At 38.3% G+C, this 57671-nt stretch carries 48 protein-coding genes and 1 tRNA gene (1 of these 49 running past the window's edge); 20 read left to right on the forward strand and 29 right to left on the reverse strand.

All coding sequences use genetic code 11. From position 1 onward, the window contains the following. Positions 1–177: 177 nt before the first annotated feature. From F3D68_RS00730 to F3D68_RS00740, 3 genes are all read right to left on the reverse strand, one after another. On the reverse strand, positions 178–4062 hold the full coding sequence (locus tag F3D68_RS00730) for an RHS repeat protein (RefSeq protein ID WP_151192627.1): 3885 nt from the start codon (positions 4060–4062) through the stop codon (positions 178–180). Positions 4063–4076: 14 nt separating this feature from the next. Continuing rightward, entirely contained in the window at positions 4077–5159 is a 1083-nt protein-coding gene (locus F3D68_RS00735) for a hypothetical protein (protein WP_151192628.1), read from the reverse strand. Between the two features lie 144 nt (positions 5160–5303). After that, positions 5304–5498 carry a hypothetical protein gene (locus F3D68_RS00740; RefSeq protein WP_151192629.1) on the reverse strand — a complete coding sequence of 65 codons (195 nt, stop codon included), beginning with the start codon at positions 5496–5498 and terminating at the stop codon, positions 5304–5306. A 193-nt stretch (positions 5499–5691) separates the two neighbouring features. Here F3D68_RS00740 and F3D68_RS00745 point away from each other — a divergent pair, with 193 nt between their 5' ends. Together F3D68_RS00745 and F3D68_RS11175 are read left to right on the forward strand one after the other, a co-directional pair. Next, the gene (locus tag F3D68_RS00745; protein ID WP_151192630.1) at positions 5692–6390 is read left to right on the forward strand and encodes an alpha/beta hydrolase; all 699 of its coding nucleotides are present in this window, start codon (positions 5692–5694) and stop codon (positions 6388–6390) included. Positions 6391–6526: 136 nt separating this feature from the next. Beyond that, complete coding sequence (locus tag F3D68_RS11175) at positions 6527–7789, forward strand: hypothetical protein (protein ID WP_191092639.1); 1263 nt, start codon at positions 6527–6529, stop codon at positions 7787–7789. A 90-nt stretch (positions 7790–7879) separates the two neighbouring features. On the opposite strand, the gene F3D68_RS00755 is transcribed toward F3D68_RS11175, so the two are convergent. Both F3D68_RS00755 and F3D68_RS00760 read right to left on the reverse strand, forming a co-directional pair. Beyond that, complete coding sequence (locus tag F3D68_RS00755) at positions 7880–8479, reverse strand: LysR family transcriptional regulator substrate-binding protein (RefSeq protein WP_191092640.1); 600 nt, start codon at positions 8477–8479, stop codon at positions 7880–7882. Between the two features lie 5 nt (positions 8480–8484). Further along, the gene (locus F3D68_RS00760; protein ID WP_151192632.1) at positions 8485–8763 is read right to left on the reverse strand and encodes a LysR family transcriptional regulator; all 279 of its coding nucleotides are present in this window, start codon (positions 8761–8763) and stop codon (positions 8485–8487) included. 297 nt (positions 8764–9060) lie between these two features. On the opposite strand from F3D68_RS00760, the gene F3D68_RS00765 reads away from it, so the two are divergent. From F3D68_RS00765 to F3D68_RS00790, 6 genes are all read left to right on the forward strand, one after another. Continuing rightward, positions 9061–9771, forward strand: a complete 711-nt coding sequence (locus tag F3D68_RS00765; protein ID WP_151192633.1) for a PAS domain-containing protein — start codon at positions 9061–9063, stop codon at positions 9769–9771. A 114-nt stretch (positions 9772–9885) separates the two neighbouring features. Then, on the forward strand, positions 9886–10476 hold the full coding sequence (locus tag F3D68_RS00770) for a CBS domain-containing protein (protein ID WP_191092641.1): 591 nt from the start codon (positions 9886–9888) through the stop codon (positions 10474–10476). Positions 10477–10496: 20 nt separating this feature from the next. Then, complete coding sequence (locus tag F3D68_RS00775; protein WP_151192635.1) at positions 10497–12416, forward strand: ATP-binding cassette domain-containing protein; 1920 nt, start codon at positions 10497–10499, stop codon at positions 12414–12416. Further along, complete coding sequence (locus F3D68_RS00780) at positions 12403–12729, forward strand: DUF2288 domain-containing protein (protein WP_151192636.1); 327 nt, start codon at positions 12403–12405, stop codon at positions 12727–12729. The genes F3D68_RS00775 and F3D68_RS00780 overlap by 14 nt, the downstream gene beginning before the upstream one ends. Beyond that, entirely contained in the window at positions 12716–13909 is a 1194-nt protein-coding gene (locus tag F3D68_RS00785) for an MFS transporter (RefSeq protein WP_191092642.1), read from the forward strand. The genes F3D68_RS00780 and F3D68_RS00785 overlap by 14 nt, the downstream gene beginning before the upstream one ends. Before the next feature lie 67 nt (positions 13910–13976). After that, entirely contained in the window at positions 13977–14213 is a 237-nt protein-coding gene (locus F3D68_RS00790; protein WP_117001540.1) for a hypothetical protein, read from the forward strand. Positions 14214–14221: 8 nt separating this feature from the next. Here the strand turns inward: F3D68_RS00790 and ppa are convergent, their stop codons facing one another. Next, on the reverse strand, positions 14222–14746 hold the full coding sequence (gene ppa / locus F3D68_RS00795; protein WP_151192638.1) for an inorganic diphosphatase: 525 nt from the start codon (positions 14744–14746) through the stop codon (positions 14222–14224). A 106-nt stretch (positions 14747–14852) separates the two neighbouring features. Here ppa and F3D68_RS00800 point away from each other — a divergent pair, with 106 nt between their 5' ends. After that, complete coding sequence (locus tag F3D68_RS00800) at positions 14853–15653, forward strand: sulfite exporter TauE/SafE family protein (RefSeq protein WP_151192639.1); 801 nt, start codon at positions 14853–14855, stop codon at positions 15651–15653. A 332-nt stretch (positions 15654–15985) separates the two neighbouring features. On the opposite strand, the gene rnhB is transcribed toward F3D68_RS00800, so the two are convergent. Together rnhB and F3D68_RS00810 are read right to left on the reverse strand one after the other, a co-directional pair. Then, positions 15986–16558 (reverse strand): ribonuclease HII, encoded by a 573-nt coding sequence (gene rnhB, locus F3D68_RS00805; RefSeq protein WP_151192640.1) that lies wholly within the window; start codon positions 16556–16558, stop codon positions 15986–15988. 4 nt (positions 16559–16562) lie between these two features. Next, on the reverse strand, positions 16563–17315 hold the full coding sequence (locus F3D68_RS00810) for an RNA methyltransferase (protein ID WP_191092655.1): 753 nt from the start codon (positions 17313–17315) through the stop codon (positions 16563–16565). Positions 17316–17393: 78 nt separating this feature from the next. Between F3D68_RS00810 and F3D68_RS00815 the strand changes: the two genes are divergently transcribed. The 3 genes from F3D68_RS00815 to F3D68_RS00825 are packed head-to-tail and all read left to right on the forward strand — an operon-like array spanning position 17394 to position 20190. Then, a complete protein-coding gene (locus F3D68_RS00815) occupies positions 17394–18200 on the forward strand; it encodes an inositol monophosphatase family protein (protein ID WP_151192642.1) in 807 nt (268 codons plus the stop codon). A gap of 14 nt (positions 18201–18214) precedes the next feature. Continuing rightward, positions 18215–19501 (forward strand): 16S rRNA (cytosine(967)-C(5))-methyltransferase RsmB, encoded by a 1287-nt coding sequence (gene rsmB, locus F3D68_RS00820; RefSeq protein ID WP_151192643.1) that lies wholly within the window; start codon positions 18215–18217, stop codon positions 19499–19501. Next, a complete protein-coding gene (locus F3D68_RS00825) occupies positions 19501–20190 on the forward strand; it encodes a queuosine precursor transporter (protein ID WP_151192644.1) in 690 nt (229 codons plus the stop codon). Before rsmB ends, F3D68_RS00825 begins: the two co-directional genes overlap by 1 nt. On the opposite strand, the gene F3D68_RS00830 is transcribed toward F3D68_RS00825, so the two are convergent. The 3 genes from F3D68_RS00830 to tyrS are packed head-to-tail and all read right to left on the reverse strand — an operon-like array spanning position 20183 to position 22250. Beyond that, positions 20183–20812 carry a cache domain-containing protein gene (locus tag F3D68_RS00830; RefSeq protein ID WP_151192645.1) on the reverse strand — a complete coding sequence of 210 codons (630 nt, stop codon included), beginning with the start codon at positions 20810–20812 and terminating at the stop codon, positions 20183–20185. The genes F3D68_RS00825 and F3D68_RS00830 overlap by 8 nt on opposite strands. Positions 20813–20826: 14 nt before the next feature. After that, positions 20827–21024, reverse strand: coding sequence for a hypothetical protein (locus tag F3D68_RS00835; protein WP_151192646.1), 198 nt, complete (start codon positions 21022–21024; stop codon positions 20827–20829). Positions 21025–21050: 26 nt separating this feature from the next. Beyond that, positions 21051–22250 (reverse strand): tyrosine--tRNA ligase, encoded by a 1200-nt coding sequence (gene tyrS, locus F3D68_RS00840; protein WP_151192647.1) that lies wholly within the window; start codon positions 22248–22250, stop codon positions 21051–21053. A gap of 202 nt (positions 22251–22452) precedes the next feature. Between tyrS and F3D68_RS00845 the strand changes: the two genes are divergently transcribed. Next, positions 22453–24264: a peptidoglycan D,D-transpeptidase FtsI family protein gene (locus F3D68_RS00845; RefSeq protein ID WP_191092644.1), complete on the forward strand. Its 1812-nt coding sequence runs from the start codon at positions 22453–22455 to the stop codon at positions 24262–24264. Here F3D68_RS00845 and F3D68_RS00850 read toward each other — a convergent pair. The 7 genes from F3D68_RS00850 to F3D68_RS00880 all read right to left on the reverse strand — a co-directional run bounded on the left by F3D68_RS00850 (position 24261) and on the right by F3D68_RS00880 (position 37407). Then, positions 24261–30521, reverse strand: a complete 6261-nt coding sequence (locus F3D68_RS00850; RefSeq protein WP_151192649.1) for a calcium-binding protein — start codon at positions 30519–30521, stop codon at positions 24261–24263. The genes F3D68_RS00845 and F3D68_RS00850 overlap by 4 nt on opposite strands. Positions 30522–30535: 14 nt before the next feature. Further along, entirely contained in the window at positions 30536–31444 is a 909-nt protein-coding gene (locus F3D68_RS00855) for a hypothetical protein (protein ID WP_151192650.1), read from the reverse strand. 20 nt (positions 31445–31464) lie between these two features. Continuing rightward, the gene (locus tag F3D68_RS00860) at positions 31465–31878 is read right to left on the reverse strand and encodes a hypothetical protein (protein ID WP_151192651.1); all 414 of its coding nucleotides are present in this window, start codon (positions 31876–31878) and stop codon (positions 31465–31467) included. Further along, positions 31878–32282 carry a hypothetical protein gene (locus F3D68_RS00865; RefSeq protein ID WP_151192652.1) on the reverse strand — a complete coding sequence of 135 codons (405 nt, stop codon included), beginning with the start codon at positions 32280–32282 and terminating at the stop codon, positions 31878–31880. Before F3D68_RS00865 ends, F3D68_RS00860 begins: the two co-directional genes overlap by 1 nt. 538 nt (positions 32283–32820) lie before the next feature. Continuing rightward, positions 32821–33573: a hypothetical protein gene (locus tag F3D68_RS00870; protein ID WP_151192653.1), complete on the reverse strand. Its 753-nt coding sequence runs from the start codon at positions 33571–33573 to the stop codon at positions 32821–32823. A gap of 292 nt (positions 33574–33865) precedes the next feature. Continuing rightward, complete coding sequence (locus tag F3D68_RS00875; RefSeq protein WP_191092645.1) at positions 33866–35281, reverse strand: HlyD family type I secretion periplasmic adaptor subunit; 1416 nt, start codon at positions 35279–35281, stop codon at positions 33866–33868. Between the two features lie 2 nt (positions 35282–35283). Then, positions 35284–37407 (reverse strand): type I secretion system permease/ATPase, encoded by a 2124-nt coding sequence (locus tag F3D68_RS00880; RefSeq protein ID WP_151192655.1) that lies wholly within the window; start codon positions 37405–37407, stop codon positions 35284–35286. Positions 37408–37634: 227 nt separating this feature from the next. Between F3D68_RS00880 and plsY the strand changes: the two genes are divergently transcribed. From plsY to holA, 3 genes are read left to right on the forward strand one after another with little or no spacing between them, the layout of a single operon-like run. Beyond that, a complete protein-coding gene (gene plsY, locus F3D68_RS00885; protein ID WP_151192656.1) occupies positions 37635–38228 on the forward strand; it encodes a glycerol-3-phosphate 1-O-acyltransferase PlsY in 594 nt (197 codons plus the stop codon). After that, positions 38221–39039 (forward strand): bifunctional DNA-formamidopyrimidine glycosylase/DNA-(apurinic or apyrimidinic site) lyase, encoded by an 819-nt coding sequence (gene mutM / locus F3D68_RS00890; protein ID WP_151192657.1) that lies wholly within the window; start codon positions 38221–38223, stop codon positions 39037–39039. Before plsY ends, mutM begins: the two co-directional genes overlap by 8 nt. Before the next feature lie 10 nt (positions 39040–39049). Continuing rightward, positions 39050–40042, forward strand: coding sequence for a DNA polymerase III subunit delta (holA, locus tag F3D68_RS00895; RefSeq protein WP_151192658.1), 993 nt, complete (start codon positions 39050–39052; stop codon positions 40040–40042). On the opposite strand, the gene F3D68_RS00900 is transcribed toward holA, so the two are convergent. Further along, positions 40039–40602: a GspH/FimT family protein gene (locus tag F3D68_RS00900; RefSeq protein ID WP_151192659.1), complete on the reverse strand. Its 564-nt coding sequence runs from the start codon at positions 40600–40602 to the stop codon at positions 40039–40041. The two genes, holA and F3D68_RS00900, sit on opposite strands and share 4 nt — an antisense overlap. Positions 40603–40644: 42 nt before the next feature. On the opposite strand from F3D68_RS00900, the gene F3D68_RS00905 reads away from it, so the two are divergent. Next, a tRNA-Lys gene (locus F3D68_RS00905) sits at positions 40645–40720 on the forward strand. A 274-nt stretch (positions 40721–40994) separates the two neighbouring features. On the opposite strand, the gene pheT is transcribed toward F3D68_RS00905, so the two are convergent. Together pheT and pheS are read right to left on the reverse strand one after the other, a co-directional pair. Further along, positions 40995–43376, reverse strand: a complete 2382-nt coding sequence (pheT, locus tag F3D68_RS00910) for a phenylalanine--tRNA ligase subunit beta (RefSeq protein WP_151192660.1) — start codon at positions 43374–43376, stop codon at positions 40995–40997. A 72-nt stretch (positions 43377–43448) separates the two neighbouring features. Beyond that, positions 43449–44462, reverse strand: coding sequence for a phenylalanine--tRNA ligase subunit alpha (gene pheS, locus F3D68_RS00915; protein WP_151192661.1), 1014 nt, complete (start codon positions 44460–44462; stop codon positions 43449–43451). Positions 44463–44788: 326 nt separating this feature from the next. Here pheS and gloA point away from each other — a divergent pair, with 326 nt between their 5' ends. Beyond that, positions 44789–45181, forward strand: a complete 393-nt coding sequence (gloA, locus tag F3D68_RS00920) for a lactoylglutathione lyase (protein WP_151192662.1) — start codon at positions 44789–44791, stop codon at positions 45179–45181. A 101-nt stretch (positions 45182–45282) separates the two neighbouring features. Beyond that, complete coding sequence (typA, locus tag F3D68_RS00925; RefSeq protein ID WP_151192663.1) at positions 45283–47100, forward strand: translational GTPase TypA; 1818 nt, start codon at positions 45283–45285, stop codon at positions 47098–47100. A 256-nt stretch (positions 47101–47356) separates the two neighbouring features. On the opposite strand, the gene F3D68_RS00930 is transcribed toward typA, so the two are convergent. The 5 genes from F3D68_RS00930 to F3D68_RS00950 all read right to left on the reverse strand — a co-directional run bounded on the left by F3D68_RS00930 (position 47357) and on the right by F3D68_RS00950 (position 52802). Further along, the gene (locus F3D68_RS00930) at positions 47357–48580 is read right to left on the reverse strand and encodes an aminotransferase class V-fold PLP-dependent enzyme (RefSeq protein WP_151192664.1); all 1224 of its coding nucleotides are present in this window, start codon (positions 48578–48580) and stop codon (positions 47357–47359) included. 62 nt (positions 48581–48642) lie between these two features. Then, the gene (locus F3D68_RS00935; protein WP_151192665.1) at positions 48643–49245 is read right to left on the reverse strand and encodes an outer membrane protein; all 603 of its coding nucleotides are present in this window, start codon (positions 49243–49245) and stop codon (positions 48643–48645) included. Between the two features lie 184 nt (positions 49246–49429). Continuing rightward, positions 49430–50812: a replicative DNA helicase gene (gene dnaB, locus F3D68_RS00940; protein ID WP_224728200.1), complete on the reverse strand. Its 1383-nt coding sequence runs from the start codon at positions 50810–50812 to the stop codon at positions 49430–49432. Between the two features lie 29 nt (positions 50813–50841). Continuing rightward, positions 50842–51912, reverse strand: coding sequence for a recombination-associated protein RdgC (locus F3D68_RS00945; RefSeq protein WP_151192667.1), 1071 nt, complete (start codon positions 51910–51912; stop codon positions 50842–50844). 89 nt (positions 51913–52001) lie between these two features. After that, positions 52002–52802 (reverse strand): outer membrane protein assembly factor BamD, encoded by an 801-nt coding sequence (locus F3D68_RS00950; RefSeq protein WP_151192668.1) that lies wholly within the window; start codon positions 52800–52802, stop codon positions 52002–52004. Positions 52803–52889: 87 nt separating this feature from the next. On the opposite strand from F3D68_RS00950, the gene rluD reads away from it, so the two are divergent. Then, the gene (gene rluD / locus F3D68_RS00955) at positions 52890–53963 is read left to right on the forward strand and encodes a 23S rRNA pseudouridine(1911/1915/1917) synthase RluD (protein WP_151192669.1); all 1074 of its coding nucleotides are present in this window, start codon (positions 52890–52892) and stop codon (positions 53961–53963) included. On the opposite strand, the gene thrC is transcribed toward rluD, so the two are convergent. The 3 genes from thrC to thrA form a co-directional block, all read right to left on the reverse strand. Next, the gene (thrC, locus tag F3D68_RS00960) at positions 53945–55246 is read right to left on the reverse strand and encodes a threonine synthase (protein WP_151192670.1); all 1302 of its coding nucleotides are present in this window, start codon (positions 55244–55246) and stop codon (positions 53945–53947) included. The two genes, rluD and thrC, sit on opposite strands and share 19 nt — an antisense overlap. After that, positions 55243–56235 carry a homoserine kinase gene (locus F3D68_RS00965; RefSeq protein WP_224728195.1) on the reverse strand — a complete coding sequence of 331 codons (993 nt, stop codon included), beginning with the start codon at positions 56233–56235 and terminating at the stop codon, positions 55243–55245. The genes thrC and F3D68_RS00965 overlap by 4 nt, the downstream gene beginning before the upstream one ends. Positions 56236–56350: 115 nt before the next feature. Next, positions 56351–57671 carry the 3' portion of a bifunctional aspartate kinase/homoserine dehydrogenase I gene (gene thrA / locus F3D68_RS00970; RefSeq protein ID WP_224728196.1) on the reverse strand. 1145 nt of this gene lie beyond the right edge of the window, so 1321 of the gene's 2466 nt are visible here — the last part of the coding sequence; the start codon falls outside the window, past its right edge — the gene reads right to left on this strand; the stop codon is at positions 56351–56353.

Genomic DNA, 57671 nt, shown 5'->3' on the forward strand with positions numbered 1-57671 from the left:
TTAAGTGTTGAATATTAATCATTGCCATATCTAATCACATAAAAACGTCATAAAACTACAGGATTTATCACTATTGCACAACATTTTATTTAACTCCCTGAAACACAAATAGAGCCTTATTTTTTATCCTTGGTTTAGACCAATGCCACAATAATTTATGATGAATAAACATCAAACTTAGCTTACACTATAAGCATGAATGCGACTCTTACCATCCAAAAAGAAGCTAATATTATCAGGGTGTGTTAAGTCATTAACCGCACTAATTGTATCTCCCGTATAGTAATAACGATAATGATCTTGAGAAATGCCGTTGGTATCTAATCCTGTGCGATCTGATCTTAAACCATTGGCATAATAACTATATTCAAGATGCGCTGCTTGATTTAGCACACCAATGAGCTGACTTATGCCATTAAATTGATAGCTTGTGCCTTTGCCATCATCAACCTCGTCACCATTGGCATTATACTTGGGCGTGTATGTACTACCGTCCTCAGTATAAGAAACTAGCTGATCAAGATTGTTATATTGATACGTCGTTATTTTGCCATCTTTGGTTTTGCGAAGAATGTTACCATTACCATCATAAACGAAGTTTGTGCTTGTTATTGGTTGCTTTTGCAAACTATCCGTTTCTTCTTTAATTAACTGATTAAAATCATCATAAGTATAGTGTTTGACATAGTTAACATTGGGATCATTTGGCGCCTTATCCGAAGTCGCGGTGACGTCAGTTAACATGCCCTTTGCATCAAACGTATTAACGATATCAAGAAGTGTCGTGCCTAAGCTATCAATTTGTTTTAACTCATGCTCTTGACCAAATGCATCTGCTGTAAATTGCTGTGTATAAATCCCCTGATAGTCCTTAGCAATAAGTGCGCCATATTGATTATTCTCGTTTGGCTTATCTTGTGTACTATATAAATAAGTCACTTTGTCTTGATTGTTACTCACCGTATTGAGTTTGCCATCTTTAAGATAGGTCATTGCTGTTTGTTGAGCATTGACATCAGTGCTTGATAGCAATTGCCCATATTTATTATATGTTGCCGTTGCCACTTTGCCATCGGGATAGCTAATCGCCGTTTGTAATCCTGAAAGTGTATAGCTTATCTTAATGCCTTGACCATCTAGACTTTCAAAGACCTTATTGCCATCAGCATCATAGCTGTAATTATAGCTATGTTTACCACTGTTATCGGTATATGTTTTAGTGATCAGGTTATCATTTTTATCATAAGTAAAGTGCACGACCGTGCCATCAAGGCGTGTCTCAGTGATTTTATTACCATCCTGATCATAGCCGTAGGTAATCGATTGACCTGCTTGATTGGTTTCAGCTAATTGCTCTCCTGCCGCATCATAACTAAAATGATCGCGATGCGTAACATCATGATGCCCCCCCGTACTATCACTAAAATCAAGTGTTTTTGCTTTATCAAGTACATTGTCTAATAGATCATACTCTGCTGTTATTGTTTCTTTGGATTGCCCACTTTGCAAGATCTGACTTTGGGTTTTGCCATCAGGCGTATAGCTACTGGTTAGTGTATTAAGAACGGTCACCGCTCCGGTATCATCTACTTTATTATGTGTTGTTTGCAGCACTTGATTATTACCATCTAAAGTCGATATTTCTTCCAGATGATAATGTGGTTGCAGTGGATTATGACTATTTGGATAGCTCATTGTCTTTAGTGGTTTTTTATCTGGGTTATAAATAACCGTGTTAGTTTTGATGCCATTGACAAAGCTTGTTTGACTTAAGTGCGCAAGATCATATTGCATCGTCGTTACATTGCCATCGCTATCGGTTTGAGCCGTTGGTAAGGAGAGTGCATTATAGCTATAGCTTGTTACATTACCCAAGGCATCTTTTTTCTGCACTAGTTCACCGTAGGCGTTATAGCGATCACTTTCTTGCAGTACCATGTCATTGACATTATTGGGATCGGTGTTGCTATACGTTGCTATTTTGTGGTTTGATGCATCATATTGTGTTGTAGTTTTAGCACCCAAGGGTGAAATTTCTGTTACGGCATTTTGCTTATCTTTTTGGTAATCCTCATATTGATACGTAATGCTTTGACCTGCTGGCAACATCTTTTTCAAGACTCGTCCATCTAAATCATAGCTTGACGTTATGGTATTACCCAGTGCTGAGCGCTTACTCAATAAATCACCTGTTATGCTATCAATCGTTTGCGTGGTGACACTACCTAAGGCATCAGTGTGTGTTAGTGTTTCCAAACGTTTACTTAGATCATAGCTAAAGTTATCTTTAACCGTACTTGATGGCACCCCTGCGTGGCCTGATTGGCTCCACTTCACCGTGCTTTGTATTACAACGCCATGGCTGTCATAGCTATAATTGGTACTTTTCCAGGCGTTAGTAGCATTAATACCCCCATCATACAGTGTACTTTGAAGCACATTTTTATGATCGTTTGATAATGTGTTTTGCACAGATTTTGTATCGAATGTATTGGTTAACGGATTCCATGCCATATTAATGTTGGTCAAAAGTTGATTAAAGCTTTGATCATAGGTATTTATTGACTTAGTTGATTCAACCAGCTTTTGTGTCAGGGGATTATATTTGTACGTATCGGTTGTTAATGTATTGCCATAAGCATCGTACGTGTAGTCACTCTTGCCTAGCGTTGTATATGCTTTAGTGGCTTCATCATAAATAGCACTATTCTCTGCTATCGGTTTATTATAATTAACCGTTTGCGCATGCTTATCCGGAATAAGCTGATAGGTACTTGTTGTTTTATACGTTGGCGTATTTTCACTATCTCCAGGTAAATAAACATCTTGCTCAACTGGCTCACTCATCGCATTATAAATCGTCTGTGTTTTACGAATATCCATGGCATTGCTCGCTGTTGCGCTATGCTCGGTAACCGTTACCGTATAACGATAATCTGGGTTATTACTTTCCATTAAACTGTCTTTATCATCTGATAGCGGATAATTTGGATAGCCTGTGAAATTGTTCTGACTAAAACCATAGTCTGCCTCTGCCAAGACCTGATCAGCATTAGCATGATCAATATGATTAATTGTTGCCACCGCATTTAAAGCACCTATCTTATTATCAGGTGTTTTAAAGTGTAGATCTTGATAAGTGATGTCTGTTTCTAATCCATTAGGATAAAGAATCTGATTAACGACTGGGACGCCATTACGTGTCTGATAATTTAACTGAGTTATAAAGCCTAACGAATCGATATATGATAATATGCCATTTTGATTGTAGGCTAAGCTCTGCGTATGCGATCTATTTTGACTATCGATATAACTAATACTTAGTTCATTAGCACTATAGCCAAAGTTAAATACTTGCCCCAAGCTATCGGTAATTGATTTTAGATAGTTATGCTGAACACCCATCTCTGGATCGTTATAATCATATCGAATATGATTACCAAAACGATCCCCCTTGGCAATCAGCTTGCCCGTTGCATCAAAGTAATCCGCTGAACCATCTGGCATACTCAAACAATAACGATAAGCTCTTGAATCAGCGAAACTTGTAGGTAATGGCGTATCGGTCAACATATCTTTAAACAACACACCATGTTGATTTAAATATTTAAGCCCTGATTGATAACCTGTGCTATCACTCCAATTAAAATCAATCACATAAGTTCTACCATTAAATGTCACGGATTTACCTGGCACCACATAATCAATGTTAAATTGCCAACCATTAGGAAGTCCTAACATTCCAGAGCTGCCTGCACTGAAGCTTACACTAACGTCTAAAGGAATAAAGCCCTTAACCGATAATAACGGCAGTGAAATACTCAATGCCCCAGTTGCTGGATTGACACTCTCACTTAAGCTTTTAATCGTTTTATTGTCTGCCTGCGAACCTTTATAGTTTGATTTCTCATCATCTTGAGATAATGCATTTCTTGGGCTTTTGAGTGATGCTTTATTATGATGAACAGCAACTGATGCTGATCCGCTTTCGGCACTCACCCCATAACTAACAGCTGACAAAAAAAGGCAGCTCATCAGACTTAACTTAAATTTATAAATCATCTAAAACCTCAATATCAATTATTTGGATTAAATGTAATGGTGGTATTTGAACATACGCCTTTTGCACAGGATGATGCCTTAGGGTAAAGTTTGATATTTGCATCATTTGGTACAATGCTAAACTCTCCATCCTGCGTTGCTAGCCCTAACGCATAAACACCATTCACTGTCTGACCTTGAGCATCTGCTATATTCACATATGGTCTAAGAGTAAAGCTATATCGCTTACCAACGGCATCGTTAACATCTATTACCAATTGAGCAGCATTGATCCCTGTATTACTCGAATTACTTAACAAATCATGGCATGCTGTTGAGCTTGTTTTGAGATAAAGAGGTTCTGTTACACACTTCACTCCCTCGTCACCTTGATGAAATAGCACTGATCCCAGGTTAGTGCCTGATGAATTTGGCAATGTAATTGTTGTGCGATCTGCAATTTGTGGATGTAGCCACTTACTTAAGTCATCACGATCAACAAAGCCATTAGCGCTATCAATCTTAAATGTATACGCCGTATCAGCACTAGCTGGCGTTACAAGCTGCACACACAGATTAACCTTTGCTTCTAAAGTGCTTGGAAATAAATAAGAATATCCAAAATTATCCGCATCATCACTATATGCTTTTCCATTTGGGTCTGGTATAGCACACGCAATTTGAGGTGTTGCAAGAGGCTGACCTTGCGCACTATTATCAGAACCAGTTTCCATAAACGCATTTGACTTATTTGGATCGTTAACTACTTCATTACTACTGACAAAGTATGATTCTTCATGACCCGCATCATGCCCCGTAATCTCAATTGCCCCACAGTCATGTCCATCTTGATTACACCCCTGTTTATCCATCACCAAATAATTATCTCCACCATCTCGACCGAGCACTTGTTGTGTGATGAGCTCGCCACTACTAGGGACATCTATCGTCTCATATCTATCATGATTATCACTATCTGGACCATGTTCCCAGCTCATACTATCAAGAACATAACCTGTATTGTTAATTAATACAAAATTTGCCTGAGAACCATAGCCACCAATACATGCCAATACACTGAATGATGTTATAAGTGTAATGTGTTTTTTTAAGCGCATGCCTATTCTCCTATTTATATTCGCTTAATACATAATGATCAATATTCACTTATCCAATGACGCAAAACCCCCTAGCGCATATCCTTTAATTCATACCAAAGTGGCTTAAACAATAGAGATAACCATAAATCAACCAACATTTACTCAAAAGCAGCCAAATGGCAGGATATGATCAAACCTATTTACACCTACAGATTTAGCACTTGCCGTTGTCACTATTTCTTTTTGAGTAACTAACTGACAATATGCATTTAGATACGCTGTACTACCTATCAGCAATGCTAAAACTGATGCTGATAATAATTTTTTCCTCATCTTAATATATTCCTTATTTTTCATTGTTATATCCACATAATCAACAGATGTTAATACAAAAAAGCATTAGTCACGCTGAAATTTAAATGTATAAATTTTCAATTAATTTGTAAATTAATTAATATTTAAGGCTTTTTAACTATAAATTAATTTACAAAGCATCTATCTCTGAGGATACTGCCAAAAGTCATCAACAGCTTATGTTTAAATTTATTTCATGCGTAAAAAAAGTATTATTATTGAGCCAATAACTCAAGCTAGATCATGCGTTATATGGTTGCATGGTCTTGGTGCAAGACGTGATTTTTCAAAGTTAGTCCCTGAGTTTGACTTACCTATTAATCATAGTATTCGCTTTATTTTCCCATTTGCAGAAATAAACTCGCTAACGATTAATAAATCTGAGTCCATACACTCTTGGTATGATATTAAATCTGTTTGCAACACTACCATGATCAGAGAAATTGATATTACATCAGCCTTGTATTCATGTGCTTACATTCATAGCATTATTGATCAACAAATAAAACTTGGCATTTTACCTCATAACATCATACTCATAGGCTTCTCTCAAGGCGCACTTATTGCAGGACTGTCGTCATTAACCACAAAACATGCACTTGCTGCAAGTATGATAATATCGGGTTATTTACCTGAGTGGTCACTCTTTGCGAGAAATATTCAAATACCTCACAAGCATACTAACTACATCTGTATGCATGGCATGCAAGATACAATTATTCCGATAAAGCTTGGCACCATAGCTAAAGATATGCTGATCCAGCATGGTTATAATGTCACATGGCACACCTATGAAACTGGTCATGAGTTATGCTTTGACGCAATTCAAAAGATTCGTTCTATTTTGGCAGAAAAATTAATAGATATAAGCACACTACAGATCAATAGCCACTGAATGCCCCTTTATTTTTAAGCGTTTTCATAAAACCAACTATCCATGATCAGATGTTATTACAAACTAAAAAATAATAAATGTCCGCAAATGAAAGGTTAAATTTAACACAACCAACCCCAACCATAGGAATATAATAATGAAAAAAATGAAGAATACGTTAATCATCGCAATGATTGTCTCGAGCCTATCTAGTTCTGTAGCTATTGCTGCAGACCCATGGGATGATTGTCAACACTGGACTGGATTCACTAAATACTGTGAAGATGGTGATTATGTCGCTGGAAGCTTTACGTGTGATCTTCATGGGGCAGGTACTAGCACAGCGTGGCATGACAATATCCCTGTTGTCTGTAGGATGGATGTGACCGATTATAACTGTAATAATGGCAAAGGGATGTGGATTGATCAAGGAGACAATAAATATGTCTGCGATTATCCTAAATATAAGTTTTATATTTACAATGATACTGCCTATACAGTTTCTATGTATGGTTTTTCTGGTGATTATAGCGGACCTTACAAGCCTGGATATGACTTTGTTCATGTAAATACTGCAAGCGGGGAAAAATTCCAGACAGATCCAGGCATGCCAGGGGATTCGCAGACTGCGAAAGAGAAAGATGGAGTAGTAGGTAAATTCAGATTATATAGTAGTATTTATTCCATTGACCCCGACTATCCTATCAGTGGTTCTGATATGATTGCAGATAACCCTGATAATCTTCAGCACGTCACATTACGATCTACAAAGAATGACTATCATGATAAACAGTTTAAAAATTTGGCATGCATTATCGAAACAAACAAAAATAGCTGGAGCGATCAAAAATATCAAATAGGCTCATTATATTTATATCCAAATATACTAGAAGCAAAAGTAAATTTTTGTGTAAGCTTGGCAACTCGCGCATCTGAAGCTGTACAATATCAATTTAAATTAAATGATTTTAATAGTATTGAGACTGCAGATACTAAGCTATATCCTAGCATTGATGATCAAACCGAAATTACGCCTATCTCTCCCAGCACGAGCCTTGGGATAGTAAACTTCTCTAAAGATCAAGGTGGCACACAGTGTATCAGCACCCCACTATACTTTAAAACACAACATAATGATTGCCAAAATCTGATTACTAACTCTCAGTCTTCTGCAATTAATAGTGCATCTATGAATATTAGCGTTACTGATCCATCAGGTCATACTCACTATATGACACTAAGACCTGCAGCTAAAATTCAAACAAATGATAGTGATGTAGTGGGACTTTACACCTTAACACTGACAAGTGATGAGAACAATATTAGCTTAACGCCATCAGATGCTGGGGATAAAAATAGCTCACGCTGTGATAACGGAGTATGTAAGACCGAAGTAGTGACTTATAATCCACAAAGTTAATATATAATTACCCCACCTATACCCATCACAAACTAATCAATACATCAAAAACTTCTTCAACATTAAACACCGCGAAATTATTTACGAGCATTATATTGTCGTTACTTCTGGCAACAGGTCATAATTAAGCAACTCCTTTATCGCATTATTATTTCTTGTTCCCTGCAAAGTGTATGCATATATAGACTGCGGTTCATTATATTTCTGTAGTATTTGCAAAGTATCGTTGCATGAAGAAACACAAAAAGAAGGTATGACACCATATCCCATACCATGATCAATAAATTTTTTAATTGTGGTTACTTTATCTAAATACTCAATATCGGGCGCTGAAATAAACGCCTCTAGATATTTGATAAAGTAGCTTGTCGTTGCATAAAAATACTGAGGCATAAATACTCTCGTTGAGGTTAGTGATGACAAATCTTGAATAGCATTTACCCTTGGAAAATGGACTTTACTGCTACATAGCAACATCTTGTAACTACCTAATGTCGTTACACTATAATCATCCTGCGATATAAATGGATAAAGTGTGAAAATGACATCGTACTGCTTTTCTTTAATGGCTTTTTGCATTTCATCAAGGCTACCTATCAATGTCATGCTCACCTCCATCTCTAAATCTTTTGATTTAAAAGCACTGATCATACCCAAAAAAATCTCTGCAAGATTTTCAGGAATCGCCACTTTGATTACTTCTTTTTTTTTTGCTGAAGTTCATAAATATAACCTGCCACATTTTGCCTTTGCTCTAATAAGCTAATGATCTGAGCGTGCAAACTTTCGCCTTCAGCAGTCAAGCACATATATTTCCCCTCTTTTTGATAGAGGGCTGTGTTACACAGCTTTTGCAGATTATCCAAATGCTTCCACGCGCCTGGCACGCTGATATAGCACTTATTCGCGGCTTCGGTAATGCTCAAGGTTTTTGCGAATGTATCAAAAACTTCCATTTGTTTTAATGTGAACATTGATTTAATTACTCCTATCAAATGTCATCTACCCATTTCACATAAGTATCAATAACTTCTACGATATTAAAAATCGCAAAATGATTCATAAGCGATATACGCCTATCTATTTGTTAAAAAACAAAGGCATGGAACTGTAACTTAAGATAAATATGACAAGTAGCAGCCAAATGGCAGGGGGTGATCAAAATTTACATCTTTTCTTATTTTTTTATTTCTTTTAAGTCTCGCTTAAGTTAAAACGTATAAATTACGGCAAGTTTTTTAGTTAATTCATTTCATGGAGCAAGATCACAAATGCAGGATTCAGCATTCTTAGAGAACTACTTTATCCCTTTTTTAAATAACTATAACGATCTGGGGGTCAACTTTATTGTGCATGACCTTGAAGGGAAAATAAGATTTTTAAATGAGCAAACTGCCAAAATCATCGCAAATACTGAAGCCAAGCAGCTGATTGGCACCACACTTTTTGATCTTAAGATTATCAGTGAATCCGAATATGAAACACTAAAGAAAATACGCAATGAAGTCATCACCAAGCGTCAGATCATTCGTTGTATAAACTTTTCAACCAATTGTTTAATTGAGCAAGGCTTATCACATCATATTTATCAATGTAGCGTATTGCCGATTATTGATTTAAACAATGAAGTTATCGGCACACTGACTACCGGTCGCCTGCTGGATAATTTAAACCCTTACTACCATTATATTAAGGGCTTAAATATCGATCTCAGCACTGAAACCTCCAAAACTTTAAATTTACTTTCTCCCAGAGAGCTTGAGATTGTCTATTTATTGGCTCACGGCATGAGCCAACGTGATGTGGCTAGCTTCTTAGGAATCTCCAGAGGTAATGTTTCACGAGTGCTTACTGAAAACATTTCAAAAAAATGGGATGTTGAGCCAACAACTGATGCCATTATTGAAAAAGCATTACATTGTGGCATCAGTACTCATGTCCCCAAAAGCTTAGCTAAACATCAAATCATCATCCTACCTTAACTGCTCTGATTACCCTGATTACTCAGCTTTCTACGACTTCTAAGCTTATTGCGTTTGCAAAGCAGCGAAATGATGATTAGACTTACGAGAAATAATCATCACAAGGATCGACTTATGGCATACAAAGAATATAAATTATTAGATACAGCAACGCACACTAAAGATCAAAGCATCCCTTATTATCATCCAGAAACCTTGGATGTCATCTCTCTTGAAACACCTGCTTTACACGTTTTCACTGACTTTCATACCGTCAAACCTTATGTTATTCATGTAAAGACTTTGGCAGATGATGCATTACAAATGATGCAAAAAGTAGAAGTACATGCATTATTGGTAATCAATAACGATGATGAGGTCGTCGGTTTAATAAACACCCGCAGATTGCAAGGGGTATACCGTACACAAGTTGCACAAAGCGAAGATATTCACCATAAAGAAGTGACTGTTGGCATGTTGATGGCAAAAATTGGCAGTTTACCAATGCTTGACTATGCGGTATTAAAAGACACCTTAGTTGGTCATATTGCCCGTTTAATGCATGATCAACACATTGATCATTTACTTATTCAAGAGCAAGATAAATCTGGTAAAGACGTTATTCGTGGCATTATTTCAGCCAGTTTTATTGCCAAGCGTCTTGGTGCACAAATCGGGCATGACCTTGCATCACGCAACCTTGCTGAACTTAACAAAATTATTTAACTTGACGATCACCACACACTATGCCAATTATTTCTCTTCGCAATGCCGAGCTTGCCTTTGGACACCATAAACTGCTAGATAATGTTTCCTTAGATATTGATGCTAATAAACGTATCTGTTTAATCGGTCGCAATGGCGCGGGCAAATCCTCTCTTTTTAAAGTCCTACAAGGGCAAATACTCCCAGATCACGGTGAACGCATCGTCCATGACAATGCCAAAATCGCATGGCTTGAGCAGGAGGTGCCACAAAATACCAAAGGCTCGGTATTTAATATTGTGCTTTCTGGTTTTGGTGAGACTGGTCAATTAATTATTGACTATCAAAATTTATTAACAGCTGATTTAACACAAGCCGACAACCTAGATCATTTAAATAACTTACAGCAGCAAATCGATAATGCCCATGCATGGGATTTGCAAATGGAGGCAGAGAAGGTGCTTTCTGCCCTATCGCTTGATGGCAATGCATTATTTGATGATCTATCTGGTGGCTTAAAACGTCGTGTATTACTTGCCAAAGCATTGGTCACCTCACCTGATCTTCTTCTACTAGATGAGCCGACAAACCATTTAGATATCGAGTCAATCGAATTTTTAGAGCGCTTCTTGCCACAGTTTAAAGGTAGTATTTTATTTATCACGCATGATCGCCAATTTTTGCAAAATATTGCGACTGATATTATCGAGCTTGATCGTGGTAATGTCTTAAGCTTTCCTGGTAATTACGATAAATTCCTGACACAAAAGGAAGCTTATCTACATGCCGAGGAAGTACAAAATGCTAACTTTGATAAAAAGCTGCAACAAGAAGAAGCGTGGATTCGCCAAGGTGTTAAAGCACGTCGCACTCGTAATGAAGGGCGTGTACGTGCATTAAAAGCATTGCGTGAAGAGCGTAAAGCCCGACGTGACAAACAAGGCAATGTTAGCTTAAGTGCATCTCAAGCAAATAAATCCGGTAAAATGGTGATTAAAGCTTCAGATATTAGCTTTAATTATGATAATACGCCGATCTTTAATACCTTCTCATGTGAGATACAACGTGGTGATAAGATTGCGATCTTAGGCAAAAATGGTTGTGGCAAGAGTACGCTACTGCAAGTATTACTGCAGAAATTAACACCGCAATCAGGCATGGTGACTCATGGAGAGAACTTACAAATTGCCTACTTTGATCAGCTACGTGATCAAATTGATCCTAAACTTTCACTTGTTGATAACGTCACCGAAGGTTCCGATTACTTGGATATTAATGGTCAAAAAGTGCATGTTATTGGTTATCTTCAGAACTTTCTATTTAATCCAAAACGCATGCAAAGCCCAGCTTCTTCACTCTCAGGTGGCGAGCGTAATCGCTTATTATTAGCCAAGCTTTTTGCCAAACCAAGTAATGTGTTAATCCTTGATGAACCAACTAATGATCTTGATGTTGAAACACTTGAAGTCCTTGAGGAGCTTATTTTAAACTATCAAGGCACTGTGCTGATTGTGAGTCATGATCGCAGCTTTATCGATAATGTTGCCACAAGCACGATTGTCTTTGAGGGTAGTGGTCAATTACAAGAGTATGTTGGTGGTTATGACGATTGGCTGCGCCAAAAAAGCTCGAGCGCCAAACCTGCAGACCAAGCACCTCAATCATTACAAAAATCATCTTCTACCAAAGTAAATACAGCAAATAATAATGTCGCTAAAAAACAAAAATTAAGCTTTGCACAGAAAAAACAGCTTGCTGATTTACCTAACGAGATTGAACAATTAGAAGCCGAAATTGAAAACTTGCAACAAGAAATGGCAACACCTGAGTTTTATCAGCAAAGCAAAGAGGCGGTTCAAGAAACCTTACAAGCACTTGAACAAAAGCAAGCATTGTTAAATGATAAATATCAGCTATGGGAAAATCTCTCCGAGCTTGAGGCGCAATATGAGCAATCCTAATGAGTCTAATGAAGCTAATGAATTACTCAAAGCCAAAATCTTAAGCGAAACAGCACGTATTGCGTGGATTGAGCTTCAGCGTTTTTTTGCACAAGGCAAAGTCATCAAAGTCAGTGACGCACTTGATTTAATCGATGTCGCCTATGCATTAGCACAAAACGATCAAGCACAAATCACGGATTACATGAGCCAAAATCATATTGAATATGTTAATGATGCCGATGCTAAACATTGGTTTAAGAACAATACAACGCTTTGGGCTTCAGTCGTCAAACCTTGGGTTTTGGTGCAAGAGAAAGATGATAATCAATAATAGCAACACTCAACATATCAATCTTAGATCCTATATTTTATGCCTTGTCGGCTATATGACCTTAACACTTTCACTATCTTTGGTGCCTCATATCGCGATAGCACTTAAGCTTAGTACTACCGAAGTTTTACAAGCATTAAGCTTCCTATTTTTATCTTATAGCCTTTCTGCCATCTTACTGGCAAGCGCTTCAGATGTATTAGGCTCTTCAAAAGTATTAACCATTGCTCAATGTATTTCTATGCTTGGGTTGTTACTCATAACCATTGCTCAAAATGAGCTAATGCTTTATCTGGGCTTTTTACTTACAGGTATCGGCACAGGCCCTTATGCTTCCATTGCTCGTGCCTTTATCTCACGCTATGCCAGCAACAATATCGAACTAAAAAAAGCCTATGCATTATTATCGATATCACTGGTTATCGCCCCTTTATTAAGTGCCTTTGTTGCCCAAATCGCGCTTATTGAAAGTTGGCGCTTAGCCTATCTTATGATGTTTATGATTGAGCTTAGTGTATTTTGGTTAATGCGCTCAATGTTACAACGCGATAAAACCACGCAACAACTGATTAGTTGGCAAAAAATACTGCATAATTTTGTTTATATTTTCCGCGTTAAAACCTACTTACTCAACTTACCAGTTTTATCCTTATGCTTTGCTTTTTATATTCAAGTGATCATGACCAATATCAAGCCGCTCTTAACCACAGATCTTGGCATTAGCATTATTAGCTATAACATTATTTTAGTATTGATTACTAGCTGCTATATCGTAGGCATTTTGTGTTTTCGCCGTTTAGCACATCTTAGTCATCGTGCTCAGTATCGCATTAGTGCTTTATGCTTTTTCGCAGTGATGACAGTGCTATTTGGTCTTTTACCTTTTACATTATTAAATACCCTCATATGCATTACGCTACTATGCTTTTGTGCTGGATTTTTCGTCCCACTATCAACGGGCTCTGCCATGCAGCATATTCAAAAAGCACATGGTTCAGCTGCGGCAACGATTTCATTTGCCGTCACCTTTACCATTTCCATCTGGACTTATGTGCAAGCACATAGCCATTTTTCCACTTACCACTTTATGTTATTTGCTTTATGGGTAACTCTTATTGCTTCAAGCTTATTATCAATAATTATTCTCAATGTGAAAAACAGTACAATGCCGACAGCCTAATCGACAATGCTCAAAGGCTTGTGCTAAGATACACGCAACTTTTTTAAAGAAAATTTCTAATCAAGATATGACAGATAAAGAAAAAGAGATTGAACGTCAAAGCAATATGACGCATAAAGAATTGTTCAAACTAAATGGTGCTAAAGCTGCGATACGCTCAGTGATCTTTATTTTGATTTTTGCCGTATTTTTGTACGCAGTCACCGGTGATATGTTATCCCCCGAGCTTGCTGTGATTTTCTTTTTAATCGATGCCAGTTTAAACACATTTCGTTACAAATGGTTTAAATCACTGAGAAAATAAGAAAACAATTACGCCTTATAGCGCTCGATACTTGCTTGAATGTCTGCTTTAGCTGCTTTAGCCCCTGCAAAGCCATCGACTTTAACCCACTTATTTGGCTCAAGATCTTTATAGTGTTCAAAGAAGTGCTTGATTTGATCTAACAATAATTTTGGTAAATCATCGATTTCTTTCACATCATCATACATCTTGGTGAGTTTGCTTGTAGGTACTGCAATGATCTTCGCATCAATGCCTGATTCATCTGTCATCTTAAGTACACCGACTGGACGACAATTGATAATAACACCTGGGCGCAATGCCACAGGTGCCACAACCAATACATCCACTGGATCACCATCTTCTGATAATGTGTTTGGCACAAAACCATAGTTACATGGATACTGCATTGTTGTTGACATAAATCGATCAACGATCAGCATATTGGCATCCTTGTCAAACTCATATTTGACAGGCTCATTGTGCGCTGGAATTTCGATCACGACATTGACATCATTTGGCGCATCTTTGCCGACTTTAATATTAGAAAGCATATTTACCCTTAATCATTTGTTTTTCTGGTTAAATGAACTGGGTTATTCTCTTTCATTTGTTATAATTATTCAACCCATTTAACCGACAAATCAAAGCAAACTGAATATGACATATCTTATTTTATTATTGATATTCTCTGGCTGTTTAACAGGTATTCTTGCAGGTCTTTTAGGTATTGGCGGTGGGCTTATTATCGTTCCTGTGCTCGCCTTTGTATTCCATCAACTGCCTGAAACCACAAGTGCTTACATGCAGTTTGCTGCTGGTACTTCACTCGGGATTATGATTTTTACCGCCCTTTCTTCAGTGCCCCATAAACTGCGTGCACGTGAGGTCAGCTTTGATATTGTCATCAAAATGTTGCCATGGATTGTCAGCATGAATATTGTTGGCGCGGTTATTGCCCACTTTCTTAGCTCACGACTTTTGGGACTGTTATTTGCCTTATTAATGCTTTTTATGTTTTTACGCATGCTCTTTCAATCAAGTCATGCCATTGATAAACCAAAGCGCAGTGGTAAAAGAAAAAGCGCCCTTTGGGGAAGTGTTGTTGGTATTAAATCTGGATTTTTTGGTATTGGTGGTGGCATTATCACCATTCCCTATATCAATTCATTAGGTTACTCGATTCGTATTGCTATTGGCACATCGAGTCTTTTTACACTTATCATTGCAATAACAGGCAGCATTACCTTTATCGTAACAGGCTTAATGGATCATATTGAACTTAGTTGGAGTCTAGGTTACTTATATCTACCGGCAATCCTTTGCGTTGTACCCAGTAGTATGATCTTCTCAAAAATAGGTGCTAAACTCTCAAGCAAAACGCCACCTAAAATGCTTAAAGTAATTTTCCTTGTTTTACTTTTGGTTGTTTCAATCAAGATGTTGTTTTTGGCGATTTAGCGCTGCATGTATCAATTTTGTTACACAGCGTTACCCCGCTGAAACTGTCTATTTATAAATCTTTGTCTATACTGCATTTGTCCCCACGATAAACTCTCAACAAGGAGAACACTATGCAAAATTTAGATAACAATACTAAAAAAGCAAAGACCCCAGCTTGGAAAAGAGCATTAACAGCTTATGTTTCATTTTGTGACTTACAAGCACGTGTACGTGATCAGTACTAATTAATGACAAAAAAGTACACTTTTTTTACCTCGCCCCTTGCGGGATTGCTTGTACTGCACGAGCAAGGGTAATTGAAACTATTCTTCGTTTACTTCTTATCTTAATCAAGAATATTGAAGCTTAAGACATCTCGCCACTGGTGCGAAACTCTTGCGATACACATCCAATACGCCATACTTTTCTAGTAACTCCAAATGCAATTTGGTTGGATAGCCTTTATGTTTAGCAAATTGATAGACTGGATACTCATGATCTAATTCAATCATTTGACTATCTCGATAGACTTTAGCAAGAATCGATGCCGCACTGATCTCTTGTACTTTACTATCACCTTTGATAATCGCTTCTGCCTCAAAATCCCACAACGGCAAACGATTACCATCAACAAGCACTTTATCAAAGGCAATTTCAAGCTTAGCGACTGCGCGATGCATCGCTAATAGACTTGCTTGTAAAATATTATACTGATCAATCTCTTTAGCACTACACTCAGCAATGGCATAAGCCTTTGCTTTATCGGTGATCTCAGTGAAAAGTGCTTCACGCTTTTTCTCGGTTAATTTTTTTGAATCCATCAATCCCGCTATTGGCTTATCTGGATCTAAAATAACAGCCGCAGCAACCACCGAACCAACCAACGGTCCACGCCCTGCTTCATCAACACCTACGATTATCATTTACCTATCCTTTATCCTCATCGTTAATTTGTCTTATTTGACTTAAAAACCCACGCAGAATATTTATTTCTTGTGATTCAAGTTGCGCCCGTTGAAATAATCGCTTTAATTTATCAACAACATGCCCTGGCTTATCCGGATTTAAAAAGCCAACAACTTGCATTTTGTGTGCCAACTCATCATAAAAACTTTGCACTTCTTTGGCAGAAGCTTTTTCACGGACATGGTTTTGTGTTGGTAAGGCTTCCACCTCATTATGCGATAAATATTGTTTAAATACTTCATAGGCAACGATTTGCACAGCTTGCGCCAAGTTTAATGAAGTATATACTTCATTGCTTGGAATAAATGCATGATAATGACACATCAGAAGTTCCTCATTAAAAAGTCCCGTGCGCTCACGCCCAAAAATAATCGCCACATTAAGACCTTTGCTTACATGTGCCATTGCCTGTTGTGCTGCATCTTCAACACTTAACATCGGTAAATCCATGCGTCGTGTTCTGGCACTGGTACCAATCACCAGATCCACCCCTTCAAGTGCTTCCAGAAGCGTTGGTACAATCTTGGCATTGTTAACAACATCAGTGGCATGCGCCGCTGTTGCCATGGTTTGCTCATCTGGCAACTGCTTTGGATTTACCAAATAAAGCTCTGTCAACTGCATGTTAAGCATGGCACGAGCACTTGAGCCAATATTACCAGGATGCGAGGTCTCAACGAGAATAATCCGAATTTTATTTAACATCTTTGAAATAGAAACTATCACCTTAATACTAAATCGGGTATTATACACAACTAATTTTTTATTCGGGTAAAAGCTAAGGTATTTTTCATGCATCCAATGATGAATGTTGCAGTTAAAGCTGCACGTAAAGCAGGTCGTATGATCTTAAATGCAAGTGAAAACATGCAAAACGTTAAGGTTGAAACAAAGTCTCCTAATAACTATGTCACCAATGTCGATGTTGATGTTGAAAAATCAATTATTGATATTTTGCAACGTGCGTTTCCAGATCAGTATTATATTACCGAGGAATCAGGTGAGTTTGGCAATGAAGATAGTGATCACACATGGATCATTGATCCGATTGATGGCACGAACAACTTTATTCACGGCATCCCACATCACTGTGTCTCGATTGCAATGCAATTTCGTGGCAAAACAGAGCTTGCGGTGATTTATAACCCTTATTTAGATCAATTATTTACGGCAACCAAAGGTTCAGGTGCACAGCTTAATGGTCAGCGAATCCGTGTTGCCAATCGCAAAGATTTCTCAGGCTGCTTGTTTTCAGGCGCTTTGAAATTCAGCAAAAAAGTCTTTGCGCACACTTATCCTGAAGCCGTACTTGATCTACATAAAGAGATTTCCGGTCTTCGCTATTCTGGCTCATTAGCACTTGATATGTGCTATGTTGCTGCCGGCTACTTAGATGCTGTTTGGACATCAAGAGATGCCAAAATCTGGGATACTGCCGGAGCTGCCCTTATGATTAAAGAAGCCGGTGGTATGTTATGTGGATTAGATGGCGGTGTTACCTTCCTTGAAGATGGACGTCTCATCGGTGGCAATCCGCGCATCGTAGCTAAACTGACCAAGTTTTTAACACCTCATTTGGTACCTGCTGAAAAAGCTTAATCTAAATCTAAGCGATGAAAACATTAACCAATCCACGCGCTATCGCGTGTTCTATTATTCATCAAATCACTCAACATAAAGACAGCTTAGCGTCTTTAGATACCACACTTCAACATTATCCACTGACGGAGCAAAATCGCCGTTTAGTCTATCTGTTATGCTATGGCGTGTTTCGCCATTTTTTTTACCTTGAACATATTTTCAACCGGCAAGCCGAAGGCAAAACCAAACCAAAAGTGCGACTATTGGCAATGATTGGTTTATATCAGATTATCTTTATGCATAAACCAGTGCATGCCTGTATTAATGAAACCGTCAATGCCTGTGATGAATTAAATATTAATAACTCTAAGTCGTTTATTAATGCCTTATTACGTCAGATTGATAAAGCAATGTTGCCCACCAGTGATCACTTTAAAGAACTGCCTGATTGGTTATATGGCAAACTTAAGAAACACTACCCAAGCACGCTTGATAGCATCATTACAAACAGTAATATTCAGCCGCCCATTTTTTTGCGCATTAATCACCAGCAAAGTCCTGAGCAATTTCTAAAGGCACTTAAAGACAATAACATTGGTTACAAAGCAACAACCATTGATAACTGTATTCAACTAAATGAAGCACAGAGCATCCAGGAATTACCTTTGTTTTCTCAAGGGTTCTTCAGCGTTCAGGATCAATCGGCTCAATTAGCCGCACATATCTTAGCGCCACAAACACGAGAGAAAATTCTTGATGCCTGTGCCGCACCTGGTGGTAAAAGTGCGCATCTATTAGAGCTTTGTCCTGATATCGAATTAACCATTATGGATAATAATGCCAAGCGTTTTGAACGCATTAAAGAGAATCTTGCGCGTTTACAATTAAATGAGCTTAATATTCACCTTGCAATTCATGACGCCACAGCGCCACTTAAAGAGGATATTTTATTTGACAAAATATTAATTGATGCACCGTGCAGTGCCACGGGTGTGATTCGGCGCAATCCAGATATCAAAGTGCTACGCACGCCTGATGAGATCAAAGAGATTGTACACATACAACAGCGTATCTTGCATAATCTTGTGAGTTATCTCAAACCTAATGGTTTACTTCTTTATGCTACTTGCTCTATTTTGCCTGAAGAAAATGACAAGCAAATGACAAATTTCCTGCAAACACATTCTGAGTTTACTGTTATTGATATTCCAATGCTGGATAACAGACTCAAACAAGTCCATGGTTACCAGATTTTGCCTACTGAAGATGGAGGCGATGGATTCTACTATTGTCTATTACAAAAAATGAGGGAGACATAATGATGACAACAGCAACAAAACAACATTTCTTACAAGGTGATAAGCGTGTCAATAAACATGTTATTATTTTGTTAATCCTATCAATGATCGTTATTTGCGCGATGACTTCTTCAGCAATCACTGCTACGAAACCTGTTCATTTAGGACTAAGCTTTCCTTTTTCAAATATTATTTTTGCCCTTTTCACTTTCCCCATCATTGACGCAGTTTGTGAGTTATATGGTAAAAAGAAAGCCTATTTCATCTCAATCCTTGGGGTAATCAGTCAGGTAATTTTCGTACTGATTATTGAGCTTTCAGTCGTTATGCCACATACTACAGGCTGGCATGATCAAAGCGTTTATGCCCATGTTTTAGCCAAAAGCAACCTTGTGATTTTGGGCACGGTGATTGGTTTTATTATTTCACAGTTTCTTGATGTTTTTATCTTTCAGACAATCAAAGATCTATCTAAAGGACGTTTTTTATGGTTACGTTCAGGGTTTTCAAGCATTTTAGGTCAATTGATTGATTCCGTGATTTTCATTTCTATCGTTTTTTGGTCTTTTCCTGATAAAACCACATTAATCCTAGGCTCATTTGGCTCTAAAGCCATTTTCTGTATCCTTGCTATTCCTATTACTTATGCCATTGTTTATGCAGCGAAATGCTATATAAATTCAACTTACCACAATGAATCCATTAGTTAAATTCACTGAGTTTTATATCCTCAATTGCTACTAAAGCTTTGGCAATACCGACTAATTTTTTATGTTCATAAATAGGCATATAGATTGGTGCTACAACTTCTGAAGCACTATCATCATATTCAATCTCGCCATAACACACCTTGCCTAATCCATTGTGATAAGCCACTTGCCACCACTTTTCATCTGCTTGATAAAAATCAGTCGTCATATTGGTTTGGCAAACATTCATACCCGATAAATCAGTAACAAAAATCTCAATAAAGGCAGGATGCTCTGCCTGAAACTGCTTTAATCTAACCGCGCACGCATTATAAAGTAAAAGCTGAACATTATAGGTATCGCGCATTTTTTGCATATTCTGATCAATCGCCTGATAACGCGCTTCAGGTAATGGTGTTTCCTCAGCTAAGCGCTTATTGGCATTCATTAATGTTTGCGTAATACGACTATCAGCAAAAAGCTCATTCAATTGCGCTTGGCGCACATCTAAATGTGATTTAAGCTCATCTGCGTACTCACCTGTCTCAAGATCAGACTTGCTTAATGTGTCTTTACTTTGATTACCACAAGCAGTCAGTATTACCAACATCGCACTTAGGATTAACACCTTTAATTGCTTCACATGACACCGATTAATTATAAATCTTCGTGTTCAACTGTATTGCTTTTCTTTGATGAAAACAAAGATACAATAAATTTAATCACGCGATATACAATCGCCACACCAATCGCAACCAATAAAATCCAAAATAAAAAGATAAAGACATGATAAAGCACAACCAATGCCGTTAATATCACAAAAATAACTAAGACTTCCTGAATAAACTTTTCCATTTTATTTCCTTTTGTTTTTTTACTGTCTATACCAATGTAATTTTAGCAAATTTTCTTTTGCCCACTTGATAAACATCTGAGGTTTTCTGTTTTAATGCAAGCTGTGTATCCTCAACCTTATCACCATTAATTTTAACCGCACCTTGCTTAATCATACGGATCGCTTCAGAAGTGCTTGAAACCAAACCTGCTAACTTTAAAACATTTGCAATCGGCATATTGTCTTCTGCTAATGTAATCGTCTCTTCAGGCATATCTTCAGGCATCTGATTCTTTTGGAAGCGATCGATGAAGTTTTGATGCGCTTTTTGTGCTGCCGCCTCGTCATGAAAGCGCGCAATAATCTCTTTAGCTAAATCAATCTTAACATCACGTGGGTTTTGACCATTGTTAACCGCTTCTTTTAAACTTTCAATCTCAGTCATCGGCTTAAAGCTTAACAACTCATAATAGCGCCACATCAGCTCATCCGAAATCGACATGATTTTACCAAACATCTCATCTGCAGGCTCTTCAATACCAATATAGTTATTGGCTGATTTAGACATTTTCTTGACACCATCTAACCCTTCTAACAACGGCATAGTGATAATCACTTGTGGCTCTTGTCCTGCTTGTTTTTGCAGCTCACGCCCCATTAATAAATTAAATTTCTGATCTGTACCACCTAACTCAATATCAGCAACCATCGCCACCGAGTCATAGCCTTGCACTAAAGGATATAAAAACTCATGAATAGCAATGCCTTGCCCAGACTTGTAGCGCTTAGAGAAATCATCACGCTCAAGCATCCTGGCAACAGTTTGTTTTGACGCAAGCTTAATCATGTCACTTGCGCTCATCTGATCAAACCAATCACCGTTGCGCTTAACGACTGTTTTTTCTTGATCTAAAATTTTGAAAATTTGCTTTTGATAGGTTTTAGCATTCTCTTCGACATCTGCCGCTGACAATGGTGGACGCGTAGCATTTTTCCCCGTTGGATCACCAATTTGTGCGGTAAAGTTACCAATTAAAAAATGAATTTCATGTCCTAAATCTTGTAATTGACGCAATTTATTGATCACCACGGTATGTCCTAAATGAATATCAGGTGCCGTTGGATCACAGCCAAACTTGACAATAAGTGGCTTTTTCTTTTTTAACTTCGCAATCAAATCTTCTTCTAACAGCACCTCTTCGGCACCACGCTTAATCACACTTAATGTTTGTTCAATGCTATGCATAGCGATCTATTTACCTTCTTTTACCTTTTTATATTTTCTGTCATTTTTGATAACCCTCAAGCTGCCTCTATGTATACCAACATTAGCCACAAAACGCAATTACCACTGACAATTATTGGCAATTCTCGCGCGAGCGGTTGTCTTAATGCTGCATTTTCCGGTACACTCTCGAACTGTTACGGTGACCACGATATTTTTATGCATGAGACAATATAACAATAAGAAAGATAAAGAACTAAAAAAACCCAAAAAAACTAACACCTATAATGACAAGCCAAAGCGTACACCCAAGCATAAATGGCGCTTTTTCTTTACATTCTTTCTGATTATTGCGGTCTTTCTTGTGCTGGTTTATCGCTTATTTTATCTAGAAACCAAGGATCACCGCTTTCTATCTGATCACGGTCAAAACGAAAGTCATCGCACCATTGATTTAGATGCAACACGTGGCATTATCTATGATCGCAACGGCATTCCATTGGCAGTCAGTACCAATTTGTATAAAGTTATTTTGGATATCAAAGTCTTAAAAAACTACCCTGAAAAATATCAAAAGATCAATGCGGCAAATATTGATGGTCTTTCATTAAGTGACCTTGAAACACTCATCAGCAAATATCCTAACAAACAATATTATATCGCCGCACAGTTTGTTGAACCCTCAAAAATCGATGATTTAAAAGCATTAAATATCCCAGGCGTTGAGATAGAGGATCAAAATAGAACCTACTATCCTAAAGCCGATGAAATAGCCCCGCTTATTGGTTTTACAAACATTGCTAATAAAGGACAAGATGGCTTGATGCTAACCTATCAAGATAAGCTCCACGCAGAGGAAGGTGCACTATCTAGTACTTTAGATGGTAAAGGCCGCGCTATAAGTTTCAATGATAAACCGCAACATTACCATCTAGGCAAAAGTATTTACTTAACCGTTGATAGTAATATCCAAAGCTTTACTTATCAAGCGCTTAAGAAAGGTGTCATTGACACCAATGCCGATTCAGGCGCTGCCGTTGTTGTTGATCCGCAAAATGGCGAGATTTTAGCACTTGCCAGTTACCCAAGCTTTAACCCTAATAACTTCAATGAACATACTGGCAAAGCCATTGCCTTACAACCCGTTATTGAGACCTTTGAACCAGGCTCAACCATTAAGCCATTTTTCATCTCTCAAGCACTTCTGTCGGGCAAATACACACCAGATAGTATGATTGATACGAATCCTGGTTATTATTTCCTGCATAGTCATCGCATTCGTGATGATGCCAACTTTGGTGATATCACCTTGACACAAATTCTTGAGAAATCCAGTAACGTTGGTGTTAGTAAAGTCACCTTAACACTCGATAAAGAAAAGGTTTATAACTTCCTATCAAGTTTAGGCTTTGGACAGCCATCAACCATTGATTTCCCACGTGCCACCAATGGTTATTTGCCCCCTTTAAGCTCATTAAGTGAGTTTGAATTTGCTACCCTTTCCTTTGGTTATGCATTAAGTAGCTCAGCCTTACAGTTAGCACATGCTTATACGATTTTTGGCAATGATGGCAAGCTTTGTCCAGTAAGCTTAATCAAGCCAAAGCATCCAGATGAAATCAATTGTCGTCAAGTATTACCTCAAGATATTGCCAAAGAAGTATTGGCCATGCTACAAACGGTGGTCAGCATTCATGGTACAGGTGTGCTTGCTAATATTCCAGGGTTTGACGTTGCCGGCAAAACAGGTACTTCACATCGCGTTGCCAATGGTAAATTTGTTAATGAATATAACGCCATTTTTGCCGGTGTAGCACCCGTTAAAAATCCAAGACTTTCAATTGTCGTTTGGATCAACAACCCTAAAGGTAGCCATTTTTATCAATTCGGTGGCGTATCAGCAGCACCTGTCTTTGCCAGTATTGCTCAGCACACCTTGCAATATATGGGCGTGCCTTATCAGCAGCCATTAAGTGAATATGAGTTATTAAATCGAAATAAGAAATGGTTGATGCAGATTATTGCCGATAACTAGGCTGATTTTGGCATCCAAGCATTTACAAGTGTATTTTTAATCTCATCTTGCTGATCTTTGTTTAACAGATCTTCGCCAACACCTGTTTCAACATTAAAGCTTGCCAATGTTTGAATAATCACATCAATTTGTTTGTTGCTTAGTACAAATTTACCAACTTCTATCTCATCGATTTGATGGTCTCCAGATTCAAACCAATCCGTTACAATGATCTCTTTGGGTTTGTTTTTGTCTGCCAAATTCTTAATCATTAAGTTGCTTACTTCACGATAAAATCTTAAATCCGTTGTTTTAATGCCGTTGAGCTTCATAAAGTCAGAACTGCCATCACCATCATAATTATTAATTATTGTATTATTGGTATTTTTGAAGTTGATTTGATAATGATCACTGCCATTGCCACCGCTTAAGATATTGTTATCACCATGCGCGATAAGGGTATCATCTCCGTCCTGACCTTGAAGCAAATCATCACCATTTTTAGCACGAAGTGTATCATCACCTTGACCACCAAAAAGCTGATCCGCGCCATCATTGCCTGCATATAAGGTATCGTTTCCAGCCTCACCATATAAGCTATTATCACCCCATTGCGCGTAAAGCTGATCATTGCCGCCTCCTGCATAAATGACATCATCACCTTTACCTGCATAGATCAAATCACTCCCATTGCCACTATAAACGGTATCATCTCCAGCACCTGAGCGAATAGTATTTTGACCGGATTGAACCTCGATAACATCATCACCATTGCCTGTGGTAATGATATTATTACCGTTGCCTGCATAGATCTCATTGTCACCATGCCCCGCTTTAATGACATTATCACCATCATAAACATAAATCACATCATAGCCATTGCCACTATAAATTTGATTATCGCCATCGCCCACATCGATCTCATTATCACCATGTCCAGCGCGAATGATATTATTACCATCGCCTAATTCAATGTAATCATCACCGCCCCCTGTCATAATGATATTATCACCATCATAAGCGTAGACTTGATTATCTCCACTACCTAATTTTACTGTATTGTTACCATCTCCTAGATTAACTGAATCGTCACCTGAGCCTGCATAAACCACATTATCACCATCCCCAGCATCAAGCTCATTATCACCGTTCCCTAGTTTGATTAGATTATTACCGTCCTCAACATAAACATAATCATAATCCGCACCGCCATAGATCTGATTATTACCACTGCCTGCTTGAATGCTATTTTCGCCATGCCCTGCTTTAATGACATTATCACCCTGACCAACTTCAATCATATCAGCGCCACTGCCTGTGATAATCGTATTCTCACCATCACCAGCTTCAACCACATTATCACCACTTCCTGCCTTAATGAGGTTATTACCATTATCTACATGAATCCTATCATCACCACTTCCGGTTGTAATGGTATTATTTCCGGCACCGGCTTCAATCCAGTTATCGCCTGATTTGGCATGAATGACATCATCTCCAGCATAGCTTTCGATATAGTCATTACCTTTGCTGCCTATGCGATGTATATCATCCGTTATTGCACTATATTTATTTTCATCCTTTAATAGCTCTGCGATTGAATGCGTATTACCTTCGCTATCAATAATGGTTTCAACACTTAATCCCTTAAAGTAGCCACTTAGCTTCATGCTGCTACGATAAAAACCACCATTATTTTGATAACTGCCCGCCTGCTCAAAATCACTGTTGAATGCAATGATTGAAAGATCATCGTTGTCCCTTAGAAAATAAAGCTCATCCATACTCACATCTTTAAGTAAAATAGCATCCTCTGTATTTAATTCATCAGCGATGATAACATCATCATTGAAAGAAAGATTTGATAATACATAATGATCAGCACCTAAGCCTCCGGCTAAATAATCATGATAGCCACCACCATCTAAAATATCGTTACCTTCAGTGCCTTGTAAATACTCGCTTCTGCCTATCCCTTTGATATGTATCATTTGTGCTACTTCATCAAAGCACGTTAAAGTCACACTGTTATGAAAGGTCTTGTCTTCGCCATTGATCTCCATGCTAATCGCTTTATGCGGCATTAGTTGCCAACGCTCGGTGCCGTTGTTAAATTCAATATATGTCGGTGAAGAATAGTCCCGTTTATCCTCATCGTAATCTTTGGTCATGCCATAATCTACTAGGGTAATATTAAGCCCTTTCTCCTTGGAAATAAATATTAAGTCTTTGATATGCCACTTAAGATAACGCTCCCCTAGCTTTGATTGAATTTGCGAAAATGATGTTAAATTGATCTGGTCAAAATCACTTAATTGGATACCTTCATTAAATACTAACGTTGAACTGTTTTCGGTGATTTGTCGTGGTAAATCCATTTTTTTAACTTTATCTTCTCCATCCATTGCCGAAAAAACATAACGGTTATGTCCCACATCACCATAAAGATAGTCATTACCTTTGCCACCGATTAAAGTATCATCACCCGCTCCTGCAGCTAAGCGGTCATCACCCAAGCCGCCATCAAGTGTATCGTCACCAGCATTTCCCTCTAAATTATCATTCCCATCTTGCCCATACATCAAATCATTTTCATTACTACCTATTAGCTTATCATCATAAGGCGTCCCTCTTACCGTAGCTGGATCAAGTAACATATGGGATCTATCGACCATTTCGTCATCGGCGAAAACAAATTGATTCACGCCTGAGCGGTAATTTGATGTCGTGGTGTAAAAGTTTTTTAATACAATCTGATCCTGATTATTTGCGTGCTTAACAATGAGATCATCTAGATTTTTAACAAAGAAAACATCACCAAGCATAATTCCATCTGTAAACACTACGGTATCATTCGCGAACTGCTCACTATTATACAAGTGAGTTGCTTGAATTTCATCTCTACCAAAGTTTACGCCAAATATATAGTTGTTCTTACCATACCCTCCAACTAAAAGATCATTGCCCTGCCCGCCATTCAATATATCATCTCCATCATTGCCATATAATTGGTCATCGCCCTCACCACCAAAAACCTCATCATCGCCTTTACCTCCATATAAATAATCATTTCCAATCATCCCTTCTAAAACATCATCAGCAATCGTCCCATGAAAGCTATCTGCCTGATCCGTCCCCACATAATGAACATTCTCAGGTGTAATATTAAAAACCTCGTCACCTCGTTGCCAAACGGTACCATTTGCAAACTCAATTCGTGACACTTTGCCTAAATCGACATAGTCATCAAGCGCTTTATAAAAATTAGTAAGCCTAACACTATCATACTCATTGATTGTTAATTGCAGATCATACTCAATTCTTTTGAGAGAAATACTCTCAGGACTTATACCGGCAGAGAAACGCAATACATCATTAAAAGTGTCATTGATTGTCCCCTCATCTTTAGCACTAAAGAGGTAATCCATCATATAAGTGCCATCATAATTAAAGCCAATACGCCCTTGCGCATCCAAAAAGGCATTCTTCACAACAACATCATGCCCATCACCTAAATGGTAAATATAAGTCGATTGATTGCGGTAACCACTAACAATTATATCATCGCCTTTGCCCGCCTCCGTTATGGTATGGCTATTTGCTAGAAATTGCCCTCCAGTGAAACCTCCGTCAGTGGCAACGTAATATACCTCTGACACCACAACTCCTGACACAATAACATCATCACCACTACCACCAAAAACTTTATTGTTTCCAGCTCTGGCAACAATCATATCGTCACCCTCACCGCCATCTAAAATATTATTGCTACCTCCACCATGCAAAACATCATCCCCTGCCTCACCATATAATGCATCAGCTATAAAATCTTCATTATTATAGTTTGAAAAAATACGCATATCTGATGCCAAATAATCATTACCATCGCCACCAAAAACAATATCGATATAAAAACTCCCACTTTCGGTATGGATCCAATCATCACCATCACCGCCATCAACATAATTAAATGCTAAGCTACTGCTTGGACTTGTTGTATACCATCTAGGGCTATCTATTGGATTGATTACATCATTTTGATCACTACCTATAACAATTTCATTGCCTTGAATAGTATGCTCCAGAGATTCTTGTAGCGTGTGTATGGCACTGATCATGCCATTTTTAAACTGATCTGATTGTATTTGTGATAGCTCAGCCATTTGCTCATCATTTAACGTTCTTAAGACATTTGCTAATGTTTTGTTACTATCCCAACCAAGCGCTGATAGCTGATTATTCTCTACCGTATTAAGTGATAATAACAAGCCAATCGTATCAATCGCACTAATTTGTACACTATCAGTAAAATACTGATCAATAGCCTCAAAATTTATCGCCAATTGATCCTGATCATCGATATAAAATTCAACCATATCAACCAACCGTTGATAATCATACGTTTTAAAAACATTGTTCTCAACAGACACCAATAATTTATCATATGCACTATTAATCAATGGCGCTTGCTGTGCAAATCCCACGAATATCGCATCATTTAACACTAAATCTTCATTACTGTTAAACTTCATCACGTTTGACCAATTACCAATGGATATTCTAATTTCCGAATTTTCCCCATTCTCAGTGATAGCATAATCAAGCATATGACTAAAATTAAATGCCTCAAGTACAGCAATCTTCTCTAAGCGCTGACGTGTTTCATCACTAATGTCAAAACTAATCTGTGCACCTGACTCGAATGTTAACCCTTCCAATGTCGTAATAGCTGAGGTAAACCCTTCCGCTGATTGTGACCATACCTTAACAAGTTCTTGATATAAACTTTTGCGCTGTTGATAACTATTGGTTTGTATAATACTTTGCACAACGTTAGCAATGTCTGGATTGAGTAATGCCGCTTGATTTAAGTCCCTTACAGCGCCTGAGCCTTGCATATTAAACGCCAAATCCATGGTCTCCAATTCATCAGCAAATTGATGGTTAAAGTCATCATGATATTCACGATAAAATAAATTGGCATTAAAATCTAAAGCAGCGACGACAAAGCTCTCACCATTGATCATGTTATAAGTTGATTTCTTAGCGATCACACCACCGGCTGAGCCACTGCCATCATTAATCGCATTTAAATCAACGCTTGATATGCCAGCATCATCTAGGCTTTTGAGCTCGCCTTCTTGCACAACACCATCTTGATTGCTATCTTGCCATAATCGAAGCTCATCAAATGCTGTATCATTATGATCAAAAACACCATCGTTATTATCATCCAAATCTGATAGCGCATCAAAACCATCTGTGGCTTTCTCTCCATTTGCTTTAATGGTATTGTCCCCAAATAACTCTAATCCATTATCAATCTGTCCATTTTGATCTACATCACGTACCAGTAAAGCATCATCAGCACCAACCCAACCTGAGGCATATTTCACTCCATCACCATTGTGATCAAATAGCACACTTCCATCCGCAACTACGGTTTCAACACCATCACCGTCTAAATCAAAAACTAATGGGTCAGCTCGCAACGGTACTGCATTGGCTGCGGCGTTGAAGTCATTATTAATAGTTTTATCTATGGGGTCTTCCTTATTATCTTCTTTTTTATCTTCAGGGCAATCATCTAACTCTGAGGTAACTCTATCTCTTTGATCTCCATCAAGAAAAGATGTTAATACCTCGTTCATCATTCCCCCTAATTTCTCACCTAATAAATTGAAAAACGCATTCACATCACTATCCAAATAGAGCTGAACCCCATCATATATTGCCTTTGATACTTGATTATAACTATCTGGTGAGTTTTCTTTCCAAAAATTCAAGACCGAGTCTGTCCAACTTCCTTTTGATTTATACGTAAACTTATTGGCAAAGTCTTGAAAACTCCCATCAAAATTATTAATTGCAAAATATAAGTCACTAAAGGCTCTTTTTGTTGCTGCAAGCAAAATTATAGCACCTACACCTTTCCCAGCAATCCTAAGTCCACTTCGATACCATCCTGAGACATTCATCCTTGCCACTATTTTTCCTCCAGTTGCAGCACCTGTAGCTGCCATAGCAGATTCTATAGCAATAATTGCTACAGGCTTACCATGTAAATACTCAATCACAATATCTCCGATTGAAAGCATTCTACCAAAATGACTTGAAAAACCTTTTATAGCAGCCCCCATATCTTTCATATTTTTACCTTTGGCTAACTCCTCAGCAGCATGTCCAATTTCTTTAGTCTGTGTTAATGCTATACTAGTCCCTCCAACGGCTTTTTCTAAACCGGTAAACTCTTTAGTTTTTTCTAATTCAGAACACATGATAATCTCCTCAGTTAGTTACAAAATAACAAATACAAGACAGTAAAAACAAAAACAATCATGAGTATTAAAGGTATATACAAATAGACCCTCCAAATACCTATTAACACTTTTCTAACACCTAACTCTTCAAACCAATTTGACTTTAAATATAACAGCCATGGATATATAAAAACATATCTAATAAATTTAATTTTAAAGGCAAATAACATCCCGTTATTTCCTTTATTTGTTAGCATCCAAATTGTTGATAGACCCACAAATCCATGCATAAATAACATAATATCAAGACGCTTACCAAAATACTCTGGATGGCTCTCAAGAATTTTATATATAACTAGAAAATAAAGCTTATCTAGTCGATAAAAATAATGTTTATTGCATAAAAATGACAACCATAATAACGATTCAGTTATGCCAAATATTGACAAGAAAATAATGATGTAATCATCCGATCTGAGTGCAAACACAGCTAGACATAAAGTAATAGTAGTTCCTCCCCAGAGTAAAAAGTCTTTATACCATATCGGCACTACCAGCATGCTTATAAAGACAATATATAATACATAAGGTTTAATTAATTCATAGAGATGTTGATTACTTGCACTTTGAGTAATCAAGATTTTATAGTTAATATAAAAAGCAAAAAACAAAATAATATAAATCACAACAAAAATACATATTCGACGAGAATGGATAACTTTTCTTTCTCTCTCAGATGCCATGTACATAGCATAATAATCATCATTAATTATCTTATTTTCAGCCCAATTTCTATGCCAGAACGATTGTGTTGGAAACTTTTCACAGCCATCCCCGTTAGGCAACATCACTATGCCACCTACTCTTTGCTTAAACAATCTGTGCGCTTTCAGAATCAGCACTACTAGCAATAAGATAAAAACTAACATAATGTAAAACATACATACACCACTTACTCCATTTAGAATTTACTGTAAATATACAAAACACAAGCGCCGGTAAACATAATGCTTGGAAGAATGATTATCCAACGACAAAGTGCAAAGCACCACAGGGTACCAACCTCCTCTCCAAACCACTCAGGCTTACTATAAATAAGCCAAGGATATACACACATATACCTAAAGTACTTGGTTTTAAACGCAAATAAATAAGGTGTTTTTTCATCCGACTTTAAACACCAGATAGCTGTAAAGCCGAAGGCACCTTGTAGAAAAATATCAATCAATTTATTTCTCACAATTTTTTCATCTCCATTCACTCTAGTTAGGTTTGAGTAGATACGATCAAAACATACGCTATCGATATATTCTCCTCTTCGTTGAATTAGCAAAAAGAAAATAACAACGATTAACTCCGAAAGAAGTATTAACATTACATATGCTGCATCATATGAATGCTGTAATATATATATATGAAAAATGCATAAGAAAGAGCCACATTTATCATCAATACAAATATTATCAAGAACAACCTTAAAGATATAACGAGCAAAACCAACAATACTATTGGTGTCCACCAGTAAGGATACTTGTCTACCAAATCAACGCGACCTATAAGCAAATAAATAATAGTATAAACACTGAATACTGCTAATAACGTCATCGAAACAGCAATAATAATCCAAATTAATAATCTCCTATTATAGGATCTACTAATTTCACTTTCTTCTGCCCAGTTCATTAAATAATAATCGTCTTTTACAAGCTTACACTCAAGCCAATTTCTACTCCATTTGTTGGGTTTATCAGCGCTATCTTGTTTATCTTTTAATACCACGATTATCTCCTTACATGTTTTCACAAAACAACATCACCAATTCATTCAAATCAAGCCTTCAAAAAATGGCTTTTAGTACAATCAATCCATATGATAAAAAATCAAGCGCGGGGGATAAAATAGAGTTGCCTCGGATTAAGCCTAGACCATTATCTCTAAAGATCAAATTTCATTCTTGATTTTTTGAAAAATTCTGCTTAATTATCCTCGTGCTGCAAGCAAAAATATTGTTCGGAACTATATTCCGTAACCGTGGACTGAGCGTCAGTCGAAGCCCTTATACATTTTTTGATATTTCCCCTTCGACTTAGCTCAGGGAACGGGATGATTCTTTGAGCATTAGTCCTTCCAGTGTGGTAATAGCTGATGTAAATCCTTCAGCTGATTGTGCCCATGCACTGACAAGCGCTTGATACAAACTTCCAAATATTTCTTTAGTCTGTGTTAATGTTACACTAATCCCTCCAACAGCTTTTTCTAAACCGGTAAACTCTTTAGTTTTTCTAATTTAGAACACATAATAAATCTCCTGCTTTATTTAGAATTTACTCAAAACATACAAAGCACAAGCAACAATAAACATTATGGTTGGGAAAATAACTATCCAACGACAGAATTCAAAGCAACGCAACCTTCCTCCTTTTTGAAACCACTCAGGCTTACTATAGATAAGCCATGGATATAGACATACGTACCTAAAGTATTTAGTTTTAAACGCAAATAAATAAGGTTTTTTTTCATCCAACTTTAAACACCAGATAGCTGTAAAACCAAAAGCGCCTTGCAAGAAAGCATTAATAATACAATTATTTGTTAGATTATCTTTAGAACCCATCTGTTTTAACTTTAAATAAATCGATTCAAAATAAATTTCATCCAGTCTTTTACATGCTCCTTGATTTATCAAAAAAAGCATAAAGACAGTAACCTCACTTATTATTAAAACAAATACAAAAGCAACAACATACTCTCCTTTGGTCAATGATGCATATGTAAAAAAACAACATACAGCCATAGTCAACAAGCCAAGGATAAACCAAAAAAATCTTAAAGAGATAAAATATATAATGATTAGAATTAAGGGAGTCATCAAAAAAAATGGTGCCACTGAAATAGTTAGCAGCAATATTATAAGCGATAGCAAACGCCTGAACCGATAAGCTTTTTTTATTTCTTCATCTTTTGCAAAATTCATTAAATAATAATCATCTTTTACAAGCTTACACTCAAGCCAATTTCTACTCCATTTTTTGGGCTTATCAGCGCTATCTTGTTTATCTTTTAATACCACGATTATCTCCTTACATGTTTTCACAAAACAACATAACCAATTCATTCAAACCAAGCCTTCAAAAAATGGCTTTTAGTACAATCAATCCATATGATGAAAAATCAAGCGCGGGGGGATAAAATAGAGTTGCCTCGGATTAAGCCTAGACCATTATTTCCAAAGGTCAAATTTCATTCTTGATTTTTTGAAAATTTCTGCTTAACAAGTCTTAAATTGCTAACCAAAACTCCTTATCAGACTCAAGTTATTGTAGAGAATTCCCTCTATCCAATCTTCATCCCTACACCCATTATCAACGCTCATGCAAGCTTTCTTTAAATGCCTTAGTTAACGGACTTAGGAAATATTCAATAATTCGTCTTTCGCCGGTTTTCACCTCAACGGTCACCGTCATGCCTGAGCGAATGCTAAACTCTTTTCCTTGCTTGTGTAATGTCGTGCTATCAAGCTTTGCAATGACTTTAAAGACCAATCCCAAATGTTGATCGTCAATCGCATCGTCACTTATCTCAACAATCTCACCGGTTAATAATCCGTATTCAGTAAAAGGATACGTATCGATCTTGACTTGTACCTTTTGCCCTTCATGCACATAGCCAATATCTTTATTTGAGATCATCGCATTAACTTCTAGTGGACTATCTTTGGGAATAATCTGCATTAATATTTGAGCAGGCGTCACCACCGCACCAATGGTATGCACAGATAAGCTCTGGACAAAACCTGAAAGTGGTGCGCTTAGACTTTGTGCCTGCTGCATTAATTGATATTTGTTAAGTTCATTGCTTAGACTCTTAAAGTCTTTTTGATTTAACTCAATTTCCTCTAACACTTGCGCGAAGTAGTCTGCTTTAGCACGCATAAGCGCACTATTTTTACTGCTAATATTTGCAGTTAACTGCGCTACTGTTGCCTTGTGTTGTGCTAATGCTTGCTCGGTTTCAATCACCACTTTTTGACTTTGTAACATATCAGCTTTTGAGCCATAGTCATTTTGATGCAGTGTTTGGTACATGCTATTTTGCTCAGTAATAATCGGCAGTGTCTTATTGAGCATTTCAAGTTGCATCTCAAGTGCTTCTTTCTCGGCTTTGGCAGCACTAATCTCAGCCATCAAATAATCGATATCCGCACTATAAGCTTGCCATTTTCGCCATATCAGCTCAATCAAAGCATCTCTTTCTGTTGACGTTAATCCTTGTGTAAACAACAGCTCATCAATATCCTTTTTTGCTAATCCATCCTTCGTTGCTAACTGTAATAACTGATAAAGGCTTTGGTACTCTTTCAACATAAAGTACGCCACCTTAAGCTGTTGCGTAATATTCTCAATATCCGCCTGAGTAACCCGCTGATCTAACTCAATCAATACTTGCCCTTTTGTTACCAGCTGACCATCTTTCACCAAAATCTCTTTAATCACCCCTTTTTCTAACGGCTGAATTGATTTAACCTGCGCTTCGGGCACGACCTTCCCTTGTGCGCTCACTACAACATCCATTTTGCCAAAGCATGCCCATAGTACGGCAATGACAATTAACACAACCAAAAGCCACATCATGATGCGCGCTAAGGGGTGTGGTGGTCTCTCTTCAACCTCAAGTGCCAAAGGGAGAAAACTTAACGCATCCCTTTGCTGATTGCGCCTGTCTTGCCATTGCACCAATTGCTGATAAAGTTGGACAATTTTGCGATATAAGTTTCTCATCATCATCCCCTTATGTTTACAAATTGTGCACGATACAGCTTGGCATAGTGACCACCCAATGCTAATAGTTCATTATGACTCCCTTCCTCAACCACCTTACCTGCTTCAAGATAGATAATCTTATCGCAATGCATCACCGTTGATAGTCTGTGGGCGATAATAAACACCGTGCGATTTTGGGTGATTTCACGCATATTTTGCTGAATCATACGCTCAGACTCGTAATCTAAAGCCGATGTTGCCTCATCAAAAATAAGTATTTTAGGCTCATTGATCAATGCTCTGGCGATGGCAATACGCTGCTTTTGCCCTCCAGAGAAATTGGCACCTTGCTCCTCTACGATCGTGTCATAACCATGTTTTAATTTGACAATAAACTCATCAGCTCCTGATAATTTAGCCGCATTGATTACTACATCCAAAGAAGCCCCTGGACAAGTTAGCGCAATATTCTCACGAATACTGCGATTAAATAAAAAGCTCTCTTGTGACACCACGCCAATCTGTTGCCTTAACCATACAGCACTTAATGCTGAGATATCAGCACCATCGAGTAAAATACTGCCTGATTGCGGTAGATAAAGCTTTTGTAAGAGTTTTGCCAATGTACTTTTACCCGAGCCTGAGCGCCCGACAATACCAACGGTTTGATTGGCTTGAACGTTGAAGTTAATCTCTTTTAATACCGCAGGGGTATTAATGCCATAATGAAATGTAAGATTCTTAAATTCGATACTTCCAGATAATTGGGCTAATTGCTGATTATTGCTTACGGTGGATCCTTCCGCTGTGGTATTTAAAATATCCCCCAAACGTTTTAATGATATACGTGCTTGCTGAAAGTCCTGCCATAATTGCACCACTTTTAAAATAGGACTAGTAACGCGTCCGGCGAGCATATTAAAAGCAATCAATTGACCAATGGTTAAATCACCTGACATCACTAAGTTAACCCCTAGAAAAATAATCAAAAGTGTCGTGATCTTGCTAATAAATTGTGCGATTTGCGAAGTGATATTACTTAAGTTGCGCGCGCGAAAGTTGGTTCGCACATAATTTGCTAGATTATCTTCCCATTTATGTTGCATTTGTGGCTCAATCGCTGATGATTTAACGGTTTGAATTCCGGTTAATGATTCGGTTAGAAATGCTTGATTCTTGGCACCTTCTTTAAATGCCTGATCAAGGCGCGCCTTTAGTATTGGGGTAATCAAAAGTGACAAGACAACATAACAAGGAATGGTTGCCAATACGATTAAGGTCAATTGGGCTGAATAAAACCACATGACCGCGAAAAAGATAAAAGTAAAGCCAAGGTCAATCAGCAAGGTCAATGCGCTACTAGTCAAAAACTCACGAATACTATCAAGCTCTTTAACACGTGCCACACTTAAACCCACTTGCCGCGCCTCAAAATAAGCAAGAGGCAAACTTAATAAATGCTGATACAGTTTAGTACCTAACTCAACATCAACGCGACTTGTGGTATGTGCAAACAAATAAGTACGAATCGCACCTAAAATTACCTCAAAAATACTCACTGCCACAAAGCCAATGGCTAATATCTCCAATGTGGTTAAGGCTTGATGCACAACCACTTTATCCATCACCACTTGGAAAAATAGTGGTGTTACCAGAGCAAATAACTGCAAGAAAAATGACGCGATAAACACATCACGAAAGACGTGTTTGTATTTCCATAATGCCGGAATAAACCATTTGATATTAAATGCCTTATCTTTTGACGTATTATTTTTAGGATTGAGATAGATCACTTTACCATTAAATAATTGACTAAATTCAGCTGACGATAAACTCGTCAGCTCATTGCTATTGGCTAAAATAACAAGATACTCTTGTTGATCATTAACACCGACCAAAACAAAATAATCGTCTTTGCCAACAATAATTGCAGGTAAAGTAGATAACTTAATACTCGCGATATCGCAGCTGATCTCTTTGGCATGAAAAGCATTGACTTTAAGCGCTCGCATCAATGCCGTATGCCCAAATGCCCCATCCACAGCAAACTGATGAAAAATCGTTTTAGGATCTAATGCCACCTGATATAAACTGGCTGCTTGTATTAGTGCTAATAACGCTGTATTTTGCTGATAACTCTGCATATCATCGCCCCGAAAAATTGCCCGCTCAAGATAAAATATAGATCAAAAAATAGATAAATAAAGGGTGGTTTTAATGTTATCTGTAGAAATTCAATAACCGAAACTCTGTAAATTGATTTGTGATGGGTGTGGCATCACGTTTTAAGATACTTGGTCTAATAAGCACTTGACTTAATCCTCAAAAATTCAGACACTCATGGGCAGTCTAAATCATACTGTACACAATCATGCTATTTATTTTAATGCTTATCATTGGCTACTTATTTGGTTCAATTAATAGTGCCATCATCACCTGTAAATTGATGGGCTTACCTTCACCACGCAGTATTGGTTCCGGTAATCCAGGGGCAACTAATGTCTTGCGTCTAGGAGGCAAAAAGGCCGCAGCAATCACCCTTTTGGGTGACGCACTGAAAGGCTTAATCCCCGTAATTATTGCGCATGCTTTACATTTAAGCGCAACTGAAATTGGTTATGTTGCACTTCTTGCCGTTGTTGGGCATATATTTCCTGTATTCTTTGGTTTCAAAGGAGGTAAAGGTGTTGCCACTTTAATCGGTGTTGTTCTTGGATTTTATTGGTTGATTGGCATTATCTTTCTTGCTACATGGCTCATATGCGCATTAATTACCAAGTACTCTTCATTGTCTGCATTAATTGCGACGATTGTTTCTGCTGTTTGTGTGATTTTCATCTTTAGTTTTCACACTGCACTGCCATTTATCATCATTGCTGTTATTGTGATCTTACGACATCATGAAAACATCAAACGCCTTATCAATGGCAGCGAAAGCAAAATAGGTCAAAAGAAAAATGCCTGAATTACCTGAAGTCGAGACGGTTAAAAACGGTCTTAGCTTACATTGCTTAAAGCGCAAGATTATAAGCGCTCATACTTATATTGATAAACTACGCTATCCACTGGATCCTAGGCTTAGTGACAAAGTAACTAACCAATCAATTCATGATATCTCAAGGCGTGGCAAGCATTTGATTATCACCTTAGATGATTATGCGTTGATTATTCATCTTGGCATGTCTGGTGTATTGCAGATTACTGATCGTAATACCTATCAACACAAAAAACATGATCATATTGTTTTACAACTCGATGATGGTCAGACGATCTTTTATCATGACCCTCGGCGCTTTGGTTATTGGGATATTACCGACGGTGATCCTTTGCTACATAAATACTTTTCAAACTATGGTCCTGAGCCTTTAACGCAACACTTTAATAGTCGCTATTTGCAACGCACACTTAAAGCACGCACACAAGCGATCAAAAGTGTGATTATGGATAACAAAATCGTGGTTGGTGTTGGCAACATCTATGCCTGTGAGAGTTTATTTAAAGCAGGTATTTCACCGTTGAAACCCGCTAATACCTTGACAAAGAATGAGATCAGCAAGCTTATCGATGCCATCCAATCCACGTTATTGCAAGCGATTAAAGCCGGTGGCACCACCTTGAAAGACTACAAAAATGCCACAGGCAAACCTGGTTATTTTGCCCAATCTTTAGCAGTTTACGGGCAAAAAGACAAAGCATGCCAGATCTGTTCAACCGTTATTTCATCGATTGTTATCAATCAACGCAACACCTTCTATTGCCCACAATGTCAACCATAAGGGAAAAATAATGATCAAAGCCACTAACTACCTAGAAGCCTTAAAAGTCATTGAAAAAAAAGACTTCCCTTGTTATATCATCACCGGCAAAGAGCCTTATCAAAAAAATAAACTCATTGAGCAAATTAATGCCAAATATAAAGCACAAAACTTTGAGATTCTGCGCGCACAAATCATCAATCAACAATATGATTTTTTACAAAGCAACTTCAATAGCTTTAGCTTGTTTGCCGAAGAACGTTTATTGCAACTGACCATTACTAAAGCGCCTGATAAGAATGCGCAAAAATTGCTCGTTGATTGCCTTAACAACATCTCACAAAGTGATCGCTTTTTGTTGATATTTGATGATCTGACGAGTGCGCAACAAAAAACTAAATGGTTCCAGTCACTTGTGCAACAAGCACTATATATTCAAGTATGGCCAGTTAGCATTCAAGAGTCGATTAAACTCATTAAGCTTGAACTTAGCTCTCTTGATAAGCCAATCACATTAACTGAAGACGCCTTGATGCTCTTAGCACAAAAAACCGAAGGCAATCTCTTTGCTGCTAACCAAATGATTAGCCTACTGCAACATCAACCACAGACGCACTTTGATGATAAGACGCTTACTGAGTATTTATCCAATGCGATGAATTACGATGTATTTGATCTGGCACAAAGTCTTATTGAGCAGAACATGAATCGCTCACTGGTGATATTACAGCACTTATTCAAAGAGCGTGTTGAAAGTGCCATTATTCTTTGGGCAATTTTAAAAGAGTTACGCATTTGCTATAACCTGAGCATGCAAACGCCACAACAGCAACAACAAACCTTTGTACGCAATAATATCTGGAAAACACGGCAAGCCGTCTATGCACGCCTAGCTAGAAAATTTAGCAAGCAGTATTATGCTCAGCTTTTTAATCAATGCTTTGCCATTGATTTACTCGTTAAAGGAATCGAACAAGGTGATGTAGAGCACGCATTAACTGAGCTAGTATGTCAATTACATTAGCACACTTGTGAGGTACTAAAAATATCAAGCTTGATTCTGCCAATCATATTAATCACTACTTCTCGATCATAACGCCCCGCGCCTTGCCCATCAACGGTAGCGCAATAACGTAAAGATGCAGCAGTTGAGGATAATCCACTTGGCTGAAATTTCATCGAATCACCATTTGTACTTGAAATATATTCTCCTGTGGTTGGTGCCTCAATCGTTGTAATAATACGATCAACATCAGTAGACACCCCCGTTGAACTTGTAAATAGAATCAAGCGATTATTCCCCCAATTACTTGCTGGTACCGTCGCACAGGTAGCACCATCCGTGCTTGGACACAGAAATACTGATGTTACTTCTGACATTGCTGTGATTCTGCCTAACTCTAAAGCCGCTTTGACTTTATCTAAATAAATTTCTGAATTAGCGCGCCCCAAAGTGCCAACCATCAAAGGCACAGCAACCGCAATAACGATCGCCATCACGACAATAACCACCATTCCCTCAATCAAGCTAAAGCCTAGATTTCGAGCGCCTCTGTTGTTTTTGCCATTTTTTCTCATCTTCATATTGCAATTAACTCCATATTCCCTATAATGTGCCCTGTCTTTGGGTCGTTAGCTCAGTCGGTAGAGCAGTTGGCTTTTAACCAATTGGTCGCAGGTTCGAATCCTGCACGACCCACCATTTTCATAATGATCATAATATTTCATATTTTTAGTGATTCTAGTCAACAATATGCACTGATACAAATCTATAATTGGTATATTAAAGAAGCCTAGCCCAAAGGTTTTAAAATAGCATAGCCCTTTAGAATGCTTTCATGAAAAACCTCAGGGATTCTAGCCCAATCTAACACTTGCACTAGAATAGGAATATTTGATATCTGTATTGTTTCCTTAAAAGCCTGTAGTTCAGAAGTATGTAATGGTTTCAAATCATGACTTCTAATCACGAGATACTATTCTCGCAGACTGGCATCAGTATTTTCTTTTAGCGACTTAAGAATTTTAGCCATCGCGTCATTCATAAGCTCATCCGTCAAGGTCTGCGTATTATCTTGAAAAGTGAGATTCAAAGCGATACTCTTTTTATTCTCTGGCAAGTTTTCACCTTGATAAACATCAAATAAATCAACCTGATTCAATAAATTCACATCCGCTTTATTCACTGCATCAATCAAGCTTTGCGCACTGATATTACAATCAACAATAACCGCAATATCACGTGAAACCGATGGATATTTAGAAATTGCCATAAATTTAGCAACATCTTTGTTTGAGATTTTACTGGTTTGCAGCTCAAATACTACCGGTGATTTGCCTTTGATTTGCAATACTTTCATTACACTTGGGTGCAAGACACCAATAACACCAACTTTTTCACCATTTTGATAAATATAAGCGGATTGTCCCGGGTGCAGCCAATCGATATCTTCACAAGCAACATAATTGACTGACTTTTTATTTAATTGCAGCAGCGCCTCAGCATCTGCCTTAACTGAGTAAAAATCACTTGCCGTTTTTTCCTGCCAATTCAGTGGATTGATATCACCATAAACAAGACCGGCTAAATGTGAGTATTCATGCGCTAATGTCTCAGCCGGTTGAAAACAAACACCTTCTTCAAAAATACGAATACGCGATTGCTGACGATTTAAATTGGCTTTAAATGTTGACACAAGGCCTGGGATCAAGCCTTGACGCATCACCGACATATCTTGTGAAATCGGCTTTTGCAAAGCCAATCCTGCGGTATCAAAAAACAATTCATCTAATTTAGGATCAATAAAGCTATAATTGATCACTTCATGATAGCCGCGATTAATCAATGTATTTTTTAATGCGCTTAAAGTAATGATATGTTCAGAAACTTGTTGTTGCGACAATGTTACCTCGGGCAAGGTCATCGGTAAATTCTGATAACCATAGACACGCCCGACTTCTTCGATTAAATCTTCTTCAATCGCCATATCAAAACGATAACTTGGGGCAGTTGCCAACCACTTAATCTCATTACAGGCATCGTTAACTGGTTCAAGTGTGATATTAAGCGCTGTTAACACGTCTTCAACAAATGCGGCACTAAAATCCATACCAAGAATTGAGTTTAGCTTATTTAAGCGTAATGGAATTTGAGTCGTTGTTTCATTGTAATGATCCGCCTTAACAACTTCACTGACTTCACCTCCAGCAATATCAACGATCAAACGTGCGGCATAATCAATTGCATATTGGCATAGCTTCGGATCAACACCGCGTTCAAAGCGATGTGATGAGTCTGTATGCAATCCATATTGACGTGCTTTACCTGCAATTGCTTTAGGCGCAAAATAAGCACTTTCTAGAAAGATATTTTGTGTATTATCAGTTACGGATGAATCCAGCCCACCCATCACACCAGCAATCGCTAACGCTTTATGCTCATCAGCAATCACTAAAGTATTGGATTTAAGAGTTACTTCAGTTTCATCTAATAAGGTAATCTTTTCATTCTCTTTCGCCATGCGCGCATAGACAGTACTACCAACTTTATCAGCATCAAAGGCATGCAGTGGCTGACCCAGTTCAAGTAATACATAATTGGTAATATCAACAATCGCAGAGATTGATCTTAAGCCTGAACGGCGCAGACGCTCTTTCATCCAAAGGGGAGTTTGCGCTTTCGCATCAATATTATAAATCATCCGTCCAAAATAGCGTGGACATGCCTCAGACACCGCTGAAACAACTTGTTTTTGCACACCTTTAACAAGATTAAGTTTAATCTCATCAAGAGGTTTAAGCTTAGCATCAGTTAAAGCGGCAACCTCTCTTGCCACTCCATATACACTTAAACAATCCGCGCGATTCGGTGTCAAATCCACTTCAACAATATGATCATCCAACTGCAAATATTCACGAATATCAACACCAACAGGTGCATCCACTGGCAAATCCATCAAACCTTCGCTTTCATCACTCAACCCAAGTTCTTTTTGCGAGCACATCATGCCATACGATGGTTGACCGCGAAGTTTACTTTTCTTTATCTTAAAATCACCAGGCAGGCATGCGCCAATCTTAGCGACAGGCGCTTTCATCCCCGCATAGACATTTGGCGCGCCACAGACGATGGTAACTAGCTCATCATCGCCAACATCGACTTCACAAACGTTTAGCTTATCCGCATCAGGATGCTTATCAATTTTTTTAATTTGCCCAACAACAACCTGTGTGAAATCCAAAGCAACGGCTTCAATTGAATCAACTTCCAAACCGGCAGCTGTAAGCTTTTCACTTAAGGTATTTACCTCAAGATTTTTATCCAAATAATTTTCTAACCAACGATGACTAAATTTCATTTTGTTATCCTGTAATGTTTGAGGTAGCGTTAGCTTTTAAGCTAATGCTACCTCCGATATATTATGTACGATTTAAAACTGTTTTAAAAATCGTAAATCATTCTCAAAAAATAAACGTAAATCATTAATACCATAACGCAACATAGTCAAGCGCTCAACACCCATACCAAAAGCAAATCCGCGATATTTCTCATTATCAATGCCGCCGGCTTTTAACACATTAGGATGTACCATGCCGCAACCTAATACTTCAAGCCAACCAGTTTGCTTGCACACGCGACAACCTTGCCCTTCGCACATCACACATTCCATATCAGCTTCGGCTGAAGGCTCAGTAAATGGGAAATATGAAGGACGAAAACGCATCTTTAGATCTTTCTCAAAAAAGGCATTTAAAAAGGCATTTAACAAGCCTTTTAGATCAGCAAATGATGCCTTCTCATCAATCCACAAACCCTCCACCTGATGAAACATCGGCGTATGTGTCATATCAGAATCACAACGATAAACACGCCCTGGTGCGATCATACGAATCGGTGGTTCTTGTTTTTCCATTGTTCTGATTTGCACACCGGAAGTATGTGTTCTTAACACAGTATTGGGATTAAAGTAAAAAGTATCATGCATGGCACGCGCTGGATGATGATCAGGAATATTCAATGCTTCAAAGTTATGATAGTCATCCTCAACTTCAGGACCATATTCAATCGCAAAGCCCATTTTGCTAAAAAACTCTTCAATGCGCTGCATGCTTGTTGAAACCGGATGCAATGTACCTTGCTCATGTCCAATACCTGAAAGCGTGACATCAATTTTCTCAGCTGCTAACTTTTGCGCCAATTCAATCGCATTTAACACATCCAAGCGTGCGGTAATAGCCATTTGCAATTTATTCTTCGCTTCATTGACAGCTTGCCCAAGCTTTGGCTTCTCTTCATTCGGCAAACTACCTAACTGCTTCATAATCTCGGTAAGCTCACCCTTTTTCCCCAAATATTGAACGCGAATATGATCTAAATCTTGTCTGTTTTTTGTATTTTCGACGTCTGTTAATGCTTTTAAACAGATTTCATCTACGATTTGCATGCATGTTACCTTTACTCAAATAATGGCGAGCATTATATACCCATCACAAACCAGTTTACAGTATTTCTGCTATTGAATTTCTTGCACTTTTGAATGATTTGATCTTGCTAATAGTCCTAGCTACTACCTGCAATCCAATCATTCAAAAACACCAAAAACTTCTTCAACATTAAACACTATAAAATGGCTTACGATGGGTATATACCTATCATCAGGCGTTTTGTAGAACTTATTGCTGTGAGATTGGTATGATTTACCTTGTCAGACCCATGCTGTTTTATTAACATTCTGCACAGATTCATACAATAAGAACAAAGGACAACATTATGCGTCTAGCTCACATTATGATTCGTGTTAATAATCTCGAAGAATCGATTAATTTTTATCAAACTATTTTTGGCATGAATTTACTTAAAAAAATGGATAACGAGGCTTATCGCTATACATTAGCGTTCATGGGATATGGCAATGACATCAATGCCATTACCGCCATTGAACTGACTTATAACTGGGATACCGATAGTTATGATCATGGCAATGCTTTTGGGCATTTATGTATTGAAGTCGAGGATGTTTATCAAAGCTGTGAGGAGATTAAGAAACAAGGAGGGATTGTCACGCGTGAAGCTGGCCCTGTCAAAGGTGGCACCAGTGTCATTGCTTTTGTCAAAGACCCTAATGGTTATCAGATTGAACTCATTAATAAGAAAGTCCGCTAATAATTGAGACATGCAATTCTCACAAAAAAACATTGCGTATTTTAAATGTGACCGTACAATCACTAATCAATTTACGCTAACTCTTAAAAGAATATAATTTTATGATCGAAAATTTACGTAATATCGCAATTATCGCACACGTTGACCATGGCAAAACAACGCTAGTTGATAAACTATTACAGCAATCGGGCACATTAAAAACGCGTGGCGCTGATGTTGAGCGTGTAATGGACTCCAACGACTTAGAAAAAGAGCGTGGCATTACGATTCTTGCTAAAAACACCGCTATTAAATGGAATGATTATCGTATTAACATCGTTGACACACCAGGACATGCTGACTTCGGTGGTGAAGTAGAACGTGTGATGTCAATGGTTGACTCTGTGCTTCTTTTGGTTGATGCCGTTGATGGTCCTATGCCACAAACACGCTTTGTTACTGAAAAAGCATTCGCGCGCGGTTTAAGGCCCATTGTTGTTATTAACAAGATTGACCGTCCAGGTGCCCGCCCTGATTGGGTTATGGATCAAGTCTTTGACCTATTTGACCGCTTGGGTGCCACGGATGAGCAACTTGATTTCCCTGTTGTCTACACATCGGCATTAAATGGCTTTGCAACAATGGATGCAAATGAAACCACCGATAATATGAATGCCCTATTTGAGACAATTGTTGAGCGTGTATCGCCACCTGAAGTCGATAAAGAAGGTGCATTTCAAATGCAAATTTCTTCATTGGATTATTCAAGCTTCGTTGGCACAATCGGTATTGGACGCATTAAACGTGGTAAGATTAAAACCAATACACCGGTAAGTATTATTGATAAAAACGGCAACACAAGACAAGGTCGTGTATTGCAAGTATTAGGACATATGGGACTTGAGCGTGTTGAAGTGCCTGAAGCGTCCGCTGGAGACATCATCTGTATTACAGGTATTGAAGGAATTAATATCTCTGACACCATTTGCGCATTAGATTGCGTTGAAGCACTGCCGCCATTATCCGTTGATGAGCCAACCATTTCGATGACTTTCCAAGTGAACAACTCGCCATTTGCTGGGCGCGAAGGTAAATTTGTAACTTCTCGTCAAATTAAAGATCGTTTGGAAAAAGAGCTTTTACACAACGTTGCTCTTCGTGTTGAACAACTAGATGACCCTGATAAATTCAAGGTTTCTGGTCGCGGTGAGCTTCACCTATCTATCTTACTTGAAAACATGCGTCGCGAAGGCTTTGAAATCGCCGTATCACGTCCACATGTGATCTTTAAAGAAATTGATGGTGAGATGTGTGAGCCGTATGAGCAAGCCATTATTGATGTTGATGAACAGTATCAAGGTTCTGTTATGGAAAAAATGGGCTTACGCCAAGGTGAGCTTAGAAATATGGAACCAGATGGCAAAGGTCGTGTACGCTTAGAATTTATCATCCCTTCGCGTGGTCTAATTGGCTTTTACACTGAGTTTTTAACTATTACTTCAGGCACTGGCATTATCAATAAGATATTTGATCATTATGGCCCTATGAAAAAGGGAATTATTGAATCGCGCCTAAACGGCACTTTAATTTCCATTTGTGCTGGTAAAGCAGTGGCATTTGCTCTGTTTAATTTACAAGAACGTGGCAAAATGTTTATTGGTCATGGCGTTGAAGTTTATGAAGGTATGATCATCGGCATTAACTCACGTGATAATGATTTGACGGTTAACCCTTGTAAAGGCAAACAACTAACCAATATGCGTGCCTCTGGTAAAGATGAAAGTATCGTGTTAACTACACCCATTAAAATTACCCTTGAGTATGCATTAGAATTTATCGAAGATGATGAATTAGTTGAGATCACACCAAAATCAATCCGTCTGCGTAAGAAACTTTTGACTGAATCAGATCGTAAGCGCTATTCACGCTCAAAAGAATAAGTACCTAAACAATAGCTTATTGTAATAATGGATATTCGGGTCAAGCCCGAATATGACGGCTTGCTGGCATTCTCGGACTTGATCCAGGAATCCAAAAAATACCTGATAAGATTTGCATGGCTACTTAATTCACTATAAACATAAACGTTGGCTGAGCATTAGTCGAAGCCACTCATCTTTGCATGCCCTTCGACTTTGCTCAGGGCACGTTTGGAATGGCTGGACTTGGTTCATAGCCCAAATAATTCACTACCATTTAAGATAACATCTTAATCGCTTTATGTAGTCCTTCAACCAACATATCAACATCTTCTTTGGTATTGTAAACACCAAAAGATGCTCGCACCGTCGATGGCACGTTGTAGCGTTGTAATAACGGTTGTGCGCAATGATGTCCTGTGCGCACACACACGCCGGACAAGTCAAGTAACGTACCCAAATCATTGGCATGAAATCCGTCAATAACAAAGGTAATTACCGCAGATTTATGTGAACTTTCACCTAATATTCTAAGCCCTGAAATAGTTTGTAATTTTTCTGTGGCATAGTGAAGCAGCGTTTCTTCATGCGCTTTAATCTTACAAAGTCCGATACTTTGCACATATTCAATGGCTTTGGATAAACCAATCACGCCAATAATATCGGGAGTCCCTGCCTCAAATTTATACGGGGGATCAGCAAATGTCGTCTCACTCATCGTCACAAGCTTGATCATATCACCACCGCCTTGATAAGGAGACATCAGTTTATGCCATTTCTCTTTGGCATACAACACACCAACACCCGTCGTGCCATAGAGCTTATGTGAGGAAAAGGCAAAGAAATCACAATCCAAATCAACTACATCGATTTTTTGATGAACGACAGACTGCGCGCCATCAACAACAATCGCAACTTCAGGGTGTGTTTTGCGAATGCTTTGTATAATTTCTTTAATAGGATTAATCGTCCCCAATACATTTGAACAATGCGTTAATGAGATAAGTTTGGTCTTGTCTGTTAAAAGCGTAGGTAAAACAGATAAATCAAGCTCCCCTTTATCGGTTACGGGTATATACTTAATCGTCAATGGTTTATGTTTACTCATTAACTGCCATGGCACAATATTGGCATGATGCTCCATCTCGGTAATGATAATCTCGTCATCCCCATTAAAATACTGATCCAATAACGAGCTTGCCACCAGATTAATCGACTCCGTCGTGCCTTTGGTGAAAATAATTTCTTCCATCTTTTGCGCACCAATGAAGTGCTGAACAACCTTACGCGTGCCTTCGTATTTCTCAGTGGCTTGATCACTCAAATAATACACGCCACGATGAACATTCGCATAATCATTGGTATAGCTATCTTTCACCGCATCAATGACAATATTAGGTTTTTGTGCTGATGCACCGGTGTCTAAAAACACCACCGGTTTACCATGAATCGTTTGCTTTAAAAAAGGAAAGTCTTGACGAATTTTTTGTATATCTAACATTTGAAATGCTCTGTTACTAAGTTCTAGTAACATTCTAAGTTAAAACATACTTGAATGTAAATTTAAAAAGTATAAGCAACTCCTACTAAAATACTGTTTAGTGCACCATTATAACTTTCCTTATAATAGTCTTCTGGAGACAAGAAATTATTACCTTTGTAGGCTATATTCATTTGAGTATATTGATACTGAACATAGAAATTTATACGCTTGTACTGGTAGCCTGTGCCTATAGCAAAAGTTGGCTGCCATGACCGTGATATATCTTTTGCTGCTGTCTCAAGAAAAGTACCTGAACCATATAAATAAGCAACACCAACCTTAGCAAACATATTGAAGCCATTTTTAAATGGATAAAACTTAGTTGTTAACATTATCGGCAGGTACCCTATTCCAGCACTTGAAGCATTTAAACCGCCCGTATTAGGAACCGCTTCAACGCCAAGACTAATTTTATTATTAATTGCATAATCATAGCCTAAAATAATACCTAGATTATATGCTGCTCGTTTATAGTCACCACCATATTCACTCTCGCTATGTCCAGCTGGGATATCTGCCCCCATATCCATTCCTACAACAAAACCGGTCTGAGCGCTAGCAAATGAGCTTTGGCATATACTCACCAATGTTAAAGACATTACAAATAAACTCCACTTTTTCATACTTAACTTTTACCTTTTTATTTGATTGATTAACCTAACTACATTGCTTATCAACTAAGCCAAAGGAATTGTACAAAAAAGAGACATTAAAAAATGTATGAAAATTGTAAATTAGCGCACTTATAAGGCTAGATGCTAATAAATTTAAGATATAGAACAGGGGGCAGCACATCCTAAAATATATTTAATACACCCCAAACGGCACACTTTGCTCAAAAGTTAAATCAGCAAAGCGACAGAAGCGCCCTTCAAAATGCACTTTAATACTGCCAATTGGACCATTACGTTGCTTACCGATAATAATTTCACCGAGTCCTTTATTATCTTCTTTATCTTTGTGATAAACCTCATCGCGATAAACAAACATAATCACATCGGCGTCCTGCTCAATGGCACCGGACTCACGTAGATCTGACATCATAGGACGTTTGTCCGCGCGATCATCAACCGCACGATTAAGCTGAGATAATGCCACGACAGGAACATGCAGCTCTTTGGCAAGAGACTTTAAAGCACGAGAGATTTCCGAGACCTCTTGGGTACGATTGTTTTCATAACCAGGCACCTTCATCAATTGCAGATAATCGACAACAATCATGCTTAAGCCTCCCTGCTCTTTATAGAGTTTACGTGCACGTGAGCGCATATCAGCAGGAGATAAACCCGCACTATCATCAATATGCATATTGAAATCTTTGGATAATACTTCCATTGCCGTTGTGATCTTTGCCCAGTGCTCATCTTCTAGGCGACCATTTCTTAGCGCATTTTGCTCAACCCGACCAAGAGATGAAATCATCCTCAGCACAATATCTTCTGAAGGCATCTCCAAACTAAAAACAAGTACAGGCTTTTCAGCACCTCTGGCAACATTCTCAGCCAAATTCATGGCAAAGGTTGTTTTACCCATTGACGGACGTCCGGCAACAATCACTAAATTCGCCGGATGCAAGCCTGAAGTTAACTCATCCAAATCGGTAAAGCCACTGGAGATTCCGGTAATACCATCACTTGCTTCCATCATCGCATCAATGCGATCAATCACACTCGGGATAATATCACGCACAGATTTTGGTCCATCACTGCGCTGAGTATCACTCTCAGCAATTGCCAAGATTTTCTGCTCAGCAACATCCAAGATATCTTCGGCTTTGCGCCCTTCTGGCACATAAACCATATTGGCAATATCGGTTGCCGTATTTAAAAGCACGCGTAATTTTGAGCGCTCTTTAACAATTTCAGCATAAGCGACAACGTTAGCAGCAGTTGGCGTATTTTTGGCAATCTCAGCTAAGTAGTGAAGTCCGCCAGCTTGTTCTAATAGTTTCTCATTCGACAGTGAATCGCTTAAAGTAATGATATCAAAAGGTGATTCATCTTTAATAAGCTTTTGCATTTGGCGAAAAACAATGCGATGTTGCATGCTGTAAAAGTCATCAGGTCGCAGAATTTCTTCAATCTTAAACCATGCTTCATTATCCAGTATCAATCCACCAATAACCGAGCGTTCAGCATCGATTGAGGATGGTGGTCGCTTGATATTCTCAAGCTGGCTATTTAAAGACATTACTTCATTTGGATGCATAAACTATCACATTATTGGTTTTGATGATCAACTGATATACCAACTGAAGTATCAAGTGTATCATCTGTTACTTCACTTTCTTCCCATGGCACATCATCCTCATCATGTGCTTGACTTATTTCTTCGTCATTTTCAACAGGACTTATATCAGTCATTGTATTTGCTGTATCAGAAACTTCAGTTTCTTGAACCTCTTTAGCAAAAATCTGCATAATAAAATCAATAAATTCACGCAAGGTTTCGGCCATAATAATAAAGTCAGCATCAAAGCGTTCTTGCTTTGTTTCAGAAACAATATCATTGGCTTTGTCTTGTACGACTTCTAAAAACTTTAATGATTTCAACATAAACTCATCATTGATAACAAAACTTAGCTGATCCTGCCATGATAACCCCAGCTGGATCACTTCACGCCCTGAGTCAATCAGTGACAAAATATCATCGGTAAATAGATTCTGGCGCTGACAGCGGATAATACCTGAGGCATCTTTATTATCTTGTAACACACATTGATCTTCAATCGTTAGATCTTGCGGGTATTCATTGGTTTTAAGCCATTGTGTCAGAAGCATAGAAACTGGCAACACCTCAGGAATACGAATTTTCAAACTGCCTAAGGCTTTGCGTAAATTAACGGTTAAGTGCTCCGCTTTTTTAGCGGATGAAGCATTGACAATAAGCCAACCTGCTTGCGTGTCAATATAAGCATTAATCACGGTGTTGCGCGTAAAGGCGCGCGGCAATAAGCTTTGATAAATCTCTTCTTTTAACGTATCTTTTTCTTTCTTTTTGACTTTACGCGATTCTCTTAGCTCAATTTCTTCAACTTTTTCATCCAAGACTTCTTTGATAACGCCAGCGGGCACCATCTTTTCTTGGATTTTAAATGACACCATCATAAAGCCCGAGGCTGCATGCACTAATGGCATATCTTGTGCCATTGGCGATACCCAGCCCATTGATATGGGTGCACTTGTTGAGCACGGACTAAATGCATGCTCGGCTAATTGTTTTTCAAGATCTTCAGCACTGGTTGTAAAGTCTTCTGTAAATTGAAACAATGCTAAATTTTTAAACCACATAATTATTACCTTTATTCATTAAAAAAGCGCTTTTATCATTAAGCGCTTTATGAGTTCTACATCAACCAACTTCACATAATTGATTGAGTTTATTTAAATACTACCGTTGGGCGTTTTGCTGCATCTTCTAAAGATTTTAAATACGCATTATTAGGATAGTTTGCCTTTAATACTTCCATTGATTTCTCAGCTAACTCAGGCATTTTCAAAATATCATAACTTCTAATCAACAGAACCAATGCATTTTCAATCGAGTTACTTTGTGAATATTTCTCAACGATGATCTTAGCGCGATTAATCGCAGCAACATAAGCTTCATGCTCAAAGTAGAAATTAGCGATATTATATTCATATTCAGCCACGACATTATTAATATGCACCATACGACGCCTTGCATCCTCGGCATAAGAAGCTTTAGGGCTTAAGATGACCGAGCGCTTTAAATCATTAAACGCTTGTAAGTATGATGCGGGATCATGTTGCGCCATATCGTATGGCAAGCGGCGCTGTAAGAACCCACGACCATTATCATAGTTAATCACACCCATCATATAATAAACATAACCCAAATGCTTTGATGTCGGATAAGCGCGTAAAAACTGGCGTGCCAACCCCAACGCCATCTCAGGCTGCCCATCTTCATAATAAGAGTAAATAAGCTCTAAATTACCCATTTCGGTATAGCTTTGGAATGGATATTGCGAGTTTAACGATCTAAAGGTATCAATCGCTTTATAATAATCGCCATCTTTAACCTGCTCGTGCCCTTTGGCATAAATATACTCAGCACTTTCGCCTTGATATGGCAATGCCTTAGTCGTTGTTGTTGAACATCCTGCCATTAACAAAAGCGCGCCCAAGCCGCTTAATGCCAAACTGATCTTTTTCATCGATTACCCTTTAATTTATTACCGCCTTTGTCATTTATTGTTTACAATGATGCACAATTTAACCGGCGTCTTGATAGGATTTTATTTGTGCCACATCATACCGTATCTAAAAACATTCAGCAAAATGTTATTGCACCTGAAAGCTGTGCTGGTCAACGTTTGGATCAATGCTTATCCAACGTTTTCAGTGACTACTCACGCTCACAACTACAAAAATGGCTAAAACAAGGTGCCATTCTTGTTAATGGTGAGATCAAAAAAGCCAAAGATAAAATCATTGGTGGCGAGGAAATATCACTTAATGCGACACCGGAGGATAAAAACCACTGGCAGCCAGAGGATATCCCGCTTGATATTATTTATGAAGACGATGATGTCATCGTTATTAATAAGCCTGCGGGTCTGACTGTTCATCCCGGAGCTGGCAACTTATCCGGTACATTATCCAATGCGCTATTGGCACATGATCCAGCATTCGCCAAGGTGCCACGCACCGGCATTGTTCACAGACTGGATAAAGATACTTCTGGATTAATGGTTGCTGCTAAAAGTCTCAAAGCACATGCATCACTTGTTGCTCAATTATCCAAACGTCAAGTCAAACGTGAGTATGAAGCAATTGCCACAGGTTATATTACGGTGGGCAGCACGATCAAAACCAAAATTGGTAGAAGCCCACATAATCGCTTAAAAATGGCGGTGACCCCTACGGGCAAAGAAGCCATTACCCACTTTGTGGTATTGGAGCGCTATCGTGCACATACACGCATTCGTTGCAAACTAGAAACTGGACGCACCCATCAAATTCGTGTGCATATGGCACATCTTAAAGCGCCATTAGTAGGAGATCCTGTTTATAACCCGAGATTAAAACTTGCGCGCGGCTTATCTGATGAAGCACAAGATGTATTAAAAGACTTTAGCCGCCAAGCCTTACATGCTTATAAACTGGCTTTCATTCACCCAGTGAGTGCTGAAGTTGTTGAATTTAGTGCTAAACCTCCCAAAGATATGCAAGCGCTGATCCTCACATTGCGCCAAGATGCTGAGAGTTTATATAGCTATGAAGAAGATGAGTTTGATGATGATTATTTTGATTTCGCCGATGATTATGACGACTTTGACGATGAAGATTACGATGATTATGAGGATGAAGAATAAACACTAAAGTATGCCTGATACTGCTCTGTTAAGGCATTAAGATTTGCAGAAATTCCAACACTTTGTTGTTTCTTTTCAAGTAATTTGTTTAAGTGCTCAGGCACTTTAATTTTCTCTTTGACAATTGGTTCGATCACTTCTTCAAACTTTGCCGGATGGGCAGTTGCGACAACGATATAATGCGTGTCTTCTGGCAAAGACTCACGCGCAAAAAATGCAGTTGCCGTATGTGGACAAATAAGCATATTATGCTCATTCTTCACCTCAGCAATCATCTTTTTAATATCACTATCAGATGCTTTAAAAGCTTTTACCTCATGAGCAAAAACGTCAAAACCAGGGAAGAGCGCATAAAGGCGCTCAAAGTTACTTGGCTTACCGACATCCATCGCATTGGCAAGTGTCTCGATACTGGCTTTATTGGGCAATGTTTTATGTTCTAAAAACTGCCCAATGACGTTATTTTCATTTTGAGCAATGACAATATCACCAATCGGCAAACCCATTTTTTTCGCCCAGAAACAAGCGCAAACATTGCCAATATTACCCGATGGCACGATGAAATTTGCCTTTTTACCATGCTTTAAAAAATACTGCCAAGCAACATAAGCGTAATAGGTTGTTTGTGGTAACAGCCGTCCAATGTTAATACTATTAGATGTATTTAAATACGTATTATTCTGCCACCATTTATCGGCAAATGCGCCTTTAACCAATGCTTGGCAATCATCAAATGTGCCATCAACCTCAACTGCACAAACATTATCTTGCCAGCAAGTAATCTGCTTTTGCTGACGCATTGAGATTTTACCCTTCGGAAATAGCACCATAACATTGATGTTTTGCTTTTGATAAAAAGCCGCGGCAACCGCAGAGCCTGTATCACCTGATGTTGCGACCATAATCGTAAACTTTTTATCGGTTTTAATATGACTTAAGGCATTGGCTAGAAATCTCGCCCCAAAATCTTTAAATGACAAAGTTGCACCATGAAAAAGCTCAAGTACCGATGTTTTTTGATCAACACTGACCAGTGGTAAAGGAAAACTAAAGCTCTCATGGCATATTGTGCTTAATTGGCTTTCAAGTGCATCGCCTTTACAAAATGGGGTTAATAGTTTTGTTGCAAAGTCAGGATAGCTCATTGCACTATCTAAAGCCCTCCAATCAAACAGTGGAAAAGCTTCAGGCACATAAAGTCCTCCATCTTCTGCTAAGCCATTTTGTAATGCGCTTGATATCGATACAGCCTTGGCATCACCTCTGGTACTGATAAATTTCATACTTCCTCCTTCGCGATAATTTGCCCACCTTTTGCAGATAAGCTTGTAATATATTTCTCTGCTGATAGCCCCTCTTTAGCAAACACTTTAACTAATTCATTTGCGATCGCTGCAGTATCTTCGTTGTTACTTAGAGCAAATACAGCAGGACCTGAACCCGAGATACCAAACCCAAGTGCGCCAAGTTCAACTGCTTTTTGTTTTGCCTGATCAAAACCCTTAATAAGTACTTTGCGTTTTGGCTCAACTAACACATCAACAAAATGTTTTTTAAAACGCACAAGATCACCCTCATATAGCGCACTAATTATCGCCGCAGTTTTAGCACTCTGTGCGACAAACTCTTTGATCATAAAAGGCACATCAATCAACTTTCGTGCTTCTTTGGTTTCGATTTTTAGATTAGGTACAACAACACTAGCATATAAATCTAAACTCGGCAGTTGAATAAACTCACATGGCGATGAGTTTTGTAGCAACACCAAACCACCAAACATCGCAGGTACGGCATTATCACCGTGATAAACACCACCAGAGATAAGACTCTCACCATAAATGGCATAATCAATTAACTGCTCTTTTGCTAAAGGTTTTACCAAGAATTCATTAACTGCAAGTATTGCCGCGACTGAAGATGCAGCAGAACCGCCAATGCCAGAGCCTAAAGGAATGCCTTTTTCAATGGTAATATCTAAACCAATTGATAGCTGGTGATCTTGTAAAAATTTCTTTATCACCGAACCACAAACATTTTTATCAACATCTAGACTTAACTCTTTATCTGTTAATAACCCACAAATTTGTTTGATAACTAATTGCTTATCATCACGCTTTTGTAAATGCACTGTGTCACCGACACCTGATAACGCAAAGCCCATCAAATCAAACCCTACTGCAAAGTTTGCACTTGTTGCTGGCGCAAATGCAGTTACTTTAGCTATCTTTTCATTTATTTCTATTTTCTTTATTCTTTTTATCATTTCATCCATTGATTAAGTCCTTTACCTCTAAACGCATCATTCCCCCTCACCCGACAGGCAAAGCCTGTCGGGTGAGGGGTGTTTTCATATGCTTTCACGGGGCACTATTCCTGTCAATTTTGCCTTAATTGGAAATTGCCAATATATCACCAAAAACACCCGCTGCAGTCACTTTAACACCAGCGCCTGCACCTCTTATCACCATTGGTGAATGCGCATAGCGCTTGGAATAAATAAGCACCATATTATCTGCACCATCTAAGCTCACAAAGGGACTGTTTTGCGCTAATGATGCGACAGACACTTTCGCCTCACCGGTATCTGATACTTCTCCCACAAAATGCAGTGCTGAAGCTTTACCTTGCAAGGCTTTAAGCTGTTGTGTTAACTCCTTATCATGAGAGTTGATTTTCTTTAAAAACTCCTCTTTTGAGCATGATCTTAAATTTTCAGGTGTCAAATTTTGCACGTCAACATCACTTAGCTCAAGACTCACACCGATCTCACGCGCTAAACACACCACTTTGCGTGCTACATCCATACCGGATAAATCCTCACGTGGATCAGGTTCAGTGTAACCCTTGTCATAAGCGAGCATTAAACTCTCAACAAAGCTTTTACCTTTATTGACTTCATTAAAAATAAAACTCAGTGTCCCTGAAAAAACTCCTTGAATCTTATGGATTTTGTCACCCGTTTTTTGCAACGTTTCTATAGTGCTAATCAGTGGTAATCCCGCACAGACATTCGTTTCATATTTAAATGTAACATTATGATTACGCGCTACTTGCCGAAGTTTGCGATAATAATCCATCGACTGCGTATTAGCATATTTATTGGGTGTCACTACATGAATACCTTGTGCCAAGAAATCAACATAGACTCGAGCAATATCAACGCTTGCCGTTGCATCGACAAGCACCTTGTGTGCACATGAAATAGATTGTAAATATTTTGCCAAAGCATTTGTATCCGCTTTACAATCACTTGCTTTTAATTGGTGAAGTAGCTCACTCTCTAACAAAAGATCATCAGCACACAATAACTTCGTTGAGCTCATTACAGCAACCAAACGCAAATTAATATTTTGCTTATGTAAAACTTGTTGCTGTTGTTTTAGCTGATTGACAAGCTCGGCACCAATACCTCCGACACCGATAAGTGCAATCACCATTTCTTGTACGGGTGGATTTTTGGCTTGTTGATGAATTAAATTAAGTGCGAGATCTTCATCTTCTTTTTTAACGGTAACGGTGATACTGCGCTCGGATGAGCCTTGGGTAATCGCATGAATGTTAATCTTGGCATCTGCTAGTGGTTTAATCACACGTGCTAAAGCACCAGGTTGCGCCCTTAGTCCATCACCAACTGCTGTAATCATTGCATAACCCGTCTCGCAATAAATATGTTCAATATCACCGCGCTCAATTTCCGCTTTGAAATGA

The organism is Cysteiniphilum sp. JM-1, assembly GCF_008711525.1.
Taxonomy (GTDB): Bacteria; Pseudomonadota; Gammaproteobacteria; order Francisellales; family Francisellaceae; genus Caedibacter.

Excerpts from the sequence above, each read along its gene's own strand:
- F3D68_RS00935 (WP_151192665.1), bottom strand. The coding sequence starts at position 49,245 with ATGAAAAAGTGGAGTTTATTTGTAATGTCTTTAACATTGGTGAGTATA.
- ppa (WP_151192638.1), bottom strand. The coding sequence starts at position 14,746 with ATGCTTTCTAATATTAAAGTCGGCAAAGATGCGCCAAATGATGTCAAT.
- F3D68_RS00880 (WP_151192655.1), bottom strand. The coding sequence starts at position 37,407 with ATGCAGAGTTATCAGCAAAATACAGCGTTATTAGCACTAATACAAGCA.
- typA (WP_151192663.1), top strand. The coding sequence starts at position 45,283 with ATGATCGAAAATTTACGTAATATCGCAATTATCGCACACGTTGACCAT.
- F3D68_RS00765 (WP_151192633.1), top strand. The coding sequence starts at position 9,061 with ATGCAGGATTCAGCATTCTTAGAGAACTACTTTATCCCTTTTTTAAAT.
- F3D68_RS00945 (WP_151192667.1), bottom strand. The coding sequence starts at position 51,912 with ATGTGGTTTAAAAATTTAGCATTGTTTCAATTTACAGAAGACTTTACA.
- tyrS (WP_151192647.1), bottom strand. The coding sequence starts at position 22,250 with ATGCATAGCATTGAACAAACATTAAGTGTGATTAAGCGTGGTGCCGAA.
- F3D68_RS00950 (WP_151192668.1), bottom strand. The coding sequence starts at position 52,802 with ATGAAAAAGATCAGTTTGGCATTAAGCGGCTTGGGCGCGCTTTTGTTA.
- gloA (WP_151192662.1), top strand. The coding sequence starts at position 44,789 with ATGCGTCTAGCTCACATTATGATTCGTGTTAATAATCTCGAAGAATCG.
- F3D68_RS00965 (WP_224728195.1), bottom strand. The coding sequence starts at position 56,235 with ATGGATGAAATGATAAAAAGAATAAAGAAAATAGAAATAAATGAAAAG.
- rnhB (WP_151192640.1), bottom strand. The coding sequence starts at position 16,558 with ATGATAATCGTAGGTGTTGATGAAGCAGGGCGTGGACCGTTGGTTGGT.
- dnaB (WP_224728200.1), bottom strand. The coding sequence starts at position 50,812 with ATGTCTTTAAATAGCCAGCTTGAGAATATCAAGCGACCACCATCCTCA.
- pheS (WP_151192661.1), bottom strand. The coding sequence starts at position 44,462 with ATGCAAATCGTAGATGAAATCTGTTTAAAAGCATTAACAGACGTCGAA.
- F3D68_RS00930 (WP_151192664.1), bottom strand. The coding sequence starts at position 48,580 with ATGTTAGATATACAAAAAATTCGTCAAGACTTTCCTTTTTTAAAGCAA.
- F3D68_RS11175 (WP_191092639.1), top strand. The coding sequence starts at position 6,527 with ATGAAAAAAATGAAGAATACGTTAATCATCGCAATGATTGTCTCGAGC.
- mutM (WP_151192657.1), top strand. The coding sequence starts at position 38,221 with ATGCCTGAATTACCTGAAGTCGAGACGGTTAAAAACGGTCTTAGCTTA.
- pheT (WP_151192660.1), bottom strand. The coding sequence starts at position 43,376 with ATGAAATTTAGTCATCGTTGGTTAGAAAATTATTTGGATAAAAATCTT.
- F3D68_RS00735 (WP_151192628.1), bottom strand. The coding sequence starts at position 5,159 with ATGCGCTTAAAAAAACACATTACACTTATAACATCATTCAGTGTATTG.
- holA (WP_151192658.1), top strand. The coding sequence starts at position 39,050 with ATGATCAAAGCCACTAACTACCTAGAAGCCTTAAAAGTCATTGAAAAA.
- F3D68_RS00800 (WP_151192639.1), top strand. The coding sequence starts at position 14,853 with ATGACATATCTTATTTTATTATTGATATTCTCTGGCTGTTTAACAGGT.
- F3D68_RS00815 (WP_151192642.1), top strand. The coding sequence starts at position 17,394 with ATGCATCCAATGATGAATGTTGCAGTTAAAGCTGCACGTAAAGCAGGT.
- F3D68_RS00770 (WP_191092641.1), top strand. The coding sequence starts at position 9,886 with ATGGCATACAAAGAATATAAATTATTAGATACAGCAACGCACACTAAA.
- F3D68_RS00875 (WP_191092645.1), bottom strand. The coding sequence starts at position 35,281 with ATGAGAAACTTATATCGCAAAATTGTCCAACTTTATCAGCAATTGGTG.
- F3D68_RS00775 (WP_151192635.1), top strand. The coding sequence starts at position 10,497 with ATGCCAATTATTTCTCTTCGCAATGCCGAGCTTGCCTTTGGACACCAT.
- F3D68_RS00835 (WP_151192646.1), bottom strand. The coding sequence starts at position 21,024 with ATGGAAAAGTTTATTCAGGAAGTCTTAGTTATTTTTGTGATATTAACG.
- F3D68_RS00785 (WP_191092642.1), top strand. The coding sequence starts at position 12,716 with ATGATAATCAATAATAGCAACACTCAACATATCAATCTTAGATCCTAT.
- F3D68_RS00860 (WP_151192651.1), bottom strand. The coding sequence starts at position 31,878 with ATGTTAATACTTCTTTCGGAGTTAATCGTTGTTATTTTCTTTTTGCTA.
- F3D68_RS00760 (WP_151192632.1), bottom strand. The coding sequence starts at position 8,763 with ATGTTCACATTAAAACAAATGGAAGTTTTTGATACATTCGCAAAAACC.
- F3D68_RS00740 (WP_151192629.1), bottom strand. The coding sequence starts at position 5,498 with ATGAAAAATAAGGAATATATTAAGATGAGGAAAAAATTATTATCAGCA.
- plsY (WP_151192656.1), top strand. The coding sequence starts at position 37,635 with ATGCTATTTATTTTAATGCTTATCATTGGCTACTTATTTGGTTCAATT.
- F3D68_RS00850 (WP_151192649.1), bottom strand. The coding sequence starts at position 30,521 with ATGTGTTCTGAATTAGAAAAAACTAAAGAGTTTACCGGTTTAGAAAAA.
- F3D68_RS00845 (WP_191092644.1), top strand. The coding sequence starts at position 22,453 with ATGAGACAATATAACAATAAGAAAGATAAAGAACTAAAAAAACCCAAA.
- thrC (WP_151192670.1), bottom strand. The coding sequence starts at position 55,246 with ATGAAATTTATCAGTACCAGAGGTGATGCCAAGGCTGTATCGATATCA.
- rsmB (WP_151192643.1), top strand. The coding sequence starts at position 18,215 with ATGAAAACATTAACCAATCCACGCGCTATCGCGTGTTCTATTATTCAT.
- F3D68_RS00745 (WP_151192630.1), top strand. The coding sequence starts at position 5,692 with ATGCGTAAAAAAAGTATTATTATTGAGCCAATAACTCAAGCTAGATCA.
- F3D68_RS00900 (WP_151192659.1), bottom strand. The coding sequence starts at position 40,602 with ATGAAGATGAGAAAAAATGGCAAAAACAACAGAGGCGCTCGAAATCTA.
- F3D68_RS00855 (WP_151192650.1), bottom strand. The coding sequence starts at position 31,444 with ATGTTTTACATTATGTTAGTTTTTATCTTATTGCTAGTAGTGCTGATT.
- F3D68_RS00780 (WP_151192636.1), top strand. The coding sequence starts at position 12,403 with ATGAGCAATCCTAATGAGTCTAATGAAGCTAATGAATTACTCAAAGCC.
- F3D68_RS00790 (WP_117001540.1), top strand. The coding sequence starts at position 13,977 with ATGACAGATAAAGAAAAAGAGATTGAACGTCAAAGCAATATGACGCAT.
- F3D68_RS00730 (WP_151192627.1), bottom strand. The coding sequence starts at position 4,062 with ATGATTTATAAATTTAAGTTAAGTCTGATGAGCTGCCTTTTTTTGTCA.
- F3D68_RS00825 (WP_151192644.1), top strand. The coding sequence starts at position 19,501 with ATGATGACAACAGCAACAAAACAACATTTCTTACAAGGTGATAAGCGT.